Origin of the sequence: Paenibacillus sp. FSL R5-0912, from assembly GCF_000758605.1 — a bacterium.
Lineage (GTDB): Bacteria > Bacillota > Bacilli > Paenibacillales > Paenibacillaceae > Paenibacillus_AQ.
Genome location: NZ_CP009282.1, coordinates 4,727,552 through 4,785,222 on the forward strand (window position 1 = coordinate 4,727,552; position 57,671 = coordinate 4,785,222).

The following is a 57,671-nucleotide window of genomic DNA, read 5'->3' on the forward strand; positions in this document are numbered from 1 at the left end:
CTCCCTGGAAACAAAATCATTAAGGGAAAGCACCCCTTCATAGCCAAACGGAGTGCGGACGCCGTTCACTTTGTAGCCGTTGAGCATTTCACCGGCGAGCTCCGGGCTGCCGGACGCCTGTTGTACTGCGGCTTTGAATTCCGCATTATTCAATAGCTCTCCGGCTTCCGTATCGCTGATATAATACAGCGTGCCTCCGCTACTGTTCGAAACCGCATCGGCGATCTGCCATGCGGGAGTATCGCCAATCCATCCATTGTAGGGAATAATATTCCCGCCTTCAGGCACCTTGAAAGAAATCTTTCCTACACTCGCCTGGATATCCTGGGCGAGCTGCACCTTTTGCGCACGGGTCAGTTCGGCGTTCTCCGGTATGCCGTGCCTGGAGCGCCATGACTCGATATCGTCGATAATATCGAACTTGGTCGTCATTGCTTGACGCCTCCCATCGCAAAGCCGGGTGTTGCGATGTAATCGAAATGGACACCGGTAACGCAATCTCTTCTGCCGGCAAATCCTTTGGCGTCCAACGATTCTTTAATCAATTCAACCAATTGTTCGTGATCCTGGAGCAGATTTCCGGGCGCTTCAATTTTAGTGATCTTCCAGAACATTTCGATTCCCGAGCTCACATTGCCCGTACCGGTGCTGTACGTATCCATGCAGATGACATTTCCCTTCCAGACAAGCGCATAATACATCGGGACGTCGGATTCATAATCGCCTTGTCCGCCCAATCCGACCAGGAAAGCGTTCCGCTCACGATCGATCGTCCAAGACCGTGATTCCAGCGGTTTACGGGTAAACGGATCTTTGAGTTGGAAGGAATTAAACCATTCTCGGTCGGCTGCAGGTATTTTTTCATTAATGAATGCCACTGATCATCTCTCCCTTGTACATTTCATTTGGCGATGCCTTCCCCTTGCCGGTCTAACCCTGCTGTAAGCGTCCGCCGCCGGACTCATGGAGCCGCGGGGAGCGCAGCGGTTTGCGTACTCAGCAATTTCAGCCCGCCCTTGTAGCTCAAGTATACCTTGAACTGGACCAAGGGGCCGGCATTTCCGGTAGAAATGCCGTCGACCTGAAATTTGCCGTTTGTCAAAGTAAAGCTGTTGTCGTCATCCGTATTCAACCCGAACTCTCTCTGCGTGATCACCTCCCCGCCGTTCTCAACCCGGATAACAATTTTATGTTTACCGTCAAAATCGTCAAATGCCGTATCCCGGAACAGCCGGGCGTTGAATTCAATCGCTCCGCTGTAGGTTGACGTCCATTTGGCGGCAACATTCGATAGAGTCAAGGAATAAGGCCCCGCATTCAGGTTCGCAAGACCGTTATTTCCCGACTTCCTTTCTTCCATTAATGAATATATAGCCGGCTTTACATAAGCCTCGGCACGTGCGCCGGATTCAACAATTCCGTTGCCGTTTACCGGCACCCCCAGCAGCAGCTTCAATGTCTCGGGCCTTGTCCCTTTAGGCACTTTGCCGGACAATGTTTGAATCGCCGCACCTCCGTACTTGATGGCGGCACCCGAGCCGCTCTCGTATTCCAGAGGATAGTACATGCCGTCCGCCGTCTCCAGATACCCTGTTAACGGATTGCTTACCGTACTCCGTTTATTCAGATTCCGCTGAACCAGCTCGATTTCAATCATATCCTCGGCTGCCCCCGGGTACACCAGCACCTGGTACAGCTGAATTTCTGACTCTCCGCCGGTAATGTCCAGCGTATACGTATCGCCCTCCCGATAGGATTTCAGGCTGTCGGCCTTGGGAATAGCGAACTGGGCGACATTGGAGTTCTGATTGTCTTCACTGCGCCCCAGCAGCACGGTCATTTCGCCCCCCGCTGTCGAATAAGGAATGGTCGCTACGACCTGCACCGACACCGGGCGGTCCGGAGAAGCGCCGAGCACTTTGTCCAGGACAAATGCTTCCGCCTTCACAGCTGCGCCGTCGATATAATAGGTTGCCTGAAATTCTGGAAGCGGGACGGCGGCATATCCGCCGCTGTATAATTCAAATTCGCTCACAAGAGCATCTTTACCGTTCGCGGGCAGGCGAAGCGTTGAGGTCCTGCGGATTTTGAAATCTCCGGAGCCGTTCGAGAAATAAACCCATCCGGAGCCCGCCAACTGTGTATTCTCCAAATCAGGCAAGGTAAAATTGGCAACGGAGCGGTACAATTCGCCGCCTTCCTGCCGGATCGGCTCCTCTATGACGATCTGAAAACCCGTTAAATTTACGTTAAGAGGCACTTCGATCTTAATAACCCGGCGCATCGTCGCCTGTGGAGACAACCGACCGTCCCCCTCGCCCTCCGCCAATTTGCCTTCATATTTATATTTCTGCCCGGTAATTCCCATCACCCGGAATTCCGGCAGTTTAATGCTGTTCACTCCTGTGTTGGCAAAGGTCAGCGTGCCCTGAATCACTCTGGTTCCTCCCTCGGTATAACCCATAACGTTGCCCAGATTAAGGGTATAGGGAGTTCCGTCCTTTGTTGCGCTCTTCGCAATCGTTAAAGTCTTGGCATGTTCGGCGTCTTCCGATTTCTCCAGCGGCAGCTTCAACAGTGGCCTGTAGACCGGATCGTCAGAGTTCCCTAGCGACTTTGTAACCATCAGCCGCATACTCCGGGATTTTAACGATTTCGGAATGTCGGCCGATACGACGGCGGTAAGCTGCTCAAGAGCTCCCATTGTTGCAGGCGGGCCTGAGCCTTCCAGAGACAAGGGGTAATACAACCCGTCAATCTCCAGAAAATATCCCAAGACAGGCGCTTTGATGGCCTGCTTGCCAATATTTTTAAGCACAATCTCTGTTCCAGCCTTCATCTGTGGCAAATCGGACTCCGCGAAGTAAAGAGGCTCTGCCGCAATAGACAGCTGCGCCTCATCCGGCCGGATATAATAAGCTTTCTGATTGACAGCGGCAAGCTTGTTCCAGGCCTTGGCCGGTAGGAGCGCGAAGACGTCCGTGATCAGATTCATCTCCTCCTCCTTTGCGCCTGCAAGCAGCTTGAAGCTGGAGGAGCGGGCGGTTTTCGGCAGGGAGGCATGGAGATCGTATACCCGTTTCGCTTTTGGGTTCAGTTCGTCTTTGTTGTCTGTCCCCGCTTCCAACGGATACAGCTCGCCCGAGCCAGCTTGAAGCCAAAAGCTGTATTCCGGAAGCTTGACCGGCTGATTCCCCCGGCTTTCAGCGGCGAAGGTTACAGTATAAATTTCCTCGCCGGCCGTTTCATATGTATAGAACTCTGCGGCTGAGAGCCGAACTTGATTGCCCTGCATTTGACTGAGTCTTGCGGAACCCGCAGGCACCGTGTCGGCGTATCCGGCGGGAATCTTGACACTGCCTGTGGTTTTGCTGAACCCGGGGTAATCGATGTTCCACTCCTTGACGCCCAGCCGGATCCCCTCTAGCGCCGCAGTGTTCGGTACAACCGCGTAAAAGACATAGTCCTTCCCCGCCTGCGGAAGCACTTTGGTGGTACCGCCTTCATCCTGCTGTCTTAACGCGTTGCTGGAGCCGCCGGCTGCCGTGGAGACGGTGATGCCATAACGCAGCAGATCGATGACCGACTGTCCTCCGTTAAACAAACGGATCTTGAAAGTGAGCACATTATTTTTGCCCCATTGGGTCAGGTGCGGGTCCAGGAACTCCACATAGCTGCTCTTGGTCACATAAACTTTGCCGATGGATTTGGATGTAACGTCCGTACTTTGGGCCAGACTGCGTCCGGGCGCGCCAAGAATTGCCGTCAGACTAACAATGAACACAATGACTATTCCTACAGCTACAGTTCTTCTCATGGAGTTGCTCCTTTGCCGTCATCTTAAGGTAAAGCTCTCGTCCATCGCCTTCTTGAGAGGGGACAGGAAAAAGTCGATGATCCGCCGTTTGCCGGTCTTGGCTTCAACTGTGACCGCCATCCCTGGCGTCATCCGGATGAAGCTTCCGCTTGAAGTAGTGTCTGAAACCACTCTCAGCTTCGCTTTAAAGACGGGACCGAGCTTCTCATCCTCGAAGGCGTCCGGGCTGACATAGGTAATTTCCCCCTGCAGGTACCCGTATTTTTGAAAAGGAAACGTATCCACCTTCAGATTAGCTTCCTGGCCTTTCTTGATAAAGCCGATATCCTGGTTGGCAATAGTCGCTTCGACGATAAGAGGAGTATCGTCTGGAACGATGGATATTACATCCTGGGCGCTCGTTACGACCCCGCCGATCGTATAGGAAGACAGGCCATGCACTGTGCCGTCCACCGGAGAGGTCAGCTGCTGGAGCTCGTATCTCTTATTAGCCTTAGTAAGCTCGGATTCCAGGCTGTACAGCGTTTTCTCGGTTTCGACCAGCTCGTCCAGAATGGTGCGTTTATGCCGCTCTTCAAGCGAAACAACGTTTTGCTTCGCTTCCGCAAGCGCATTTTCCGCTTTTTGCACTTTTGTCTCCTGCGAAGAGATTTGCAGCTTGGCTTTATTCAGATCATTGTCGGCTTGAAGAAGGCTGGCGCTATCCTCAAACCCCTCTTCGGCGCTGCCCTCAGCCTTCATCGCTGCCAGCGCGTAATCCTTGTTAGCCAGCTCCAGGGCGGCCTTCTCAAGCTCCAGCTCCTGCTCGGTCTGAGAAACCTGGAGCTCTGCTTCCTTCCTGCCGCTACTGAATTCCTCGTCGCGTGCCTCGCGGAGCTGCATTTGCATGCCCAGTATTTCCGCGGTATTCACGGACGGATCCAGGTTCTCCTCTTCAAGACCCTTGAACGCTGCGCCTTTAAGCTCCGCCTCCAGCATCGCCTTTTGCAGCCTGGCGACGTAAATCTGCTTGTCCAGCTCCTGGATGTCGGCCGTGGAGGTGGTAGAATCCAGCTCTACCAAAACCTGGCCCTCCGACACATGCTCCCCTTCTTTCACGAGCACAGCCTTGATCGTGCCGCCTTCCAGCGGCTGAAGTACCTTTGTTCTACCGTCGGGAATGACTTTGCCTCTAGCCGTCGCTACCTCATCTACCTTCCCCAAATAAGACCAGGACAAGATAAGGAGAAATAGGACGACGATCAGCCAAATAAGCCATCTGCCTAAAGGAGAAGGCGGCGTTTCCTCGATTTCGAGCGCGGCAGGCAGAAATTCATACTCTAGACGATCCTTTTTTAATCCGAACATGTTATTCCCTCTCCTGCTGATTATAGAGATAGTGATACAACCCTTTTTTGGCTAGTAACGCTTCATGCGCCCCCGCTTCAATGAGATTTCCTTTGTCCATAACCATAATGCGGCTGGCGGTTCTCAGCGTAGATAGCCGGTGGGCGATAATGATGACGGTCCGGCCTTCGCAGATTTTTTGCAGATTGTTCTGAATGATCCGCTCGGACTCATAGTCCAGCGCTGAGGTCGCTTCATCAAAGATAAGAATTCTGGGATTGCCGAGCAGCGCCCGTGCAATGGCGATCCGCTGCCTTTGGCCGCCAGACAAACCTTCCCCGCGTTCTCCGACCAGGGTATCGTAGCCTTCCGGCATTTCGATAATAAAGTCATGCGCACCTGCCAGGCGGGCGACGCGTACGATGTCCTGAATATTAGCCGACGGATTGTTAAGCGCGATATTTTCGCGGATACTCCCACTGAACAGGTAGTTTTCCTGGAGCACGACTCCGATCTGACGCCGCAGCCACGAGGGATCGGCCAGGGAGATATCAACCCCGTCGATCAGAATTTTGCCCGATTCCGGAACATACAGGCGTTGGATCAGCTTGGATACCGTACTTTTGCCCGAGCCGCTGCGCCCGACAATGCCGACGACCGTACCGGGCGGTATGGCGAAAGACAATTTGCGCACGATTTCTGGCCCGTCCACTTTATAGCGGAACGTTACCGATTCGAACTGAATCTGTCCGCGGATGCGCGGCAGCCGGGTCTTGGACGCGGAAATGGTGGGCTCTGGTTTGACGAGAAATATATCCTTTAATTTATCAATCGATATGCCCGTCTGCTGGAAGTCCTGCCACATCTGGACCAGGCGTAGTACGGGATCGCTGACCCGCCCGGCCAGCATTTGAAAGGCGATCAGTTGCCCGACTGTGATCGTTCCGGCTAGTACCAGATGGGTTCCGTAAAACAGGATGGCGAGATTGGAAATCTTCTGAATAAATTGGGCGAGCGAGCCGGCCGTGCCTGACAAAATAAGCAGTTTGAAGCTGGAACGCGTGTAATTCGCAAGCAGGCCTTCCCACTTTTTTTGGGAAATCGGCTCTAAAGCAAACGACTTGATCGTCTGTATGCCGGATACGGCCTCTACTAGATAGGACTGGGATTCCGATCCGCGCTGGAATTTCTCTTCGAGCCTGCTGCGGAGCAAAGGGGTAAAGATGATAGAAAGAAGTGCAAAAAACGGAAGCGTGCCGAGTACGATAAAGGTTAGCCGGGTACTGTAGGCAAACATGACGGCGATATATACCGCAATAAACAACACGTCGAGCACCGCCGTAAACGGCGAGCCGGTCAGGAACTGCCGGATATTCTCAAGCTCGCGGACCCGGGCGATTGTGGCTCCCGTTCTGCGATTCTCGAAATAAGATAGCGGAAGTCGAAACAGATGGCTGAATAGCTTTGAGCTGAGCGTAATGTCCACCCTGCTGGTCGTATGGGTAAACACATAGTTCCGGCTGATGCTCAGGATCAGTTCAAACACGATGATAACCAGCAGTCCGATGGCCAGAACATTAAGCGTTGACAGCCCGTGATGTGCCAGCACTTTATCGATGATGACCTGGGTTATCATCGGTGAAACAAGCCCGAACAGCTGCAGGAACAACGAAGCAATCAGAACTTCGGCCAAAATCTTCTTGTGCTTCCACAACGCCGGCAAAAACCACTTAATGCCGAATGCCTCGCTGTGCTCCGATTTGAATTGAGGCGCAAACAAGATGAGCTCTCCGCTCCACATACCAGCCAGCTCATTTGCACTCAGGCTGGACGGTATACCGATCAACGGGTCCAGAATTAAAAACTCCGACTCATTAACCTTGGCGAGTACAACATATCCGCTCTCTTTCTTGCGCAGTGCAGCCGGTAATGGAAGCTTCCGCAGCCGTTCGAGCTTTACTTCGGCCTTTTTGGCTTTAAACCCCAGCTCCTTGGCTGCTTGCAGCATCTGCAGCGTGTTCATGCCTTCACAGTCAATGGCCAGGGAATGCCGTATCTGATCGTAGTCGGCCGAAACATTGTGATAGTTGGCGATCAGGATCAAACACTGCAGGCCAGTATCCAAAACCGGAACCTCCGGCTCTCCTTCCTTACGCTTGTCCTCCTCGTGTACTTCAGCGGTTATCCCCATCGTCCAACATCCCTTGTTTTTATTGGAAAAGCTTATGTAATTTAAAGATACATTTAGACAAATAATATCACATAAACTGGAAACGTAATGTCGAAATATGTATTTAGAAATAATTTTTTCAAATTATTCACAGTACAAAAAAAGCGCTTATTCCAGATGGAAAGGAGCGCCTTTCGTATCAACATTTAGTATTCAAATAAAGGATATAAGCTGATCAAATTCGTGCTCGAGTCCCCAATCAGCGATCCTTCTTACCTTCTCCTCCACTTTTACGAGCTGTTTGCACTGCTCTCTGATTATCAACAGATAGTTAAGTACTCACTTTTTTTCCTTTAGTTTGGGATCATCTGTTAATCCGAGAAAATAATCATTAAAATTCAAGTTCTAAATCGATTGAGTTGTTAGTTCTCCCCCATGTTTTAGATGGAAGTAAAGTATCAGATGGATAACCAATTTTATATTCGTCATTATCAAATATAGATTTAGAGTAAGTGGCAATTAAGTTGCTGATGCGCGTCATTAAAGTTGAACAATATGAACGTACTTGAGAATTTCCTTTACTTTCCTCAAATAAAAAAGTCAGTTCTATGCCCAACTCTAAATTTTTTAGTTGAGATACTTTACTATTTGAATTTTCCAAAAGATGGATTCCCTGTTTGATTACCGTTCTCATACCTGGAGCCCAAATGAGTTAATAATTAGATGTTGATCGAATTGGCAATAGTAGCATGTTCTTGTCCATTTTCGGCAAAGAGACCAAGTTCTTGTCCTTTGCTCAGGACAAGAACTTGGTCCCTTAAAACAGAAAAGTCGTGCTGCGAATTCTTATGGGACTTTGTTCTTGTCCACCGACAATAATAAAGCATAGATAATATATAAAAGCAATTCTCCCAGCAGAAGGACGGAGGCTGAAAATGAAGCTTGTACCCAACTGCATAACGCTCAGCCGGACCTTGCTGGCACTCCTGCTGTTCTGGCTTGAGCCGCTGGGCGCGGGCTTCACTATTGTCTATATCCTGTGCGGAATCACAGATATGCTGGACGGGCCGATTGCCAGAAAAACCGGAACAATCAGCAGCCTCGGCGCCAAGCTTGACTCCCTGGCCGACATGACGCTGGTAGGCGCTGCATTATATACATTGTATCCGTTCCTTGGACTTACACCCGGGGTTCTCCTCTGGATCATGCTGATCGCCTTAATCCGGGGTGCCTCCATGCTGACCGCGCTGCGCAAATTCCGGACCTACGGGAGCATTCATACCTATGGCAACAAACTCGCCGGACTCCTGTTATTTATCACACCTCTGCTGCTTCCGTATATTCATCAAGGAGTCTGGACTGCTGTTGTATGCACCGTAGCTACCATATCCGCTGTGGAGGAATTCATCATTCTTCTGAGCTCAAGCCAGCTGCAGCTGGACCGAAAGGGGCTGTATCGGCGGCGTTAATCCTCAGTAGATACACCCCAAAGAACCCATAACACACACAACGGGCTCTCCGGTAACACTCCCCATTCTTCTATAGTCCTGCACAACAAGAATACTTAGCCTACCGGTCCGGCATCCGCAAAGCTCCTGATTAACGCCTTGACCTGTCGTCTGGAGGTAACGGTGATGACTTGCTGATGAGCGCCGGCCTGCCGGAGTCTCGCAATGGTGTTGTCGCGGCTTCGTGTCTTGTAGCTCCAGACCCATTTCACAAACGCAAAGTCGAGCTTCTCCGGACAGCCTTCGTTCATATCGGGTCTGGTCTGGTTATGGTACATCAGACGCCGCTTCACAATCCGGTACATGCATAAGAGCCTGGGCAGATCCAGAAAAATGATGACATCCGCACGCCTGATCCTCATATCCATGGTCTTTGAATAATTGCCGTCTATAATCCACTGCTCTTGCTCCGTATATTGCCGGACTAGCCCGTCCCACTCCTCATCCGGCGTGGGAATCCAGTCCGGGTTCCAGAAAAGGGCGTCCAGATGCACAACCGGAAGATGGAGCAGACCGCCGACCTGCCGTGCCAAGGTGGATTTGCCCGAGCCTCCTGATCCGAGAATTAGAATCCGGTTCATAAGTTCTCCTTATTCAATATGACATAACTGCTATCCCTTCAATCCAACTGCAAATAGTCTCTAATTCCATCCACGATCGCAGAGGCAACTCCTTCCTGAAACGCTGAGGTCCACATCTTCGCCTCATCGCCGGGGTTCGTTAAATATCCCAGTTCCAGCAGCACGGCCGGCATCTCCGTCTCGCGCAGGACAAAAAAGTTTGCAACCTTAACTCCGCGGTCGTTGAGACCCGTGGCTTGAATGACATGCTTATGTATAGTTTCGGCAAAAGCCAGTGATTCGTCATGATAATAAAAGGACTCCGTACCCGATGCCGATGCATCCTCATAGGTATTACCATGGATGGAGATAAATAAATCTGCCGGGAGGTCATTCGCGAACTCCGGCCGGTACAGCTCATGCGTGGATATGAAAGCATCCCCGGTCCGGGTAAGCTCAATCTGAAGCTGCGGATCATCCGCCAGCTTCGCTGCTATTGCCTGTGATACGCTGAGGTTGAACTCCTTCTCAAACCGTCCGCTCACAGAAGTCGCACCAGGGTCTTCACCGCCATGACCCGGATCGATTACAACCTTGTACACAGGTCCGGAATACACTGGATCACTGCTTCCAGGCCCGCTTGTACGATCTGGTTCATGAAATGCCCGATTACCCGCCGCCGGAGGCGCAGCCAGACTTGAGTCTGCGCTATTCCCGCCTGAACCGTTACTGACGCCATCACTGCATGCCGCAAGCAGTAGCAGACTGAGCCATACGGCAGCTATAATGTACATCTTCCTCATTCCGGTCTCTCCTTATCGCCCACTTCAATTCGTATCCCCTTCCATTTCAGCATACCGGAGGCTGGATAGGCAAGACCTAATCTCACCTATGCATTCATATCTTCACAAAAAAACTGATGGAGGCCTATGTCATGGCTCCAATCAGTCTTGTGTTATTTCTATGCTATTTGGCGGGTGTATGCTCTGCTGCCTGCCCGGCATGACTAGAGGAATTCAGCAAGACGAGCCCCCCGATAATGGTAAGCAGACTAATGCCGGTGAGCAGGTTGAAGGGATCCTTCCAGATCAGGATACCGATGAGTGCAGTCAGCGCCGTTCCCACACCTGACCAGATGGCATAAGCCAGGCTTAACGGTATGGTTCGGAGACTAATGGACAAGCTGTAAAAGGCCACACCCATTCCAATCACTACCCCGATAGACGGCAGCACACTGCTGAATCCGTCGGAGAGCTTGAGCATTGTCGTGCCAAAGATTTCCGAGAGGATGGCAATACTTAGTGCTAGATAACTTTTCACAGTTCAACCCTCCGTTGAAAGCTTCAGGAGCACCACACCGCCAATGATGAGGAGCAGTCCTGCTACTTTTTTGACATTCAGACTTTCTTTATAGACCAGTACGCCAACCAATGCGGTTAACGCCGTTCCCACACCCGACCAGATGGCATAAGCCGTCCCGAGGGGGATCTCCTTCAGCGCGAGTGACAGATTGAAGAACGCCAGCCCCATGCCGGCGACCACCGCAATGGATGGAAGCAGTCTTTTGAACCCGTTCGATGCCTTAAGCATGGAGCTGCCGAAGACCTCACTCACAATAGCTAACGACAATAATACATAAGAATTCACTTGGGTTGCCTCCTAATTAATCATCTCCAGCAATTTGCTGACGACCTTGTCCCGCATTTCACCGCTGATTTCACCGATTCCAAATACCTCCGATAACCACAGGCCGTCTACAGCCAGCCGGACAATCGAGGAGATCACCGGATCAAGTCCATCGTTCTCCATGTTCTGCTGCCAGACCGAGTACTGTTCACGAAGCTCTTCCAGCAGATCCCCGTTATTAAAAAGCGCTGCGTTAAGCGCTACGTTCATGCCCTGCTCTTCCTTATCTGCTTCAACGGTGGACTTCAGATAGGCCCGGCTCCATTTCCCTTGATCCCGTGTATCCCGGGCTGCCCTATTCTGAACATCTGCTATGAAGTCATTCGTTATCCCTGACACCATGCTTTGAATTAAGGCGTCCTTATTTGGAAAATGATGCAGCAGACCGCCTTTGCTCACCCCTGCTTCGGCGGCTACTGCTTCAAGCGTAAGCTTCTCAATTCCTTGATGCTTCACGACGTTTGAAGCGGCCGCCAGAATCAGACTTCGTTTGGAATTACTATTCAAGTGAATCACCTCTGCATTTACTATACCGTCCGGACGGTTTGAATGTCAATTAATTAACAAGAACAACGTCGCCCGGCGGAAGAATCCAACTGGAGTGTATGCATTATGCAGCTTATCCGGCCTGTGTAACTTAGGAGATATTAGGCCACCACTTACTCCCCTCAGACTTCTTCTGACAGCTACCTCTGTACAGTTCCCCGGGGAAATTAAGCGCAATGCAATACTGCTCCTCATTCCCGCCTCCCGCCCACTTTCGGCGGATTCAGGGGCACTTCTGCTCCTCATTTACGCCTCCCGCCCGCTTTCGGCGGATTCAGGGGCACTTCTGCTCCTCATTCCCGCCTCTCGCCCACTTTCGGCGGATTCAGGGGCACTTCTGCCCCTCATTTACGCTTCCCGCCCGCTTTCGGCGGATTCAGGGGCACTTCTGCCCCTCATTTACGCTTCCCGCCCGCTTTTGGCGGATTCAGGGGCACTTCTGCCCCTCATTCCCGCCTCCCGCCCGCTTTTGGCGGATTCAGGGGCAGTTCTACTCCTCATTCCCGCCTCCCGCCCGCTTTTGGCGGATTCAGGGGCACTTCTGCCCCTCATTTACGCCTCCCGCCCGCTATTTAGAGGGATTTATCCCTTGGATTCGCTCATACCGCCCGCTTTCGGCGGGATCAGAGGGACTCCTATAAGAACACATTCATCCTTCTGACGGAGAAGGCTTTGCTCTAAATTCCAATGAAACCTATCCCCAACAGATGAATATCATAAATTCCGGGCACGCCTGACACAGCAAAAAACGCCCATCCGTTGATGAGCGTCACTTAACCATTATTCCCGCACTATTAATAAGAACTTGATTATCGGCCTGCCTATAGTCCTGATAACAATCCCTTAATATAGCCGCTTAACTCTTGAGCAGTCTGCTGATGGGCCAGTAATCCCGGATGGGTTCTTGCTCCCGCCGTTTCGTCCGTCATATCCGGCAATTGAAACACTGACACCTTCTTATCGCCCGTGGCCTTCCTATAAGCATCCACAGCACGATAAATCGCCGGCATCAGCGGAATGCCCAGCATGCCATACACCCAGAGAATATGGGCAGTGTTGTTATACCGTCTCAGCTTGCCCAGGAAATTCACCACTGCCGCCTCAAAAGCTGACAGATCGTCTTCATGATAACTGCCGTCTTCCTTCAGCCGCTGCTTATATCTCTGTCCCGTACCTTCATCTTCCCATTCCGGAGAATGAAATGCACCGTCATCGTTGGTGCCAAGATTAACGACCACCACATCGGGCTGCCAGGACCCGAAATCATTCACCTTATGTGCTCCCAATGCTTCATTATGGGCTCCGGTAAGCAGGCCGCAGACCTGTTCGTAGATATCTGGAAGATTACCCTTCGGATTGTTATCCCAGCTGGTGAGCACACCCCAGCCGCTCTGCGAGATCACCCGGTATTCTGCCTGAACTGCGTCTGCTGTCATAGCCGTATAATTATGCACTCCGCTGAACCAGGCCGGTATCCAGTCCAGTTCTTCCCGGGCTCCGATAACGCCTTCACCTGAAGTGATGCTATCACCAATGAACTCAAGCCGGTAGGGCTTCGCTTCAACCGGCAGGAACTCCCCATCTGTGCGGACCGCATGGAACTGCAAATAGCAGCCCGGGTCGCCGCTCATCGCCTGGACCTCTTTTACAATCCGGATATTCTTCACCGTGTCAGGGTTCATCCCCCGGAATACACAGATCCAGTGCCTTCCGGCATTCAACATCTGTCTGCTGACCGGAACGGAGTTGATCAAGATACTGATCCATGATTCGTATTGGTCATAACCGGATTCCACCTCAATCCACAGCCCGGAAGCCTGGACATTCAGCTCGATGGCACTTCCCGTCCAGAATAACGTAACCGGGTCCAGGTCGCCTGTCGTTCTGCCATGAATCTTCAAATGCTCTATCTCAGCCAGCCGCTGTACCTGTAAATGGGCGTCCCCACTCATTCTGATCCCTCCCGCCTAGTAGCAATCGTGAAGCTGCGGACCTTCATCCATTTGCCGCCTACCCACTCGTCGATGGTTCCCTTCTTCGTCCGGACACAGAATTTATGCGCCGTGCCGCGTTCAAATCCGGTTGCCTCATACAGCAGATCATCACCTTGCTGCCCTTTGAAGTAGACCTGCTTCAGTCCGAGTCTGTTCAATAATTCCAGCTTCACACTTTCGGTATATTGCCGTGAGAATTCTTTTGACATCTATGTTCCTCCTGCACTGATTAAGTTCTTTACTGTTTTTTCGGATCGCTTATATGAGGATAACGTAAAAGCTGCTGATTTACATCTTTATTTTCAATTCCGCTGCCTCAAATCTAGTTGATTTTGAACTCTCCCATGTAATAAAATGAAAAGATTAAATAGAAAAGGATGCGCATACGCAATGCCGTTTAAGGAATCACGCTCGCTAAGTAAAAGATCGATTCTATTCTTCTCCCTAATTATGCTAGTTAAAAGCTATTTCGCCTGGTATTACCTGTTCGAAGACGGGCCGACCTGGACCACATGGCTGAAAGAGATTCCTTTTGTGCTGCTGCTGTTCTGCCTCATCGAATGGTTCGCCACGAAGCGGAAAATTGCCATCTATATGCTCGTCAATCTGCTCATTACCGTTTTATTCTTCTCTCTGATTGTCTATCATAATCATTTTGGCATTATTGCTACTTCTCAGGTCTTCGGCCAGGTCAAGCAGGTGGGAGCCGTCAAGAAAAGTATATTCGCCGTCGTGCACCCTCAATATATGCTTATTTTCGTAGACATTATTATTATCAGCCTGGTTATGCTCAGACGCAAGAAGGCGCTGGCTTGGAAGCACTCGATGTCCCGTCCCAGTAACCGCAAGGCGGTCGCTGCCTTGTTCTGTGTTTCACTTGTTATGTGTTTGATGAATATTTTTCCGAACAAGGCAAGTATGAACGAGAATGTCAAAGCCGAACAAATGGGGATTCTCAATTATGAAGCTTATGCCCTGCTGGGTGAACCGGAGGAAGAGCAGATTGATCAAGCGGAGATCTCACAGGCAGGCATCGATAAAACCAAAGGCATTCAGAGCCTAGCGAATCCGGTTCTGTACGGGGCCGCCAAGGGTAAGAATCTGATCATCCTGCAAATGGAATCTTTCCAGAACTTTCTGATCAACCTTTCAATTGACGGAACGGAAATCACACCTAATTTGAACAAGCTTGCCTCCGAAAGCTACTACTTCCCCCGTTTCTTTCAGCAGGTGGGTCAAGGTAACACATCGGATGCCGAATTCATCGTAAATACTTCCTTCTATGTTCCGCCGGATGGTCCGGCGACGGAAATGTATGCACCGAAAGATCTGCCCAGCTTGCCGAAGCTGCTGCAGGCCCAAGGTTACGATACCGCAACCTTCCATACGAATGAAGTCGATTTCTGGAACCGCGGAGAGCTGTACAATGCACTTGGCTTCAACCGATATTATGATAAGGCTTACTTCGGTGAAGAGGATCTTGTCTTCTATGGTTCATCGGATGAAGTCCTGTACAACAAAACATCTGCAGAGCTGGCCCGGATGGACCAAAGTGAACAGCCCTTCTATTCACATGTGATCTCGATGTCATCGCATAATCCATTCACCATTCCAGAGAGCAAATACAAGATGACCTTGCCGGAACGTTATGAAGGTACACTCGTTGGAAACTATATCCGGGCCGAGAACTATGCGGATTATGCACTGGGTCAATTTATGGACGAACTCAAAAGCAGCGGGGTATGGGATAACAGTGTGGTTGTGCTTTATGGCGATCACCGGGGACTTCCTATTTTCTCGCTCAAGGATGATGATAAAGTCTTAATGGAGGAAATTCTGGGGCATGAATATAATGAACGCGATCTGATTAATATCCCGCTCATCATTTCAGCTACCGGCATTACGTCTCCAAGTGTGAAGGAGCAGCTAGGCGGACAGGTTGACATTCTCCCTACTGTAGCGAATTTACTCGGTGTACCGCTGGACTATCATATTCATTTTGGACAGGATCTGTTGAATCAGACCCATTATAATCTGCTGCCGCAGCGCTATTATCTGCCTACAGGTTCCTTCGTTAATAACGAAGAGCTCTTCTTATCCGGCAGCGGGTTCGAGGACGGCCAGCATTATACATTATCCGGTGACGGGACGGAGCTCCTGCAATCGACAGAGGATGAATTCACCCGGGCACTTGAGCTTCTGAGGATGTCGGACAGTTATGTTACACAACTGCCGGACCGTGAAGTTAAGGATGAGAGCAGCTCTGATTAAAAGCTAACAAAAATAGAGCCTGGTCCTGGAGAAGCTTCTCCAGAACCGGGCTCTTTATCAGTGATCACAGCTGCTTGTTCAGGAAATCCTTCACGGCCTGGCCTGCCGGAATCGGCAGCTGCATCCAGACATAAGCATGAAGGGAGTCAGGAATGCGCGTGATTTCGTAGCTGTCCAACAGCCCTGCGAAAGCGTCTAGACTGCGTCGGATGGACTCGTCACCCCACTCTTCTTCGCTGGGAAGGAATAGTACGGGACACTCTATTTTATGATAATACTGCTCAAACGACAGATCCCAGTACTTTACGATATATTCGGTCCGGACACGATTTAAATAACAATAGGTATATTTACCGTCTGGCAGCTGCTGCAGGCTGTTCTCATAGAAGGCGGAGAAATATGGATTCCATAGCCCCTCCTTTGTCAGCTCCGCCCGTTGTTCGGAAACATACTCCTCTATGCTGTTGAACATCCGTTCCTCCCGCTCACCCAATTCTGCACGAAGCTGTTCTTTTCTCTGCGTTATTTCTTCCGCGGTACCATTGAATATTCCATATTCGCCGAATTCATTATTAAGTGCACCTTCGCAGACCAGAGACAATACCCTCTCCGGATGCGCCGCCGCCAGACTGAGACCAACCTCAGCTCCCATCGAGCTGCCGACGATATGGCACTTATCTACCTGCAGATGCTGCAGCAGCCTGTACATATCCTCCGCCATCTCATCGATATGATAGCCGGTTTCCGGTTTGTCCGACTTACCATGTCCCCGGAGATCGGGAGCAATGATGCTGTAGTCCTGCTGGAACTGCGGGAGAATGCCCTCCCACATGTTCAAATTTCCGCCGCTGAAATGTAGAAATAGAATAATAGGCTTACCATTTAAAGAATACCTGACGTTTATCGCTAGCTGTCCTAATGAAATACGTTCCTCGATCAAAATTCAAACCTCCAAGCTATGTATGAAATTACTGATAGCGGCTGAAATCTTCTTATGTATGTATTGTTTTGGCTATCAACACTTAGAGATAACTCTAACTACCAGCAGTTATATCTCCCGTAGCAAATCGTAATTATTGGTGTCATAGAGAGCAACCTTCAAATCAATAATGTTCAGATTTTTCTTCAATTCATCCATCTGCCGCAGTACTTCCTTACGGTGCTCGATCATAATGCTGCGCCGTGTTTCCTTGGTCGAATCGCCTTCCATAATCAATTCGATGTATTTCTTGATATCTTTAATAGGCATTCCGGTGTTTTTCAGGCAGCAAATCACTTTGACTAGTGATAAATCGCCATCAGAAAATATGCGGTTTCCCGCCCCGTTTCGTCCCACAAAGGGCAATAACCCCTCCTTATCGTAAAAGCGGAGCGTATGCGCAGTCACCTCGCAAATCGCAGCTACTTCATTGATACTGTACATCCTCTTTCACCTCGAAATAGGTATTTTAAAGACTGCTTGACTTCGATAAGCCTCTAAGTATTAACATTAAGTATATCGAACGGCTGGTCAACTTACAATTCAGACGCCGGATGTTAAGCATTATGGTATGGGCCATAGATACAGACAAAGGAGAGAAAGAGAAGATGGAAAAATTCCCTAAATGGACAGCTTCAAATATCCCCTCACAGCGGGGCCGCTCAGCCATCGTCACCGGCACAGGAGGCATCGGCTACGAAACGGCGCTGGAGCTGGCAAAAAACGGGGCAGAAGTCATACTCGCTGGCCGCAATGCCGCAAAAGGAGCGGAGTCGGTGAAAAAAATCCGCAGCAGTGTTACCTCAGCCAATATCCGTTTTGAAGAGCTGGATCTTGCCAGCCTAGAGTCGGTACAGGCGTTCGGCGCAAGGATGAATAAGGGGCGGCACAGTCTTGATCTGTTAATCAATAATGCAGGGGTGATGACACCGCCTACCCGCAAAATCACGAAAGATGGCTTTGAGCTTCAATTCGGTACGAATTACCTTGGACATTTCGCGTTGACTGCACATCTGATGCCTTTACTGCGCAAAGGAAATAAACCGCGTGTAATAAGCCTGGGCAGTGTTGCCCACCGGAGCGGCTCAATCCATTTTGACGACCTGCAATTTGAACGCCGTTATCATGCCATGGAAGCTTATGCGCAATCAAAAATTGCCATGATCATGTTCGCACTGGAGCTGCAGCGGCGCAGTGACGCATCGGGCTGGGGCCTATTGAGCCTTCCGGTTCATCCGGGTGTTTCACGCACGGACCTGCTTCTTAATGGGGCCGGGCCGAACAGCACAGCGGGGATTCTACGCAGGTTCCTGGGGCCGATCTTGTTCCAGCCGGCTGCGCAAGGCGCGCTTCCAACTCTGTTCGCCGCGACATCGCCGGACGCGAAGTCCGGAACTTATTATGGTCCCGGCAGACTCTCAGAAACAAGGGGCTTGCCAAAGCCCGGCAAGATCGCTCCGCAGGGGCTGGATGCCGCTGTGGCAGCCAGATTGTGGGAAGTATCCAAACAATTGACGGATGTGGATTTCGACGCAATCGCGAATTCATAAAGGTTCCATAGGCACCAATCCCGCCTGCTGATCATACACAGATAGAAAGAAGGGCGGGATGCGGGATGGGTAACATGCGGAATGAACAGGAATGGGCCATCTTTCTGGCTGCCGTCTGCGGACAGACCTATGCACAATTTGAACATGCGGATGGTTCGTTCGTGGTTCCGGCGGACTTCTCGGTCGTGCATAATTTCCGGGCGAGATCCATGGGCGGGATCTCCGAGCCCTTTGGCTTCATTCTGGAATCACCGCAGGAGATTATTATTGCCTGGCGCGGAAGCAGTTCGACCACCAATTGGCTCTCGAACATGAATGCTGCGCAAAAGAAGTTCAAATATATCAGCGAGGACTGCCTGACGCACAGAGGCTTCACAGATATTTATTCGTCGGCACGGGAGGAAATCCTCTCCGTACTCGGCACCTTGTCACCAGAGAAAACGGTATACGTTACAGGCCACAGCCTTGGCGGGGCTCTAGCAACCTTATGTGCTATAGATATTGCTGCTAATTCAGCCCACAGTTCTCCCCGCCTGTATACGTATGGCTCCCCGCGTGCGGGTGACCCTGCATTTGCCAAAGCTTTCAGCAGCTATGTCCGCAGCAGTTTCCGTTATGCCAATCTTTTTGATGTCGCCACCTACGTTCCACCTACCATCTACAAGCTGCCCCGGCATGAGAAAAAATACTATTACACCCATGTGCAGACGCTGTACTCATTATCTTTCCAGAATGGCACGGTTGAGCTCAATCATGTGCTAAGAAGCTACTTCGCTGTACTGTCGAAGCAACGACCGGAATTCACAGCAATGTTATGCTCCACGAATCCCGGCTTCTGTCCGGTGCTTGAATTGATTACCTGATTACCGGGGAGAGCCCCTGCATTTCGCTAATTAATTCGCCAATATTTGGTTCAGGCTCTTCTCCAGCACTTTCAATCCTGCTTCCGGCTCAATCCGGTGGCGGATAATATTCTGCAGTTCCTCTGACATAGCAGTGAACAGAGCCGCATATTTATCGGTTTGCGGGGCGAACTTCACCTGATCCCTGGACTGGATAAACTGGGCGCGGTAAGGCAGCTCCCGGTAAGCCCGGCTCTCTGCGATGTCAAGATTCGCCGGGACATGCCCCGCCTCCCCCCAGATATGCCCGCCCACCTCTGAGAAATACTTCATGAAGTCCATCGCGCCTGCCTGCTCCTCTTCGCTGACGTAAGCCGGAACAACCAGCGTATGTGAGCTTCCCCAATGGGCGGCGCTGCCGAAGATCGGCGGGAGAGACATAATACCAATATCAAGGTCATCATTGCCCAGATGATGGCCCGCTTCCCATACTCCGCCGAACCACAGTCCGGCCTGGCCGTTATAGAAGGAGTCCCAAGGTGTATTATCGTTCAGATCACTTAATCCCTCTTCGAACAGCTGCTGGTAGAAGCTGAGGACCTTCACCGACTTCTCATTATCGACCGCTGCATGTTTCATATCGGGACTAAACAGCTCTCCGCCTGCCTCATAATACAGATCCAGGAACGATTCCTGGAAATAAGGAGTGTTGACCGCCATCGGCTGTACTCCCGGAACCCGCGCAGCGATCTGTCGCAGCATACGGATGAACCCTGAGGGAGTATTCTCTTCGAGCTTCGGTGTTCCAGATGGCGTAAGCAATCCGGCCTTGGCCAATATATGCTTGTTGTAATAGAGCATGTGAAAATGCGTATCGAGCGGGACCGCATAATATTGTCCGCTGTAGCTGACGCTCTGCAGGTTCTGTTCACCGATTTCACTCCACTGGAATCCGTCCTGCTCAGCCAGAGCATTCAACGGTACAATTTGCCCCGCCTTGATGAACGGCGACAACCGGTCCGCATGGACGACGGCTACATCAGGCCCTTTGCCGAAGGACAGAGCAGTGCTCAGCCTGGCATAATATTCGTTTGATTCAAGTCTGAGCTGCTTCACAAACACATCACTCTGGGAAGCATTATAATCTTTGATAATCCTCTCAACGAATTCACCTTCGCCGCCTCCGAACGGATTCCAGAACGACACCTCGACAGGCGCTGTGCTCTCCAGGGTACTCTGATTCCCGGAAGAGAGCTCTGCACAGCCCGGCAGCAGGAACAGATACAGCAGCAGAACGGGCAGCATACGGCCCATGGTTTTCATCTCACTCCCCCTTTCCGGAACAGGCTCACTTCAGTCATAATTTGTAAGCGTTTGCACTAAATTCCACCATCCCAGCCCTCATTGGCCGCTCTTACGGACCAGCACGCGATATTCCGACGGAGAGACACCGGTGATCTTCTTGAACACTTTGGAGAAATATTTCGGGTCCTGAATCCCGACCAAGGTACCGACATCTCCAGCCTTCAGTTCTCCGGTAAGCAGAATCTTGGCCTTTTCAATCCTGATCCGGGTCAGATACTCCAGGAAGCTCTCGCCTACTTCCTTCCTGAACAGGTTGGCGAAATAATTCTTGCTTAGGTGTACAAGCCGGCTGATCGACTGCAGCGTAATTTCCTGATCATAGTACTGCTGAATATACTGGGTTGCCTTGATAATGCTGTTCCGGTCGCTGTTATACATCTCTATCATATGCTCTACCAGCGTTTCGAAGGCCTGCATGAACCATAGCCGGCTCTGTTCAAGCGTTTCCAGCATCGACAGCTCGTCGAAGTACTGCTTCTTGAGCTCCAGAACCTGTTCTGCATCCCTGGATACATCGGGCCACAAGGTTGTTAAGATCATCAGCAGCTCTAGGGAGATAATCTGCACGAGATCCGCATCCCGGCGCACAGCCAGCTGCCCGAACAGCTGATTCAGATACTCCTCCAGCTCTCTGGTCTGGAAGGCGTACACCATAGACTGGATCTGGCGGCTGCTGATCTGAAGTGCCTCAAGCGGAGGTACTTGCGCCTTCAGTTCTTCGCTGCCGTGAACCAGAACACGCCCGCTTCCCATAAACAGCTTCTGCCCGGCAGCTTCCACGGCCTGGACATAAGCATTCTTCAGCTCTGCCCACTGCCCGTTCACTCCGCTAAGACCAATCGTTGCAGTCCAGCTAGATTGGGCCGATAAGCGGCAGATAAGCTCTTCACTACAGCGGCGCACGAAGTCTAACCAGGCAAACCCTGCAGGCTCTGAGTTAAGCTCTGTGGTTACTATAATATTAAGCTCCCCCTGTCTGTCCGGGAACATCTCATACCCGAGGGTACGCTCAACCCAAATCTGCTCCAGCAGCCTGCGGATCACGCTCTGTCCTTGCCCATACCCCGGCTCAGCACTGCTGCCCAGGCTAATATGGAGCAAATATAGCGGCCGTGAATCCGCAAGTCCCGCCTGTGCGAGTCTACTTTTGTCTATCTGCCCCTGAACCGCCCCCCGCTCCATGAGCTCCAGCAGGAAATTCTCCTTATGCACCTGCTCCGGGTAAGCAGCCGGGGAAGAGACGGGCACGTTCTTCTGCACCGCCTCCAGGCTTTCCTTCAATTTAAGCAGCACCAGTTCAAAGTCACGCGGCATCATATCCGATTTGATCATATACTCGGATACACTATGTCTGATCGCTTCCTTGGCATACTGGAAATCTTCGAGGTTGCTAAGGATAATAATCCTGATATCCGGTGAGAGCTTCCGTACCTCGGCGATTAGCTCGATGCCGTCCATTACAGGCATTTTCATATCGGTAATCAGAATATCCGGCAGCCCGGCTGCCATCACCTCGAGCGCTTCCCTGCCGTTCGACGCTTCGCCTATGACCTCCATCCCGATGGACTCCCAATTAATCATCGACCGGATTCCATATCTTACGATAAATTCATCTTCTACGATAATGACCCGGTGCATCTCAGCGGTTCCCCCTTATATCTTCTGTCATGAGTGGCAGCTTGATTCGTATTGACGTTCCTGTACCAGGCTCACTGTGAATCTCAATGCCGTACATTTTTCCGCAAATCAGCTTAATCCGTTCATCCACATTGGCCAGTCCAATGCCACCCGATTTCTCCTCCTCTTGCGCTTGCCCGGCCAGCAGACTACGCGCAAGCGCCGGGTCTATCCCCTTCCCGTTGTCCGCTACTTCGAACCATACCAGATTGCCCGGCGCTTTGCTGCACGATATACGGATGCTCCCGCCGGACTCCATCTCTCCAAAAGCATGGATAATCGCGTTCTCCACAATCGGCTGCAGTATCAGCTTGGGTGTCCGCAGGTGGCGGACTTCATCGTCCATCTCAACCACGGTCTCAATATTGAAGTTGAAGCGGAACTTTTGAATCCCCAGATAACACTGCACATGCTCGATTTCCTCTTCCACCGTAACCGTCTCTTCCCCTTTGCCCAGACTGATCCGCAGCAGGCGTGACAATAAGCTGACCATCTCTGCTGCGTTGTTGGCTTTTTGAATCAAGGCCGTCCATTTAATAATATCCAGCGTGTTGTAGAGAAAATGCGGGTTAATCTGCGCCTGCAATGCCTTGAGCTCCGCCATCCGTTTCTGATCCTGCTCCAGATATACCGCTTTCAAAAGCTCGTCGATCCGCACAACCATGTAGTTGAAATTATCGCCGAGAATATCGATTTCGTCATGCCGGCTTTTGGCTTTATAGCGGACGCTGAGCTCGCCGGACATCACCTGCCGCATCAGACGGATCATCTTCAGAATCGGATTCGTAATGGAATTCGCCAGCACCAGTGCAGCAATGACCGAGAAGACAATGCAGAGCAGCCCGACGAAGATGAAAATCTGCAGCAGACGGTTCGAATCCTGGTACAGCGCCGCTTTGGAAATCACATTCACAACCACCCAGTCATTGGTGTGCAGCTTCTTAGCATTCACAATCAGGCTGTCGCCCTTGTACGTGAGTGGAAATCTCGTCTCCTCAGGGCCGGAGCCTATGAGCTTCTCGTAACCCGCCTCACCCAGCACCTCAGTCACACTTCTGCCAATCAGTCCGCTGTCCGGGTAGGAGACCAGCATGCCGCGGCCGTCCATCACGAAGCTTTGCAGGTCCCGGTTGTTGCTTACCGCCTTCGAGACCAGCTCCTTAATGACATCCTCCCGGATATCCAGGACAGCCACAATCCCCAGCGGACTGTCATCGGATATTTTGTACAATTGCTTGGCTACCGAGAAGACATGGGTACTCTGCGAATTCAGACTGTCTACATAGGTCCCGTAGCGGGTCGGATACCAGCGGAAGTTGCTGCCGCCCTCAAGCGTCTGCAGGAATGGCTCTACCTCGGCTGGCGTGCGCTTGTTCCAGCGGTAGATTCCTTTGATATAATGCCTATCCGATACAAAAGAAATCGACTGCACATCCTGATTGATCGCCACAATCGTGGACAGCTTCGTCGTTAGCGACAGACTATCCACATCATAGCTGGCCGTGTCTGTCCGATCAAGGGTCCGCAGCATGCCCACGATCTCGTTATTGTTCAGCACCTGCATCATCATGTCCTTGTACACACCCAGCCGCGTATCCAGATTATCAGCGGTCTGGTACAGCAGATGCTCGGAATATTCGGTTACTTTGTGGTTAATCGTTGATTTGGAGATCGAAAATGAAATAATCCCCATGACCACCAGCGGTGTCAAGGAGAAGAGAACAAGAAGCAGCATCCACTTATAGCGCATGCTGCTCTTCATAATTTTGATCCAGGATATCAGGCGGAGCCGCATGGGCCTGGCAGAACTCTCAGGAGATGTAAGCATGCCCACTATCCTTTCGCGTTTAAGAATTAACCTTTGACACCGGACATCGCCACACCCTGGACAATATGCCGCTGAAGAAGAATGAACACCAGAATCGTCGGTATCGCCGCAATGGCACTTGCCGTCATAATCAGATTGAGCGACATGTTATTATTCGACAAAAAGGTGGGCAGCCCTGCCGAAAGAATCATATTCTCTTCTGAGGTAATCGCCAGATAAGGCCACAGGAAGTTATTCCAGGAGAGGATAAAGAAGAAGATTCCCACAGAGACCATGGCTGAGCGCGTAAGCGGCAGACAGATACTCCACCATAACCGGAAGCTGCGGCTGCCGTCAATCTGCGCGGCTTCAATATAATCCCTGGGTACCCCGTCCATGAATTGCTTCAGCAGCAGAATGCCGATCGGGTTGGTCAGCCCGGGCAGGATAATCGCCCAGATGTTATCAATCAGCTGCAGATGCAGCGCAGTTTCATAGAGCGGAATCAGTATAGCTTCTGTCGGAATCAGCAGACCTGAAACGATCAGCACATAGAATATCCCCCGCGTCCGGAAAGGCAGCTTGGAGAAGGAGAATGCCGCCAGCGAGCTGAGCAGAATGGATATGACGGTGGTGAGGACACCTATGACCAGACTGTTCCACGTCCAATGCAGAATTTGCGAGTCCCGGATGACTTTGACATAGTTATCGGTATTCAGATCTGACCAATTCACCCAATCAGCCAGCGTATATACGTTCACACCGTCAGGCTTCAGGGAGGTGAGGAACATCCAGATCAGCGGAAAAACAAACAGCAGCGCAAGCAGAACAGCAGCAATATTTAAAGCAAGCTTCTTCATGAACGTCTCCCTCCTATCCGTCTTTGCGGTCTGTGATTTTGAATTGAACCACGGCGATCAGCAGCATGATGAAGCAGAAGATCATTGATTGCGCTGCGGCCAGGCCGAACATATCCTTCTTGAACCCCGTGACATAGATATAGCGGATCATGGTATTGGTGGAATCTCCCGGCCCGCCGCCGGTCATAATCTGTACCTGTCCGAACAGCTTGAGGCAATTGATAATCTGATAAAAGATCTGGATCTTCATCACACTGGACAGCCCCGGCAGGGTGATGCTCCAGAAGCGCTGCCAGGCATTCGCGCCGTCGATCTTCGCCGCTTCATAATGATCTGTAGGGATTTCCTGCAGTCCGGCCAGAAACAGCACCATCACAAACCCGACGCTCCACCAGTCTGTCGCTATCGTAATCGCCCACCACACGAACCTGTGATCGGTGAGCCAGTTGATATCCGTGTTCATACCGAGGGCATGCAACAGAGCATTCACCGGGCCGTTCTTCGCATCGAACAGCTTCAGCCAGATGAAGCTGACCACAGAGACGGACAGGACATAGGGCAGGAAGAACACGGAGCGGATCAGGGTCCGTACCCAAATTCTCTGATTGATGATCAGCGCCAGTACCAGTCCAAGCACCAATACGGTTGGCGCGCACAGCAGTACGAAATAAAAGGAGTTCCACAAATACGAATAGAAATCCGGATTCTCTAAAATTTTCTTATAGTTGGCCAATGCAACATACTTCTGCATCCCCTGAATGCCCCAGACATGCAGGCTCATCCAGGCTCCGTTGATTACTGGCCACAAGTAGAACACTGTAAACGGTACCAGAAAGGGGACCAGATAAAAAATAGCTTTTATTTCCTTCAGTAGATGTATGGGCTCTCTCCTGCGAAGAGGCGTTGCCGCTTTATTCTCTATTACACTCCGCTCCATCGGTTATTCTCTCCTTCAATTAAGTTTGCGCATGGGCTGGAAGGACTGGCCACCCGCCCTTACGGCGGCGGGGGCCGTACCTTTCCTGCAGAGGGAGCTAGTTCTCCAGCACTTCGTTAATCTGTTTCTCCAGCTTCGCAAGCCCGTCTTCCGGACTCTCGCTGCCGAAGATGATGTTCTGCAGCTCTTCGGAGATAGTGGTAATGATGGTGGTATACTTATCTGTCGGCGGGGCAAATTTCACAGTCTTCTGCGCCTCGATGAATTCGCTGCGGTATGGCAGACTCTTGTAAGCATCGCTGGTAGTTACTTTGCTGTTCGCAGGCACATGACCCGCCTGGCCCCAGGTTTCTCCGCCTATTTCAGAGAAATACTTCATAAACTTGGCTGCCGCCTCCTGCTTCTCAGGAGTGACATAGGACGGAATTACAAGCGTATGGGAGCTGGCCCAGTGTGTCTGGCTGCCAAAGATCGGAGGAAGCGGCATTGCGCCGATATGCAGGGATTCATCCCCGAGGAGCAGCCCCGCTTCCCATACACCGCCGAACCAGAAAGCAGCTTTGCCGTTATGGAAGGTATCCCACGGCGTTTTGTCATTGAGATCGGCATATTTATTGTTGAAGACGTCCAGATAGAATTTCAGAACATCCAGCGCCTGCGGATTGTTGATGCTGGCTTTGGTCAACTCCGAATTTAGAATATCCCCGCCGGCTTCATAATAGAGATTGAGGAACGGCTCTTGGAAATAGGGGGTATTCACAGCCATCGCCTGCACATCCGGCACTTTGGCTTGAATATCCGCCAGCGTCTTCTCGAAGCCCGCCGGTGTCATTTCACCCAGCTTAGGGGTGCCGTCCTCATTCAGCAGATCCGCCTTCTGCAGAATGTCCTTATTGTAGTAGAACATATGGAAGTGGGTATCCAGCGGGACAGCGTAAGGCTTACCCTCGTAGGACACACTCTGCATGTTGGAATCAGAGATCTCCTTCAGGTCAAATCCGACCTTGGACGCCAGCTCATCTACAGGTACAATCTGCTGTGCCTTCACGAACGGGGAGATCCGGTCCACATGGGCAATGGCAATATCCGGGCCTTTGGAGGAAGACAGCGCCGTGCTAAGCTTCGCGTAATACTCATTGGATTCGAGGCGGAGCGGCTTCACGGTCACCTCTTTCTGCGAGTCATTGAAATCCTTGATAATCTGGTCTACGAATTCCCCTTCCCCGCCGCCGAACATGTTCCAGAACGATATCTCTACCGGACTGCCGCCTGCACTCTCTGTCTTTGCCGGTTCATTCGCCTTGGCAGGCTCACCGTTCTCTTTGTTTCCGGATGAGCAACCCGGCAGAATCAGGGCCAGTGTCAGCCCGGCCGTTACCAAACCTGTGAACTTCTTATTTATCCTCATTTGAACAACCCTCTCGTCAAAAAAGTTTGTGTGCGAGAGCCCTCTCATACATTCATGTAAGGGCTTTCTTATCTCTCACTCTACAGGGGATGAGGCAACTGTTGAACCGACAAACCGCTGCTCCTTGGTGAACAAACGACAGATGTTATTGGCGCGGGGCTGACGCAAAGGTAGACGATCTTAAGGAGGGTGGAGAATCGTAAGGTGCGGAAACGGGACTTCCAGTCCCCATTGAAATTAGCAACTGCTGGAAATGGCGATCATCCTCGCATCTGCCACATCTCTCGGACCTGGCTCCGACTCTGACCCTGACTCCGACTCCGACTCCGACTCTGGCTCCTACTCCGACTCTGGCTCCTACTCCGACTCTGACTCTGGCTCTGCATAGCAGTTGGATAAATGTATCTTAATTCGAAGGTTTTGGCGGTTTTGAGGTAATTAGATGGATAAACGTCATTTAATTACATGCCTTCACCCTACTGTGAATTATTCCCGGCCTATTAAGTGCTGTTTATCCACCTGTTGCCCGGCAAGGGCGCCTCCGTTCATAAGCAAGTGGAGAAAATCCAACTGCTATGAACGAATTTGTCAATCCCCCTGTTTCTTCCCTTTTTAACAAAGGTTTTTTCAATCCCTTGGGCATGGAGACAACATGCGAGTCGTCGGCTGGCACACTGCTATCCGTGGGTTGGTTCCACATGTTAGGCCTACGTCGAAGGAGCTTCCCTAAACTATTGTCGCACGTCAAACCCATCCGGGTTTTGTGCAGTTGGATTTCGTGGATTCTCCTCGAACCTTTCTCGTTGTCTCCATGCCCCAAGGATTCATCCTTTGGGGACAGGCTTTTTCTTGTTCTATATTATGCGATTCCTGCTTCTGCCTTTACCGCAACACACCAAATGAATCCGACCAATTCCCGTCCCACCGCTGCGATCACCAAGTTTCGGTGTTTTCCCCGTTTGACCATCTGCACATATTTTTTGTGCAATCTCTCCTGCGCCTTCCATGACGTTTCCTGGACATGAGCACTTTGCCCTTCTAACCGCTTTTCTAAATCGCCTTTGACCGCCGGAAGGTAACGGTAACTCCAGGCCGATTCCACCAAAGCACGCCTTACGGAGGCATTTCCTGTTTTAGTCAGGCGGCCCCGTCTTGTCTTGGGTCCTGTAGAAGATTCCCGCGGAACCAGTCCCAGGTAACTCATCAGCTGCGCAGGCGAACGGAACCGCTCAAAATTCCCGATTTCAACGACGAGCGTCATGGCCGTGAGCAGGGCAATCCCCCGAAGACCCTGGAGCGCTTGAATCACAGAGGCGTACGGGCAGATTTCGGCTTCTTTCCGCATGGCCTCCTCTAGCCGTTTAATGCGCTCCTCCACCTCCCGCAACTGTTGTTGCATCTCGGTGAATACCCGTTCTTGCGCGGTATGCTCAAACGTCAAGGTAGAGAGCCACAGCCGGTATCGTTTCGTCCAGCGTTTTTTCATCCCTTCCGGGGTGTGGATCTGGTGCCGTAACAGAAAATGAACGAGGTGCTGCCGGGCCCGGTGCAGTTCTTCCCGAGCATTCTCCCGGGCTCGGATGAGATCCCGAAGAGCCTCGAGTTCCGGAGTGGGTACATGAATGGCCGTCAATTCTCCCGCACGGTGGAGCTGAGCGAGCCGCTCTGCATCCCGTCGGTCGGTTTTAATGGCATCGCCTGAACGCTGAGGAATACGTGAGGGGGCGATGACCGTGCAGGAAATTCCCATCTTGGTCAGCCAGCGATACAAATCATACCCGGTGGGTCCCGCCTCATAGCAGACTTCAAGAGTAACCTCCGGGCTTTTCAGTTTCCGAATGAGTCGTCCTACAGCATCTGGCGTATGGGCAATCGCTCCGTGATACCGTGCGGGGTCCCGTCCCTCGTCTGCAATCGCCACTGCAATTTTTTCTTTTGACACGTCCAAACCTACGTATTTTATGGTATTCTTCATAGTAACAGCTCCTTTCGCATTTAGCTCTGAAATGGTTGTCCTTACTCCCATTTTAACCTAAGGTGTGCGAACAGGGGCTGCCTTTCGTTCATCATAACTATATAGATGGTACTTGGATCAATAAAAAAGAGCCCCGAAGGGCTCCAGAAAGGAATCGCAGATTAGTTCACTGTTATATTATCGAAGCTTACGCTGTTATTGAAGCCGCCCCGCACCCCGATGGTGCCCGAGGTATACAACGCGTCATTCAGGTTAATCTTAGGCACAGCCATATCACCAACATATACCTTGATATTGCCGCTGCCCACAACCACCTTCATATGATACCAGCTGTTTACCGCAATGGGTGTAGCCACTGTCTGGAGCGGGGTCCAGTTGTTGTTGAAGCGTCCCAGCCAGACCTCGCCGGCGGAGTCAATGCCCGCAGCATAGCCTTTCTGTGAATCTGCACCGGTACCCGGACCCGTCAGATTGAAGACCAGACTGCCCTGGCCGGCATTATTCAGCCTGATGTCGCCTTCCAGCGTATAGTTCATTTTAGATGGATACGGGGTAAGCACGGATTTGTCCGCATTGACCGAACTGAGGTTATAGGCTCCGCCGCTCACGGCCCAGGTTCCCCCATAACGAACCCATCCGTTGTCATTCGCCGCAAAATCATTGCTGTATGCACCGCTGAGTGTGCCGAACCGGACCTGCACATTATGCCCGCCAACACTCCGCTCGACCGAATCCACAAAAGCAATCTCATTCACCCCGGTCTGGTACATCGCCGTCCACCACGAATTCCCGAACGCGGGAACATCGTTGTCCACCCATGTTGTCCCGTAATCGTTACTTAGAGACAATACATTGGAGTTGGAGCTGAGCAGCAATCGGCCGTCGGTTAAGGAGAGCAGATATGGCCCGCCCTGCTGATTGGTCGATACCTGGGTGCCGATACCGCTGGACCACGTCTTGCCATCTGTACTTTTTTTGGTGAAAATCCGGCAGTTCTGCGTTCCGCACACCTCAAAGGCGACAATATACTGTCCGTTCGTCATCTTGCTCCAGACCGGCATCCCCGGACGTGCCCCGGCGTTAGACGGGTCCCAGGCCACATAAAGCTCATTCCCCCAGCTGGCTCCGCCGTTGGTAGAGATTTTCTCGGAGATGATCTGGCTGTAGGAAGGGTTCTCGGTCACATGCTTCTCACTCGCATACATGACAGCTACCGAGCCGTCATTCAGCAGCTGCATATGCGGCTCATATACCCCTTTATCCGGGTTCCCCAGGGAACCAGCGGTGCCGTTGTTCTCATCAATTGTACTCAGGAAGCTCCAATTCGCGCCTCCATTCACACTCTTATACACTCTGAGCTTATACGACTCCTGCCAGCGGACCGAGCGCATGGCCAGCAGAATATCGCCATTGGCCAGCTGCACGAACTGCCCGTTGTCGAGGTCACGGCCGTCTTCCCACAGGGTGGACATTAGCGACCAGGTGCGGCAGTTGTCTGTGCTGCGGAAGACTTGCAGCCGGGTGCCGCCCCAGGAGACCTTGGTATAGCCGTTGTTATCGTAGATAGCGGCGACCGCCAGCCAATCCCCGTTCGCCAGCTTGATCATCCGGGCATATTCCGCCCCGAAGGTTCCGGGTCTGAGCCCGCGGGCATCAGTACCCGCATCGGTGAAGGTGTTAATATCGGTAATCGTGGATGAGGTACCCCACACCACCGGGCCATTCGCGGCAAATGCCGGAATGGCGGTAAGGATCAGAAGCAGACACAGGGAAGCCGACAGCGAGGTGAATAGTTTTTTTAACAAATAAGCCCCTCCTCTTCATCTTCAATTATGAAACCTGTTGACCGCACCTACATGTAAGTGCTTTCACTGAAGATTCTAAAGGGCTTTCTCTTGTCATTGAACCGATAATTCACCGTTTTTTGGGTACCAATGTTACGATTATTCCTTCAGCTGCAAATTGGCCTTCCGGATCACTTCCAGCGGAATCTTCGGTGTCCGGTCCGCAGTAAGCAGCCCGTTCACTTCTTGCTGGACATCCGTAATCTGCGTATAGCAGTATCCGCAAATATAAGGGGTGTCCTTGATGGCCTGCGTAATCTTGCTGAACCGCTCAATGAAGGCATCGGTGCTGCTTACCTGCTCTCCATACCCCCAGCCTTCGCCGGAATCAAAGGCAATGCCCCCGAATTCGCTAACTATCACCGGCTGGCCGCGGTATTCATAGCCCTGAGCCATGGCATATTTCCAGGTGTTGAATGAGGATGCCCTGCCAAGAATGCTGGTGGAGTCTGCATAACGCTCAAGCAAGACATCTCCGCTCTCTTCATAATCATGCAGGGTGATGATGTCGCTGATGGTATGCTCCCAGCCGTCATTCACAATGACCGGACGATTCGGATCGATGGATTTGGTCAGGTGATAGATCCCCTCGGTGAATTTCTGCTGCAGCTTGTTCGTGTAGACCTGCGGAATGCCCCAAGATTCGTTAAAAGGCACCCAGGTGATAATCGAAGGATGATTATACTGCTGCCGGACAATCTCCGTCCATTCGTTCGTGAAGTTCTCCACTGCCTCATCGTTGAACTCAAAGGTCGCCGCCATCTCCGACCAGACCAGCAGCCCCTTTACATCGCACCAGTACAGGAACCTGGCATCCTCGATCTTCATATGCTTGCGCACACCGTTGTAGCCCATCGCCAGAATCGCGTCGATATCGGCAATCAGCGCTTCTTCGGACGGCGGGGTCAGATGGCTCTCCGGCCAGTAGCCCTGATCCAGAATGAGGCGCTGATACACCGGTGTATTGTTAAGCAGCACCTTGCCTTGTTCGATTGCAATTTTGCGGAGTCCGAAATAGGAATATACCCGGTCAATGACCTGATTATCTTTGTAGAGAATAAATTCTACTTCGTACAGGGTCGGCGCAGCAGGTGACCAGGACTGCAGCTTCCACGGTCCATTCGCTTCGTGAGTCAGCTCCACATCCAGCTGCAGCCAGGTCCTATCTACATGGAGCGAGACCTGCTTAAATGTCTTCTGCCCCGTGCTGATCTTAGTCTCCAGGCGGAGATTGTCGTCCGCTGCCTGTGTCTGATATTCGAAACGGACAGAGCGGTTATCGAGATCCGGAGTGATTTTGACAGCCTTGAGATAAGAGGGCGACACATACTCTACCCACACACTTTGCCAGATCCCCGTTGTCTGCACATAGAAGCACTCGAAATTCTCATCCACCCAGCGCTGCTTGCCCCGCGGCTGAGTACAGCTCTGGCTGTCTTCCGCTTTGACGACCAGCCGGTTGGCCGCTCCCGCATCCGTATTCACATAATCCGTAATATCCAGCGAAAAGGCCGCATAACCGCCTTGATGACCTCCGGCATAGCTGCCGTTAACCCACACCTTGGCGGTATAATCCACCGCCTGGAAGTTGAGCATCACCCGCTTACCGTTCAAGTCCGCAGGTAGCTGCAGTTCCCGCTCATACCATACATAAGGATGAAAGGTCGTCTCGCCGATTCCGCTGGCCTTCGTCTCATACGTAAAAGGCACCTGAATTTTCAAATCCCCGTTCAGCTGCTCATTCCACCGCTCCCGTTCACCAACGTTGCCATCGTCAAACCGGAAGCTCCATTCCCCGTTTAAGCTCTGCCATTCCTTACGGACGAACTGCGGACGCGGATAATCCTTAATATAATGCTCAGTTGCCATTGTATTGCACACGCTCCTTAAGAACAATATTTTTGTTTAATTACAATAAATATGTATTAATTATTGCAGAATCTGCTGAAATGTCAATCACCGATTGTACAGCAAAAAGAACCTGCGCCTAAGGCATCAGGTTCTTCGCTGGTCCGTCACTTGACGGTATAAAAGATCTTCATCACCAGATCCTGCTCATAATCGCCGAACTTCCGCCCGAACAGATTCATTCCGCCCTTGAAGACCGCATTCTCCTTCACACCCAGCCGCAGATCCACATGGTTCTGCTCTGTAAGCTTCAGCTGGCTCAGATTGACGGCGGATAACTCTTGGTGGTCGATCGTGCTGCGGGTATTGTCTACGCTCCAGGTCTTGAGCGAGCCGAACTGGGTACCCGTATCAATCCACCAGGAAGGATTCAGCTTCCCTCGTCTGCCGCCGAAGTCGCCGGGCGAGGTCCAGGTGCCAACCTCCACATTGTTGATCCACAAGGTAATATCCGAAGGCCAGTCATTCTCATAATTTGGCGCCTCGGAGCAGATCTCCATCGAGAACTGGATCAGGCCGACCGCTGCCCCCTGCGGAATCTCCAGCGGATAGCGGTATTCGAGATACCCCTTACGCAGCCAGAGCAGCTGGGCATGAACACGGTCCGGATGGAAAAAGCCCGCCGGTGAGTCCTCCACAATAATCGGCCCTGCCTCACTGACCATGCCGCAGGTAGGCGCCACTTCACAGGCTGTGAAATTGCCAATCGGCATCTCGATTTCGTAGCAATAGTCTCCTTGGTCCGCCTGTGCGCGGCGATCAGGGACATTAATGATGATCTTGATATCATCATAGATGCGGCTGCAGACCTTCATGGAGCCGCGCGAAGCCGGCAGCAGCTCAGTCTCAATCAGCCCCGCCTGCTCCAGCACCTTCACATTCGAGGCCGCAGTAGACACCGGTATCTCCAGCGCCTCGGCTAATTCCATTACATTCATTCTCCGGCTGTTGAGCAGCTCCAGCATTCTTAGTCTAAGCTCCGTAGACAGCGCATGCGTCACTCTAACCAGTTCATCAGGATGTTCCATGGATAATTCCAGAATATCGATCACCGCTTTGCTGTCATATTAACTTCAACATTCCCCTCAATAAATCAGCCCAAAGCGAAAATTGTTGTATAAAAAGCGTCAACTTAACAAACTCACTCCGCTGCGGACGCTTCCGGCAGCAAAACCACCGGATCACCCAACCGGATCTCCCCGGTCCGGATTACAGAAGCATATACGCCAAAGTTCAGATTAAGCTCCTTATTCACTTGTTTGAGCAGCGAGCTGTCCCGCTCCAGCGTATCAGGGTCCGTCGTAATCATAACACAGCGTTCACAATAGCTGTCCACCTGCAGCTCCGCACCGCCTATCGATAACCGCCGGCCGAGCCACGCCTCTTCCCCGGGCGAATCCTCACTTACTTCCACGACAAAGTTACCCCGGAAACGGCGCTGATCAACCGGCTTGCCCCATAACGCCTCCAGCTTCTTCAGGCTCTTATCGGTCACGAGCAGGATACTGGCCCCGTCCACAGATAACAGCTGCGGGTGTTTAGCCTCCGGGTGAGGGGCTTTGAACTCAGACATCGTAATTGGCGTGGAGGTCAGGCTCTGGATTTCATTCAGCAGATCCGTATCCCAGCCGAAGACTCTGCCGTCAGCCGCCGTCACCCGGATATCCCCGTGGATAAATTGCGCTTGATAACTAAGCATATTGGGGAGCTTTCTGGCTGTAACATACTGCCACCAATCCTTCTTCGTCATATCATAAAAAGCACAATACCGGTCCCCCTGCACCCCGTAAGATTCTATCTGACACGCTTCCAGCTCTTCGCCCGCAAAGGATTTGACCGGATAGCGGTTAATCGCCGTAATTTCACCAACTGTAATGGACACTATGTCTGCACCTCATCTGTCTATAATTTGAAGCTCTGACTATTCTCCGATTCGACAAACACCGGCACATTTCCTGTCATCATGAATAAGTTTATCACATCCGGTGTACCATCAAGAATTAGAACTCGTGTTTGAATAATAAAGTCTATATCGTATAATTTTAATTTTTACTGAATAGTGGTTTTTGTTAGGCCGCTTTCTCTATCCCAAAATACATAAAATATATAAGCATGCTGAAGGTTTTGTTGATCATACTTTTTTTCTAGCTGTCCAACAAATATCATGGGTCTATCATTATTGAATTGCCAATCTGGATTTTGAACCCATACCGGCTTTTCATCTAATATCTCAAAATCTTTTGCAACAATAGTTCTCAACAAATCTTTAAGTGCATCCTCCTTAGTACCTTGATAATTTTCCAGGAGTTTTATAAAGTATTTTTCACTTTCAATACAAGAAAGAGGATCAAAAGAATACTCTTTTCCTAACTGTAATAAGATTTCCATTTTATCCAAAGGTATCTCCGATGTAAAATCATCTACATATTCACTCATTTATGTCGCCTCCAGCTTTATCAATAAAATATTATTTAAACCTAATAAAATCATAATTAATTTTTCTTCCTGGCGGTAAAAGTTTTTCATGATCCCATGGCCATACTTCTCGAAGATTTATCGGCTCATCAAACCCGGGAATCCCACGATTTCCATTGGCATGATGAAGTTCTTTGCTGACAAGCTTCTCATAGATTTCTCCTGTTCCCCTATCCAATTCTATAACTTTATCAGTATGCGCTTGTTCTCTAGCGGCTTGTTGAGCTAAATCACCTTCTAATGCTCTGCCTTCGTCTATATATTTTTGTCTATTTTTCAAATAATCGTAAACCGCAAGTTTGTTCATGCCCTGTTCCTGAGCTTTCAGTTGCCTTGTAAATTCAGCAGAATCATGCTTTACATTCTGGTTAAACTTAACTTCAGTTTCAGGAAGCCTTAGAACATCACCCGTCCCCTAAGTTGTAATCTTAAACTGGGGAATAAAGAAGGTGGCAACTGGTCCTTCCAATTACCACCATTATATCAGCTTGCCTGACGCTCTAATAGAGTTGCCGCCCGAACTAAAGCGGACAGGAGCGATTCCGGCAAAACGGGCTAGCTTATCAGCACTAGAGAAGCGGCGAATATCTCCGATTTCAGCAATCAGTTCCGCCGCTGTAACGGTGCTAATACCGTCCATCGAATCCAGTTTGTAATCTGTCTCAGACAGTACCTGACGTAGCTGTGCTTCTGTCTCTTTAATCAGTTCTCTGCTCCCCTTCATGTCCTGTACCATATTTACAACAAGAAAGTCTCTTGATGCTTGGTAGTTTCGCTTTGTTTCTCCGTCTTTCTTCACCAGTTCCAAGATTTCCTCTGCTTTACGGGTAGAACAGGTGTTATGGCTTGCTTTGCGGAGGTATGCCGCTAGTTCCTCCGCCCCCACCGATTCCAAGTGATACGGAGCAGGGTACTTTTCCCAAAAGGCAAGAGCGGCTTTCCCGTCAATATCACAGAAGAATTTCTTGTAAGATGGATAGTGATAGCTTAACTGCTGATGAAGTTGGTTCTTGACCGTAGCGGCATGTTTGACAATAGCGTTCCGCCTTGCCCCCAGTTGCCCGATTGTCCAATACATATCCTGCGGATTCGCATCAGGCAGTTCATCAAGCCTGGAAAGCGACACTTTGGCGATGCAGTACGCATCCCAACTATCGCTCTTTTGGGTCGTAGCGTAGCTTTTACGTTCATTGTAGGATAGAGCGGAGTTAACTTCCTTGACGATTTGTTTCTTCTCAACAAGGTGAACGGCTAACGCTCTGCCATTGCCGCCCGTATCCTCTAATCCATAGACAGGGGTCATTCCTTTTGGCGTATGCTTCTTGACGAACTTCATCAACTCGTCAAAGGCAGATGGCTTATTCTCGATTTGGATTTCGCCAAGCCGTTCATTCCAACAGTCGATGATAACTGCTGTATGGTGGGCTTTATGCAGGTCTAAACCAACGAAAACATGACGCATTTTTTAGTGCATAAAAGAAATCACCCCTGTGTACGGATTGTTAGTTGTCGTGATGGGTAAAGAATGGGGGCAACCTCAGTTCAAGCGTTAACCTTTCGGTTCGCAACGGGATGCAAGCCTCACCACTCAATACTTGTCACAGTATGGCTTCATGCAAGCCATCAGCTTCTATATTTCCATAGCGGTATGTGCCGTTATAAAAATCACGTTTGTCCAAGATTCTTTTGATTTGCACTTTCGTAAACAGTCTGCCTTGTTGCGTAGTAAAGCCTTCTTCATTCATCGCTTCTGCAATTTGGGTCAATGACCATGCCGGATGTTCTTCCTTTAGCTGAAATACTCTGCGGACGGTTATTGCTTGCTTCTCGTCCACTTGGATGTACTTCTGACCTTTCTTTGCCTTGTAGCCGAAGGTGGCTCTCCCTCCGGCATAGCCCCCCTGCTCCGTCTTCTTATACCGCCCCCTGCCTAGCTTGAGGGCGATTTCGAGCCGTTGATACTGGTCAAGCAGTTCCATTAATCCGTTAATTAAGAAGTCGTTCGGGTCTTTCTTGTAAATACTATAGGTTGGCTGTTCAATGCTCCGAACGTCCACCCCATGCTTCTTAAACTCACGATGTACCAACACTTTCACAATGTCAGACCGCCACAAACGGCTTGTGTTGGTTTTCGGAGCAAAGACTAACTTGTAGGAGATATGCAGGAAGTGTTCTCCCGTATTGATTCTGATACGGTATTAAATCCTCTTTTCCCCACCGTCATCCTGACCCCGTAATAGTGACAGATGCGTTTATGGAACTCATTGAAGAAGTCCCAATATACGACTGTAAAGTCAATGACAATACGGTCGATGGATAAAGCGCCCCCTTTCATGTGCCGCCCCCTCCCGAATTTTTTCATGAATTTCGGGCTTAATTAGAGGGCAGGTGGCTAGCCTTTAACACATGACCTTCCCGTTGTTAAATGTTCAGTTAAGTCCTGACAATATAGTTGTCGGGGTATCCTATGAATTAGTTGCGATGCTCTCGACACTATATCCATCGGGGTATCTATTCGCAAAGTTGCGATTGATTTGAAAAAACCGCAAGAAAACGAAGATAACAAAAAACAGGTCAATCATGGTGGTATCTGACCATAAACAACCTAATAGATGTAACGGAATAGCGTTACTTAGGGTATGAAATTCAAGCCTTTGCGTGCGTACAACCGGAATGACAAAATCTTTACACGGGTATCACATGGGTTATATGTGTTATTCATTTAATGGTAGGTTCATTCGTCACCCACCCCCTTCAAAAGAAGAAACCTTGAAAGGCATGAAGCCAATCAAGGTTCTGTATGTTAAAATCGTCATTTATGGGAGTATGCGCTCCCCCACTTAATAAATTTGTCCCAAAAGTTTTCGTCAAATACCGACTCTTTATCTAATCCAAATGACACCGCCAGTTTCTTCCACTGCTCGAAATTAAAGTTGGTCGGGTACTTATCAGTCGAGTAGAATTCTATTACCAATCCTTCAAACGACATTTCGTACTCTCCATGTTCAAGGTAGTGCAGAACACCTTCTAAATCATCTGAAGAAAGTACGCTCTCCGACATTTTAATAAGTTCAATTAAGCTATTTTCCAGTTCTTCATGCATAGAAACACCTCACTTACTTGGATGGGTTTGCAGGGAAATTAGTAGGGTATGCTGTCGATATTTGACCTGCATATTTATGATTGTTTGGATAAAAATCAACACGAATTTCAATGCCATCACGCACACCAATGGCATAAGGAGAGTCATACTTACCAACGCCTCTTATTGCATTAGGGTCAGAAGCCACGTCAGAAACCTGATGCAAAATTCTATCATCACTCCAACTAGCAGGGAACTCTGTTTTCTCAGGCTTTCCTGCTCCTGCTCTATGTCGATTAAGAATATGGTCTTTTCTGTGACCAGTTAAATCAACATAGTTATCAATTTTTGTTAGAGAATTACCCGTCCCCTCAGCCCCACCCTCTTTTTGCTCCAAATACTGTTCAACCTCACTGATCACAGGCGCGATAGTTTCAAGATCTGAATTCACTAGTTTTTCTCGTGGTGTTGCTTCTATCTTGGTATTGTGTTCTTTTAATTGCTTGATTCGCTCGTGAATTTTAGAATCTTTATTTCCAACTTTAACCTTGTCTAAATTCCCTATCCGTGTCGTAAATCCCTCTATAATTTTGGGTACGGGTCGTTTATTCTCACTAGCCATCATCACCACATGCCCGCTGCCGCGCTTCTCGACCCAGAGCTGGTGGCTTTCCTGGCCGATTTTGAACTTGACCAGCAGACCGGCAATGGCGTTCTTGAGCTTACCGGCACCGGCCACCGCAAGATCAATCCCTGATTTCAAAAGCCGCTTGCCGAAGGCTAACAGGCGGGTATGCACGCCTCCTTTGACGGTGCCGAGAAAATCACCGGCGGTTTCTTTTTTGGCAGCGCCCGCCTTTCCGCTGGCTTTTGGTTCATCTTTTTTGCCTGAGCTGTCTTTACTGCCTCCACCCGATACTCCGGACAGATTGGCCATCAGCTTCGTGCCGTTGCCGAATACCTGATTGGTCTGCGACTGGGCTTCATCCACAAGTCCCGTTGCTCCTTCCGTGGCTTCGTCGATCAATCCGCCTACCTTTTCCACAGGCCCCTGAAGCGGCTGCAGCAGGCCCTGGACCGGGCTGGACGCTGCAATTTTGTTAATTAACTTGTCTGCGAACGGAATATGCTGGCGGATCAGGTCAACCAGTGATTGGCCCGCCACGGCTTCAATCCCTTTGAATACGGCCTTAATCAGTGCTGACGGCGGATTGGTGATGATAAAATTCAGTACCAAATCGACGCCTTTGTTAGCCAAGACTGACATCAGCTGGGCCGGTTTTCCGAGCAGCTGGACCTTTGCTTTAATGCCGCCGGCGGCTTCGGTTACTTTCTCACGTATTCCCTTGAACAAGCCTCCAGCCGCTTCCTTCAGCTTGCCTGCCCCCTCACTCAGAGCCTCGGAAGGGTTCTTCAATACCTCCAGACCCTGAACCATACCGGCATACACCATGCTGAACGGGTTGAACCACGACTTGCCCGAGATGTTGATCACCGGCAAAGCCTTGTTAATCGCGCCTGCAACCTTGCCGACTGTCTTTTGCAGAATTTCGAACACGCCCTGAAGAAGCTGCAGCACCTTCATCAGCCCTTTTTCCTGGCTTCCGCCTTTCGGGGCCTTGCCTCCATCCTTGTCCTTCTCCTTGTCATCTCCCTCGGCCGTCTGCAAAGGCTGAAGTTCACCGAACAGCCCCTTGACCAGAAAGCCGCCCAATCCCGCCGGATTCAGGAACTGCTTCAGATTCTGTACTTTGAAATTCCGCAGGGTATTGACCACAGTCATGACTGTGTTGGCCTGACGCAGAAGCTTAGGGAGGGTCGAGGTCAGCCAAGTGACGATTTGCACCAGAACGCTGCCTCCACCCGTAGCAAAAGCAGCGGCAATCTCCGCAGCAATCTGGGCAACCTCCAGAGCCTTGCCGAAATTTATTTTGAAATCACCGCTTAGGAATTTCCCGATTCCCGAGAATATGCCGTTATACAGCGACTGGGCACCAGCGAACAGCTTATCCACCGTTTTACCCATGAAATCCAGGGCGGCGCTGACCCCCTTCTTCAAGCCGCTTGCGATAGTATTGACGGCTTGAAGCGCCTTGTTCACCGCACGGTCGATCCAGCCGTTGATCTTCTTGGCAATGCCCGGAAACCGGGCGAATATTGTATTGGCAATTCCCTTCAGCACGTTCCCGAAGCCTTTAATGGCGCTGACAATCAGCTTCCGGCCTGCTTCAATCAGCCCCACAACCGCTTGCTTGGCTTTATCGAAAATAGTTTTGACAGCCTTGCGCAGATGGGTGAAGAGGAAGTTCATGCCTTTTTGGATAGCCTCGCCGAGCTGCTTGCCCTTTTCCTTGATCCATTCCCAGGGGTTTTTGGCTTTTTTCTTTTGTTCGCCCTCAGCCTCGCCTTGCTTTTGCTTCTCCTCTGCCTGAGTCTTCGTGTTCTTGTATTCCTGCCGGGATTCGGTTTCGGCATCAGACAGCTTGCGCTTGACCTCGCCTTCCTTCTCCTCCCTGATCCCGGTAATTTCCTTATTCTTCTCTGCTGCGGCTGCCCCTGCTTCGCGGTCGTACTCCCCGCTGGTGGTCTTGATCTCTTCCTGCCACTGCGTCCGATACCCCGAGACCTCCGCCTTGGCCGCAGTCTGCTCGTTTCGCTGCTTCTCGGATGATTCGGTTTTCAGCCGTTCCACTTCTGCCTTCGTATCGCTTTGGGCAGTAGTGAGTCCACTGTCAAACGGTTCTTTGCCTTTCTGATACTCCGCCTGACTATTCTGCATGTAGGCCTGGAGCGGACCCTCCAGATGAGGGTTGAGGTATCCGGCAACATCGGGCGGAATTACACCGGTGGATTTCAGCTGAAAAGCTGGCGGCGCCACGGAGCGGATAGCATGCCCAGACCGGAGAATGCCAGGGTCCGGCTTAGGCTGAATCCGGTTCTCCCCGAAATCCTGCCGGGTCTGCTCCAGCTCGGAAGCCTGTACAGTCTGCATATGCTGCTTGGCCTCTGCCTGAAAGCTCTCCACCTGGGAAGGATCGGCTTCACCTGTCAGGCCAATCTCCGGCGGATTGGCTGCATATCTGCTTGCCTCCTCCATAATTTGGTCTGGATCTGCCTCCTCTGAGCCTTGGGGAAAGCTGTTCATCCCTGCAGACGGATTCCCGCCTTGCTTGCCGCTCTGAAAAGCAGGCAGCTCGAAAGCGGGCACCGGATCTGCCCCTGTCCGCTTCGGAGGATCGGCAGCTTTGCCTGGCGCGATGCCGGTGGGAGTAGGAATGGCAGGCAGCACCTTCTCAGCCTGCTGTCTTTGCTGCCCCAGCGCCTCACCGGAGACACCCACTGCCTGGGTGTACGCCTGGGTAATTTCTGCCGGAGCAATGCTGCCGAGCTGCTGGATCACGCTGCCCGGATTATCGCCTTTAATATGTACAACCGGAGCTTTGGCTGGTGCTTTTGAGGCTTGCACCGGTTGACCGGCAGTCAGCGGACCTGTTGCAGCGGATCTCTGTACAGGTGCAGCTGGTATGGCTGCGGACTTCTTGTCCGTCTTCGCTTCCGTTTTGCCTTCCGGCTTCGCACCGGACCTCACTTTCGCCTGAGGTTTCGATTCAACTTCTTGCTGGGCATTTACGGCAGGCTCCGCTTTTCTTTCCGATTTCGCTTCGGCTTTAACTATCGCAGGCTTCTCCTCTGACTCCCGCTGCTGCCCGGCTTCAAGCTGAGAGGTTTTTCTGGTGGCATGGATAGCCCGGGCCGGAGCCGGTTTTTCTGCAAGCGGCAATGGCTTGCCTTCAGCAGCTCTTTTGAGGCCTAGTGTGTTTCGGTTGTTTGTTTCAGCTTTCGGGCGGGGCTCTGCCTTCCCCTTGTTCCGGTTACCTTGGTCAAGCAGCATAAGAGCACTCCGCAGGCCAATGGCACTAGTGAGCATCGTGAACTCACCGGAGGTCACTGTTTCAGGGGCTGTTAACAGACGGTTGGTTAGCTGTTTGAGCTCAAGGGGCGTTCGCAGCTGCGGCTTCAATGCCGCTTTGTCAGCTAGTGGGACTTGTGCAGAACTCTTTCTCGTCCCGGCCTGCGGCTCTGCCGGCTTGTGTACAGCAATCTTGCTAGGCATTGAGGGTCACTCCCTGAATATTCCGTATACAAGTAATGGCAATTTCAGGGGTTGAATTACAGCCTTTTGGGTGAATTAATTTATTACTAGTACAGCATCAGAACTAAAGAAGTGAATTCATTCAACCCTGCAGCAAATGATGGACTGAGTTCCAAGTGGAATTTCAGTAATAGTTGTAAACTGTACAATTAAAAATAGCGAAAAGGTAGGCTTGCGTCTTTTAACTGTATTCTAGAGTCAATTTCATAATTCAGTTTGCTGAATAGTTAGACTCGGCCCCAAATCTGAGGTCATTTTTTAGAAAATCAGGCTACTTGCTGGGATTTGCTCAACTGTTTGTTCAACTTGTCCAATGCAAACTTACTAAGATTGTAAGCTAGTGTACTGAGCTGGAAATCGACACTTGCCCGTACGCCGCGGTGACGTGTGCGTTTCATGCCAAAATACTCTTTGAGATAGGCAAAAACACGTTCCACTGCCGTACGCTTTTTGTACAGCTCTGTAAAGCTTTCGCTCCCTCTTGCGGGATAGGTATGCTTACGCAAATCCGTTTGGATGCGGATTTTAAACACCTTTTGGCATCCGGAACCCAGTAGTGGGCAGCCTGTGCACTCGCTCGGCTGGGTATACTTCAGCGTTTCGTACTTGGCATCAAAACTGTCGTAGCGGTAGGCATGTCCTTGGGAGCATACCGGCGTGTAGTCCACGTTCATTCCCTCGGGCGGATCTTTGCGGTGAATCATGGGAATCGCCGGATAGGCACCTAACGAATGAATCAACTGGTAGATAGACGCGCAGTCGTACCCTTTGTCGCCCAAGATATGCTTTACCTTCAGTGTGGGAAACTTCAGGGGCAGGCCTTTGAGAAGAATAACGGCCATGCGCTGGTCATTCGGATTCGCCGAACTAAAGAGGCCGCTCAAGATATACTGGCAGTCCGTATCGACGAGCAGATTCGCCTTGAAACCGTAGTAGCTCGTCATTCGACCCTTCGTATTTTTCTTGTCACAACGCGCGGCATGCCGGGGCAGCGCGGCCAGCAGTTCGTCATACGTGTAAGGTAACATCGCTTCAATGGTTTTCTGAAACGGTCCGAGACTTTGGTCATATGCTTCCTGTTCCTGACGCCGGCGTTCCCTTGCCGCATTCGTTGGACGTCCACGCTTGTCGTAGACGGGTTTCTTCGGTGGTTCGTTCACAGCCGCCTCAGGCTCAGGCTCGGGAAGTTTGAACTGAAGTTGCTGGGCTCCTGGAGCCTCATTTGGCTTTTGCCCTCGGCGAGCCGCACGGCGCTTGGCGGCCGATTCGCTAAATTGGCAATCCCAAGCCTCGACCATGGAGGAATCCACGGCAATATGTGTGCCGGTTACAAAGCCTTCTTCTAGGGCAGAGGTCACCAAGGTATCCTGCAGTTTTTCAAGCATCCCCGTGTGCTCCAGCGCATGAATCAAACGGGAATACGAAGATTCGCTCGGGATATTATCGGAGCCGGTAAATCGGCACTGCGCCCGAAACTCTTCGCTATGGGTAAGACGCCAGACCAGGGAAGAAACAAACTCGATGTTCTCCATTTTAGCGATGAGCAAGGAATAGATCATGGCAGGTACATTCAGTTGTTCGGGCCGGCCCCGGTTGTTCTTTTTCCGAAGAACGTGCAGAACCTTGGCGAGATCTAAGTGTTCAAAGATTTGGCTGTATTTATCTTCCGGGCGCATCAGGAACAATTCCTTGAAGGAAAACAGTTCTTCTTGTCGAATGGAATAGATAGGGATTACCTCTTTTCGTTCTCGGGTGTTGGTTTGGTCGCCTATATCTTCGAGAACTTGGGGAGGTACTCCTTTTTCTATGCCTAAAAAAAACAGTCCCAGCAAGGGTTTGGAATTATGAAATTGACTCTTCTATACAACTAAATTTGCCCAAATGGGTGAGAACCAAGGCCGAATCGTAGGTTGGGAATCTTATCTTTTAGTTGTACAACGTGCACTTAAGCATACGGCGTATCCCGTAATCGGGTTACTGCAAACCCTCAGCAAGCGATTTACCAAAGTGGTCTTCACTAGTTTAAATCTGATGCTGTACTAGGTAAGCACAAAGACAAGACTGGGCATAAAAGTGTGGGCTGTCAGCGTTTCTTTCTATTATTCCACGCAAAAAAGAGCAGGCTATTTTTTACATAACCTGCTCTTTTTCTTAAATATTGGCCCTCTGCCTTAACTTAATGACAGTGCCTTCTAGCTATCCCTTTGTATTCTATGTCTTTATAATGATTCCCGGATCACGCGCTTGTAATACAGCACGGACAGCAGGCCGAAGATTGAATACAGCACGGTATAGACCGCCATAACCACAAACATCGGAGTAAGCATTTCCGTACCGAACAGGAACCAGCCCGACTTTACCGCGAAGTAGCTGTGGCAGAGACCGACAACCAGCGGAATGCCGAAATTGAACAGCTGCTTGAACTGGATGCCGCGCAGCAGATCTCCCTGAGTGAAGCCCAGCTTGCGCAGAATGGTATATCCGTCCTTCTCCTCCTCGCCTTCATCCATCTGCTTGAAATAGAGAATACAGCCGGAGGTGATCAGGAAGGTCAAACCGAGGAACCCGACAATGAACATAATTAAGCCCATGCTGGTCCGTTGGTTGAGCTCAAATTCATATTGCGAGAAGCTCGGAAATTCCGGCTTCTGGTCCAGATAGATCTCATGGGCCTGTTTGGCCTGTGATTGATCGGTCAGATTAATCCCGTAATATAAATCGCTGTCCGATGTTTTCCTCTGAGCTTTCGGATCTTTATGCTTAACCAGTTCAGTAAAGACCGTATCATCGACCACAACCACTCCCATTAGCCCGGCGCCATAATAATAAGGAAGGACAGATTTGTCAGATAAACCGGTGAGCTGCTGCGTGATGGTGCTGTCTTTGGTAATAAACCCGATTTCACCACTGTCTTTAAAGGTTACCATGCTTTTGAGCGTATTGTTGTAACCCGTCATCAGTACCTCACCCGGGTGCAAATCCATTCCCTTCAAGCTGCTGTCACTGATTACGGTAGCAGTGATGTTCGTTAATGCGTCTTCCTTAAAATTATATCTCTCAATAATGTCCTCAACATTTAGAAAGACCGCGATGTTAGGAATCTCCAGCACTTCATAACCTATCTTCTCCTTATCCAGTGCCTGAAGGAACTTAGCCTCAGCCTCCTGCCGGATAAAGCCGAAATCATGCGGCGAGCTTTCCCTTGCTGAGGTTTCCACCGAATAATAAGAAATGTAGCTCAGTGACAACAGGCCGATCGCGAGTGCGGACACCGTCGTAATAATGGTAAGCAGCAGGGCATTTGACTTCATGCGGAACATAATCGATGAGAGTGACAGCACCTCATTGATTGACAGGTAACCTTTCTTGCTCTTACGGATCATATTAAAAATAAAGCTTACCGAACCTTTATAGAATAGATAAGTACCGATGATGACCAGTGCCAGGATCACGATCATCGCGATCATAAGCTCAGTCATATCTGTATATTTCCCGCCAAACAGCTGGCTGGAAATATAATATCCACCGCCGATGCAGGCAATGCCGAGCAGTCCCATAACAATTTCCCACAGCGGCATTTTACGGATACGCTGCTGGGTCGTGGATGTCGCCTTGAAGAGGGACAGGATACTTTGCGCTTTGATGAAGGTGTAGTTCATGATCATAATCAGCACATACACGGCGGCAAACACCAGAATCGTCCGCTCCAGCGCCTCCGGGGAGAACCGCAGCTTGGCTAGATTCTGGATGGCTAGAATTTTAAACAGAATCATCAGAACCAGCCGGGACATGATGAACCCTGCACCAATACCGATAAACATGGACCCGAAATACAGAATCAGATTCTCCGCACTCAGCAGCGTGAAGATCTTCCCCTTCGTCAGCCCAATCAGCTGGAACAGCCCGATCTCCTTACTGCGCCGCTTGATGAAAATCGTATTCGCATAGAGCAGGAAAATGGCGACAATAGCAATCAACAGGACAGAAGAGGCTCCGATAGCTGCACCGCCTTTGATCGAAGCACCAACCTCGTCCATTGCCGGATCAAATTGCAGCGTTACGAACGAGAAATATAGAGCAACACTGAAAATAAGCGCGAAGACGTACAGATAATAGTTTTTAATATTCTTCTTCAAATTGCGCAGGATGATGTAATTCAGGCTCACTCGGCAGCACCGCCAAGCACCCCTTGAGTATTGATAATATCGTTGAAGAAGGACTGCCGTGATTCATCGCCTTTATTCAGCTGGGTGTAAATTTGCCCGTCACGGATGAACACCACCCGGGTGCAATAGCTTGCGGCAGCCGCATCATGCGTGACCATCACTATAGTGGCCTCACGTTTACTGTTCATAGCAGAGAGCTTGTTCAGCAGGTCGGAAGCTGATTTGGAATCCAGTGCGCCCGTAGGCTCATCGGCAAAAATAATACTAGGATCATGCACAAACGCCCGCGCTGCCGACGTACGCTGCTTCTGCCCGCCGGAGATTTCCGCCGGATATTTGTCCTTCAGCTCATAGATTCCCAGCTCGCCGGACACCTGCTCGAATTTCTGATGCGCCTCTTTCTTGGACATGCCTGTGATGGAGAGCGGCAGCATCACATTCTCCTTCACGGTCAGCGTATCCAGCAGATTGTAGTCCTGAAAAATAAACCCGAGATGAGATTTGCGGAACTCCGCCAGCTGCTTCTCCTTCATTCCCGTGAACATCTTGCCCTCAATCTCAATGGTCCCCTGGCTCACCCGGTCGATGGAGGACAGGACATTCAGCAGTGTCGTTTTGCCGGAACCGGAAGGACCCATGATCCCCACGAACTCACCTTTATTTACCTGAAGATCGATTCCCTTTAATACTTCCTGCTTATTAAATTTGTTGCCATAGGTTTTATGGATTTTGTTAGCCTGCATGATAATCATCTGTAACCCACTCCTTTTCTATAGATCTATCATAAGCGGGCTGATGCTCCTTTTCCTGCGCTTCGCCGAACAATGTGAAGAAGCATGTGACATTATTGTCACATGCCAGTCACTCTCTGAAAGTCGTTCTCCCGGGGGAAAGTCAGCGTAAATATACTCCCTTCCCCGGGTACGGATGCTGCATGAATGCTAATCAGCAGCGGCTCCGCCACCTGCCGGGTCAGATAGAGGCCCATACCGGTGGCTGCGCTATCCTGACGCTCGCGCGATGACGTGAAGCCTTTGTCATAAATCCGCGGCAGATCCCTGGGATCAATGCCCTGGCCGCTGTCTTCGATGGTAAGCACGATATGACCGTCCGTTTCACCGCTCCTGATCAGGATATCCGAGGCTGCGCTGTATTTCACCGCATTCGTCAGCAGCTGTCTGAGCATGAAGGCCAGCCATTTACCGTCGGTCAGCACGTCTTCCACCTCGAGGTCTACATCAAATCCGATTCCTTTGGAGATACACCATGATTTCAGCGCCCGGATCTCCTGATTCAGAATCGGCTCCAGTCTTACATTCTCAATGAACAGATCATTGCGCATGAAAGGAATCCGTTTCTGATGAAGCTGCTGGTCGAGCAGATGATGAATCCGCAGCCATTCGTACATCAGCTGTCTTTGCAGGGTTTCATCCGGCAGCCGCTCAATCATCAGCTGCATGGCAGTGAGTGGTGTTTTGACCTCATGAATCCAGGACAGCAGCTCATCCTTCTCAGACTCCAGCAGGTGGTAATTGACGGAGGATTCCCGCTTGTACCTGTCAGTCTGGGCGATAACCGCCTCATGGACGATCCACTCCAGCGGACTGCCGGGCTCAATCACAGCATGAAGGTCATAGATCTGATCCCAGGCTTCCAGGCTTCTGTAGAACCTCGTCTCCTTGGAATACCGCAGAAATACGAAGCCCAGACAGAGCAGTGTATTCAGCAGCACAATGTACAGCACTGGCAGCAGGGGAATGGCAGAATCAACATAGGCCACGAAAATAATGATCAGCTGCAAGGCGGCAAGCAGCAGCAGCCAGCTCCGCTTCTCGGTTATGTATTTCCTTATCATTCTGCCGCCTCTTCGGTCGCCATATACCCTTGCCCGACCTTGGTCTCAATGAAAGAATCCAGTCCCAGCGGTTCGAGCTTTTTGCGCAGCCGGTTTACGTTCACCGTAAGGGTATTGTCACTCACGAAATGCTCATTGTCCCATAAGCTCTTAATCATCTCTTCGCGGTCCACAATCTGATCTTTGCGTTCGATGAGTATTTTCAGGATCAGCATCTCGTTCTTGGTCAGAAGAGCCGCTCCCTGGCTGTTAGTTACTGTATTCTTCACGAATTCAATCGCTGCCCCGCGCCAGGTCTTCAGCTCTGTACGTTCGGAGCTATAATTGTAGACCCGGCGGAGTGTGGCCTGGATTTTGGCAATCAGCACTTCGAAGTGAAACGGCTTCTGAATGAAGTCATCCGCTCCCAGCTGCATGGACATCACCATATCACTCGGATGATCACGGGAGGAGAGGAAGATAATCGGCACGTTGGAGTGAGACCGCAGAATCCGGCACCAGTGGAATCCGTCGAACTGCGGCAGCTGAATATCAATCACCACCAGATCCGGCTTCACCTCCGTAAATTCCTGCAGGACCTTGCCGAAATTCGTGATTCCGTATACCTCATACGACCACTGGGACAGTCTTTCCTTAATCTCCCCGAACAGGGTGATGTCGTCTTCAATCAGCATAATTTTAAACAATAGAGACTCTCCTTCTGTAATAATGCTATTCATTAATCCAATTGGAAACTGATTAGCTGATTCGGCAAAACACTTTTGATAACCTCAGTGTTACTGGAGTACAGCGCTGTCATATACTTGTCGAAGGTTAACGTGCTGTCATTCGTCAATAAAGTAACTGTTGTGTCTCTTGAAGGATTTCCGGATTTGCCCCTCAAGGTTAATAAATAAGAAAAGGGTGCTGGTTCACCGCTCTCATTAGCACTCTCAAATATACAATATTTGCCATCCTGAAAGAATAAGTCAGAATAAGAAGAAGAAATGCCCTCTTCATTGTCATAAAAAGCGGCCAGCCGAATCCCGTTATCCAAACCTTGCGCAGACGCTTTAACAAACCGGTCCCATACTGCCCCGCCTGCAACCACCTCTAAATTGTGCTTAACCACATAACCGCGGGCTGCGGCATCCATCATTGTATAATCTCCGGGCAGTCCTGTGAACCCTGTATAGAAACCTCTCATATCCAGCATCTGGGCAACTGTATGACCGGCAGTTTCACCAGCAGCATTATTAACGGTATTCCCCTCATTCTTGCAGCCTGCCAGCAAACCCGCAGCACATATGACCGCCAGCACACTTGTCATCATCTTAAGTCTCTTCATCCCCATTACTCCCCGCTGGAAATTGTAATTATTGGATAATTATACTTCACATTGATGAATTGACAAAGGCTTGGGCAAGTTGTAGCCTTCACTCATACGGTCTGCCGCTCAATCATGTTCAATTGAATCTCTTCATGGGCCTGGCCCCCGTCCACCGCCTGCAGCAAAGCCCTCCGGCCGATCTCCACCAGCGGTATCTCGAAGGTCGTGATGTGCATCATTCTGGCGATCGGCTGATTGTCGAACCCTACAATGGCAAGCTGACCCGGCACCTCTATCCCATTCTCCCGGCAAAAGGACAGAATTCCCGCCGCCACCTGATCACTGGTAACCAGCAGGGCAGTTGGAGGGTCGTCCATCTTCAGAATCCGCTGCATAATCCATTCCCCGTCTTCCAGCTGTACACAATCATAGAACATATAGTCATGGTTATAGGCTTCATTCCGGTTCATATAGAAGTCCCGGTAGGCCGCCTCTCTTAAATTGCTGTTAGGACTGGACTGTCTGGCCAGGCAATAGCCGACCTTGTCATGGCCTTTGCCCCTCAAATAGGTAAGCGCACGGGTGAAGCTCTGATAATGATCCATAAATATGGATGACACATGATGTCCCCTGCCATCCTCCAGCACAATAATAGGCCCGTACTGCGTATACTCGTCAACAATCTCCCAGCTGCAGGTCCGCGAACAGATAATCAGCGCATCAATTTGTTTCAGCTTCAGCATCATCAGTGCATCCAGCTCCCGCTCCACTTCATAGTTGGACTGAATCAGCACCAGCTTATAATTATCCTTGATAGCCTCATCCGCTATTCCTTCAACGACCATCCCGAAATACGGCCGCGTGATATAGGGAACGACCACCCCAATCAGGTTCGTCCTGCCCCTGCTTAGATGGACTGCATTAATATTACGTTCATAATCAGCCGTCTCCATGGCCTGCAGAACGGCTTCCCTCTTCGCCTTGCTTACATAAGGATGACCGTTAAGAACACGGGATACCGTTGTGACCGAGACTCCGGCCAGCTTCGCAATATCTTTGATATTCGCCATAATTCCACCTTCCCATGCTTGCTGCATACAGCCTGTACTCCTCTTAATTTTACCTCAAACCGCCGGAATGCGTTACATTCAGACCACAAATAAAGCATTTGACATGGAAGGCGTTTCATAAATTACAGTGGTTCTGTAATAAGGCTTAATCCGGGCTAAGTATTGTAAAAGAGGTGAGTAGAAGATGTACAACGAGGATGACGGAGCTGATCCAAAGAATCACCACCGGGAATTATGGAATACATATGAGGCTCTGGCTGGATTCATGGGTGCGCAGCTGATCGGGCACCCTTTTCCGCAGACTATGGGGTCTCTTGTTTCGCTTGAGCTGATGACCAAATTCCATACGTCATTGCTGGCAGAACGCCTGCTGCTGAACTCAGGTTTCTGCCATGAGGCTTATTGCATACTGCGCCTGATGCTCGAATATACGATTACCTTGAAATTCATTCTGCTCCAGCCCGATGAAAGGGCTGTGCGCTATTTGGATGACACCGCCGCAGCTTCCCGGCCGTTTGATTTCGACATTCCGCTGATGGCAGACGAAACCAATATGCAGGAGTGGCTACCTGTCATTGAACACCCTCTTTCCGGCTGCTCCAGCCCGCTAGAAGCCGGTGATGTGCTGGCGAAATCCTGTGAGCTGACAGCCCTGATGCTGGAAACCTGCCGGAATAGATAAGATAAAAAAAGATTGTCGATGTTCACATTTCCCTCTGTATGTCCGTACAAGAAGTGTAGTCAGCTTTGAACAGTCTCTTTCATCCATCTGGCGACTAGTGCAGGCAATTCCGCCCGCTTGAACTCCAAATCCGTACTATCCGTAATCTTCACAACGGCCCTATCTCCCGTGATCCACTCCAGCAGTCCGGAAGTATCCGTGAACAAGGGTACCGTTGCAGCCTCCTCCTTCACCTTCGCACCGGTATGGAAGATCAGCCGGAAGAAGCCTTTCCCCTGCAAGTTCATGGTTACACGGTCTTGCTGGTTGTAGCAGAAACTCGGCGCGTTCCACTTTATCTGCTCCGTGATGTCTTCATCCGCACTCAGGATTATCTTCCGCACTTCTTCGATCTCATCTTTAAGCGGATGCTCCAGCTCCTTCAGAAATAAGGATACCTGTTCCGGTCCGGTCAGTTTCACGGTCTTGCTGCGCCCAGCTGCGGGTACTTTAGAGCTTGAGGCCATGGTTAGACTCACCCTTTCATAATGGTTACCCTGAAACAATTCGCTTCACACCCAATAATTCCTTTATAGAACTCACCCTGTAAATATAGCAAAAAGCAGCGCCTCCCGCTAACAGGAGCTGCGCTGCTTGAATCATTCCCCCACGGGCCGGCTCTACTGATTGTCTCAGCGCAGCCTTAAGGCAGGATCGTCGGTCTGATCACAATCTCATTCACACTCGTATCACCAGGTTCATTAATCGCATATACGATCGCTCTGGCAATACTGTAAGGAGATATTGCCATGCTATTCATCTGGCCCGCAATTGCCCGGATTTCCGGACTGCTGATCGTGTGGGTCAGCTCTGTATCCGTCATCCCCGGCGAGATAATGGTCGAGCGGATATGTGAGGCAGGGGATTCTTCCTGCCTTAATCCCTCGGAGATGGCGCGGACGGCATATTTGGTGGCGCTGTATACCGCTGATGACGGACTTACGCTATAACCTGCTACTGAGGACAGGTTGATGATATGCCCCGACTGCTGCTCCCTCATAATCGGCAGAACGGCTGCGATGCCATACAGTACGCCTTTGATATTGACATCGATCATCTGATCCCATTCATGTACCTTCAGCTCCTGCAGCATGGATACGGGCATTACCCCGGCATTATTCACCAGTACATCGATCCGTCCGTATTGCTGCAGGGCGAACCTTGCCAGCTTCTCCAGCTCCTCCGCAGAAGTTACATCGGTCTGCAGATAAACGGCATTACCGCCTTCCTGCACAATTTCACTGACGATGGTCTGCAGGCGCTCGGTTCTTCTGGCTGCCAAGACGAGCTTTGCGCCGGTTTGAGCCAGCAGCCGGGCTGCAGCTTCGCCTATACCGCTTGAAGCTCCCGTAATGATGATTACTTTGGATGGTTTATTTTCCACGTGTGACCTCTCCTTTATTCAACTTGTGTTGATTATCTGACTGGTGTTGATTATTATTATATAGAGATGAGATGGCAATTCAATCGCTAATGTAAGCGGAAATGTCCTATATGCAACATGCGCAGGCCATGTGTTCATTAACTGAAGGAGGTTCATCATCATGGGTACCGGAATCAAGACAGACAGACGGATTCTGAGAACAAGAGAAGCGATTAACAGAGCTTTTCTGGAGCTTTTTGGGGAGAAGGAGCTGGAACAAATCACGATTAACGATATCGCGGAACGGGCAAATGTAAACCGGGGGACCGTCTATCTGCACTACACCGACAAATATGATCTGCTCAACAGATGCATCGAGGATCACCTGGGCAGAATGTTCCTATCCTGCAATATGACCCGCACTCCGGACGGAGATGTTGGACTCATCAGCGAAATGAAGCCGGTATTTCTCTATTTCGAACAGAACTTCCTGTTCTTCTCCGCTATGCTTGCCAACCAGAGAACCACAATCTTCCGTGAACGCCTGCTGGAGATTGTCTCGGCGAATGTAATTCATAAGCTGGAGATGGAGAAGTCTGTTCCTGAAGGAATGGATAAGCAGCTCATTGCCCATTTCATGGCCTCGGCCTTCGTGGGCACTGTAGAGTGGTGGATTCAGAACCGGATGCCGCATGCTCCGGAAGAGATGGCGCAGCAGGTGCGGAGCTTGTTTGAGGGTAATACAATGTATAGGGGACATCAATAATCCCGCACCCCTTCCACTTAGGAAAGATGCGGGATTCGCAGCCGGGGATCAGGGCTTCCGGGTTAACCACTAGGTACGCTGAATTAGATTAACTTATTGAGTTCGGTTAATAATGCCTGCTTCAATTCGGCCAGTCTCTCCTCACTGGGTCTGCAGCTGTCTGAATACATCGTTTCTCTGGGTGTCAACCAGACGGGATGTGCCGGATTCGGTTCTGTCAGCTGTCTCGGGAAAATATGCCAGTGCATATGCGAATCGCCGTTTCCCAGCAGCTCATAATTTAATTTGTACGGCTTGAATGCCTTATACACCGCTTCTGCTGCGATGCTCATTTCGACCAGAAATTTCTGTTTGTAGCCGCTGTCCAGTTCATGCAGCTCGCGTTTATGTTCCTTACCCAAAAATAAAGTGTAGCCTTCGAAATATTGATGGTCTCCAAGTACCACATACCCTGTCTCGAGCTCGGCTACAAAGTACTTATTCGTGCCATCTTTGATCATATTAATGCGGCTGCAAATCAAACATTCTTCCATATTGTGAAACCTCCCATAAGATAAGTAACAGTCCATTATCACCACTTATATAAGCTGAACTTAAAAATGATGGCCGGCCGATAGACAAACCTCTTTCGGAGCAGGGCATGGTCCATGCAACAAGTCAGATTCTTAAGTTGACTCTGTATAGCAATAAATATTTATGAAATCCCCTAAATAATAACATTACAGATGTCGATAATACTAAAGCAATATAAATTCCTTAGAAAGGAAAATAAATATATTATTGAGATTTTAATACATAGGACAAATATCATATAGTGAGTAGGAGGAATTATTTAGTATGAATATTACAAAAAAAGTATTTATCTCTTCCATTTTGGCTACCGGGTTGTTCTGCGGGGCTGTAGGGGTTTACGCTGCAGACGGGGTTTCGTTAGTACAAGCTTACCTTAATAGTACTATTAAGTTTACTGTGAATGGCGTTTCGTGGACTCCTAAAGATGCAAATGGAAATAAACTCTCCCCTCTAGTATACAATGGTTCAACCTACCTTCCTGCCAAGGCAGTCGGTGAAGCAATGAATGCATCCGTTCTTTGGAATGCCGGTACTAAAACCGTCGCCATTACAACTACTGGAAGTGCCAACGCCGGAGAACCTTATAATGATTCATCATCAGCTACGACTACACCAGTCACCAATGTACCAGTAACAACTGCTCCAGCAGCTACCGCCCCTGCCTCTCAGTCAAGCAGCCTTCCAAGTGGACTGCTCACCCTGCCTTATAATCATGATCTCACTGCAGTAGGCGAAAACAACAAATCTGTAGCATTAGCTTTTATCCAAGCTTACGGAAATGCCTTAACTTCCGGATCCAACTCAAGCTATAATGCTTTAATCGATAAATATGTGATTGACGATTTAAATGACTACGACATGGGCTACAAAAAAACATCGAAGGACAATGCAGCTAAATCGATCTCCGGGGTAGTAAAATTGAATGAAAGTGCAGTTATTACGAAATATGCGGGCATTTTAAAGAGTGCCACACTTAGTGATGTGAAATTAGACACAACCTGGTCTGAAAAATATTCAACCTCTACTACATTGTGCTACAAAGTAGAATTACCCGGTTTCTTCATATCTTCATTTAGTGTCTTTTTTGAATTTGATATGGATAAAGAAACGAACACTTATTATCTTGTAGCAGTCAATATCTAACTTCCAAATGAATAGAAGGTGTGCGGGCCCATGATGGCTTGCACACCTTTTTTGGATATACCCAAAAGAAATAGAGCTTCTCAAAAGTTTGGTGGATGATGCCTCTCGCGCGGGAAGCTGCAATAATGTACTATAGCCATTTCCCTGCCGGGTGTATATTCATGTGACTACTTCACCTGGAGGCCATCATGAATATCGTTTCTTTCATCATCTATTGTATTGTGGTAACCTTCACACCCGGCCCTACCAATATTGTGATTCTATCTTCCGTGCAGCATCACGGGGCCAAAAAAACAATGGAATACGTCGGCGGAGCCACACTGGCGTTTGGACTGCTGCTTGCCGCCTCCACCCTGCTGAACCGCATGCTTGCGAACATCATCCCGCATATTCTCGGCGTCATGCAGATCATCGGCAGCTTGTACATGCTCTACCTGGCTTACCAGGTCTACAGGATGGGCCGTACCGAGGACAATTCCCGCCACTCCTCCGGCTTCGTCTCCGGGCTGCTGATGCAATTCGCCAATCCGAAGGTGCTGCTGTTCACGCTGACCGTTATCCCGGGTTATGTTATGCCTTATTATAGTTCACCCGCAGCAGCCTTCATCTTCGTTCTGGTAATTACTGTGATCGGTTTTCTGGCATTCACTACCTGGGTCGTATTCGGCTCCATATTCAAGAGCTTTCTGCAGCGGCATCAGCGGGTGATGAATAGTATCATGGCACTTTTTCTAGTATACTCTGCTGTAATGGTATCCGGAATTTTATAGAGGGCGGTGATTAAGGTGGAACAATTCAATTATAGAAAGTCTGCAGAGATTCTCGCCTTATCAGCCAGCATGACGGATTTCACTTACAAAAAGCATTGTCACGAAGAATATGCCCTGGGCGTAACACTGCGCGGTATCCAGCAATATCATCTGGCTGGCAGCCTGCACTCCTCCCATCCGGGCGGTGTCATGTTGTTTAACCCCGAACAGTACCACGACGGCAATTCCTATGATAGAGCAGGTATTGATTATGTCATGCTCTATATTAAGCCGGCCAAGTTTGCAGAGATTCTGGGCAAGCAGGAGCTGCGGTTCACCTCGCCTATCGTCTATGACAGGGAACTGGCACAATCCGTCTATTCCTTGAACCAAGCGGTCCAGAACGGCGCTGACAACGCACTTTGCAGTGAATTGCTGCTTCAGCTGGCCCATCTGGCCGCCCATACCGAAATCGAAGCCGCCATGCGGACCGATAATGCCTTTGTTCAACAAGCCAAGGAAATGATGTACTACAGCCTCGGCCAAGTGCTTAAGCTTGATCACATCTCACAGGAGTTAGGCCTGTCCAAATATCAGTTCATCCGCGAGTTCAAATCACATACAGGCATCTCGCCTTACCAATTCTTCCTGAACTGCAAGGTTGAACATGCCAGACAATCGATCGAGAAGAACAAGGATATCTATTCCGCAGTAGCCGAATACGGCTTCACAGACCTGACTCACCTGAACCGGCATTTCAAAAGTGTCTTCGGCCTTACAGCCTATGAATACATGTCACAGCTGGCTTAATCCATATTCTTCTGCGCCAGCATAGCTCTGTACCTTTATCTACTTCTTATGCTGCGGAATCCACTCTATTACTCTGGTGCCAGCACCTTATCCACCAGACGGTCCTGCTCAAGGCTCAGAAACCGCCCGTAATGCGGGTAACGTTGGCCCTCATGCCTTGTCTCGAATCATCCCTCCCTCTATTCGATGTCAACTTCTACGAAACGGTTGGTTGTTGCATTCATATAATACAGCTTGTTATCCACGATATGGATATATAAGGTCTTGTCATCGCTCTGCTTCTCGCTGGTATAATCGCTAAGATTGAGCCGGAACAGCTTCTTGCTGTACTCGGAGTAATTGCTGAAGTACAAATAGTTTCCGCTAAGATTCATCTCTCTGCCATTCAAAGCGGAAATTTGGGTTA

Annotated in this window: 50 protein-coding genes and 2 pseudogenes (2 of these 52 running past the window's edge); 9 read left to right on the plus strand and 43 right to left on the minus strand. The window is 50.2% G+C overall.

Going from position 1 to position 57,671, the window contains the following annotated elements; genetic code table 11:
• The 6 genes from R50912_RS35950 to R50912_RS35180 form a co-directional block, all read right to left on the minus strand.
• A protein-coding gene (locus tag R50912_RS35950) for a calcium-binding protein (protein WP_042237351.1) crosses the window boundary here: on the minus strand, positions 1-432 show its beginning. The gene continues 16,968 nt to the left of window position 1, outside the view; only the first 432 of its 17,400 coding nucleotides appear in the window; it begins with the start codon at positions 430-432; its stop codon lies beyond the left edge, outside the window.
• Complete coding sequence (locus R50912_RS20000) at positions 429-878, minus strand: hypothetical protein (protein WP_042237352.1); 450 nt, start codon at positions 876-878, stop codon at positions 429-431. The genes R50912_RS35950 and R50912_RS20000 overlap by 4 nt, the downstream gene beginning before the upstream one ends.
• A gap of 83 nt (positions 879-961) precedes the next feature.
• Positions 962-3,817 (minus strand): hypothetical protein, encoded by a 2,856-nt coding sequence (locus R50912_RS20005; protein WP_042237354.1) that lies wholly within the window; start codon positions 3,815-3,817, stop codon positions 962-964.
• Between the two features lie 18 nt (positions 3,818-3,835).
• Positions 3,836-5,164, minus strand: coding sequence for an HlyD family type I secretion periplasmic adaptor subunit (locus tag R50912_RS20010; RefSeq protein WP_052416542.1), 1,329 nt, complete (start codon positions 5,162-5,164; stop codon positions 3,836-3,838).
• Position 5,165: 1 nt separating this feature from the next.
• Positions 5,166-7,334 (minus strand): peptidase domain-containing ABC transporter, encoded by a 2,169-nt coding sequence (locus R50912_RS20015; protein WP_042237356.1) that lies wholly within the window; start codon positions 7,332-7,334, stop codon positions 5,166-5,168.
• A 370-nt stretch (positions 7,335-7,704) separates the two neighbouring features.
• Positions 7,705-8,007 carry a hypothetical protein gene (locus tag R50912_RS35180; RefSeq protein WP_156123212.1) on the minus strand — a complete coding sequence of 101 codons (303 nt, stop codon included), beginning with the start codon at positions 8,005-8,007 and terminating at the stop codon, positions 7,705-7,707.
• Positions 8,008-8,248: 241 nt separating this feature from the next.
• Here R50912_RS35180 and R50912_RS20020 point away from each other — a divergent pair, with 241 nt between their 5' ends.
• Positions 8,249-8,782, plus strand: coding sequence for a CDP-alcohol phosphatidyltransferase family protein (locus tag R50912_RS20020; protein ID WP_042237358.1), 534 nt, complete (start codon positions 8,249-8,251; stop codon positions 8,780-8,782).
• Positions 8,783-8,877: 95 nt separating this feature from the next.
• Here R50912_RS20020 and R50912_RS20025 read toward each other — a convergent pair whose 3' ends face one another.
• The 7 genes from R50912_RS20025 to R50912_RS20055 form a co-directional block, all read right to left on the minus strand.
• Positions 8,878-9,402 carry a DNA topology modulation protein gene (locus R50912_RS20025; RefSeq protein ID WP_042237359.1) on the minus strand — a complete coding sequence of 175 codons (525 nt, stop codon included), beginning with the start codon at positions 9,400-9,402 and terminating at the stop codon, positions 8,878-8,880.
• A gap of 38 nt (positions 9,403-9,440) precedes the next feature.
• Positions 9,441-10,184 carry an N-acetylmuramoyl-L-alanine amidase family protein gene (locus tag R50912_RS20030; protein WP_042237361.1) on the minus strand — a complete coding sequence of 248 codons (744 nt, stop codon included), beginning with the start codon at positions 10,182-10,184 and terminating at the stop codon, positions 9,441-9,443.
• 163 nt (positions 10,185-10,347) lie between these two features.
• On the minus strand, positions 10,348-10,701 hold the full coding sequence (locus R50912_RS20035) for a DMT family transporter (RefSeq protein WP_042237363.1): 354 nt from the start codon (positions 10,699-10,701) through the stop codon (positions 10,348-10,350).
• Between the two features lie 3 nt (positions 10,702-10,704).
• Positions 10,705-11,028, minus strand: a complete 324-nt coding sequence (locus R50912_RS20040; protein ID WP_042138348.1) for a DMT family transporter — start codon at positions 11,026-11,028, stop codon at positions 10,705-10,707.
• 12 nt (positions 11,029-11,040) lie between these two features.
• Entirely contained in the window at positions 11,041-11,574 is a 534-nt protein-coding gene (locus tag R50912_RS20045) for a TetR/AcrR family transcriptional regulator (protein WP_042237365.1), read from the minus strand.
• A gap of 860 nt (positions 11,575-12,434) precedes the next feature.
• A complete protein-coding gene (locus R50912_RS20050; RefSeq protein ID WP_042237367.1) occupies positions 12,435-13,565 on the minus strand; it encodes an SGNH/GDSL hydrolase family protein in 1,131 nt (376 codons plus the stop codon).
• The gene (locus tag R50912_RS20055) at positions 13,562-13,816 is read right to left on the minus strand and encodes a hypothetical protein (protein WP_042237369.1); all 255 of its coding nucleotides are present in this window, start codon (positions 13,814-13,816) and stop codon (positions 13,562-13,564) included. Before R50912_RS20055 ends, R50912_RS20050 begins: the two co-directional genes overlap by 4 nt.
• 181 nt (positions 13,817-13,997) lie before the next feature.
• On the opposite strand from R50912_RS20055, the gene R50912_RS20060 reads away from it, so the two are divergent.
• Positions 13,998-15,878: an LTA synthase family protein gene (locus R50912_RS20060; RefSeq protein WP_042237370.1), complete on the plus strand. Its 1,881-nt coding sequence runs from the start codon at positions 13,998-14,000 to the stop codon at positions 15,876-15,878.
• A gap of 64 nt (positions 15,879-15,942) precedes the next feature.
• Here the strand turns inward: R50912_RS20060 and R50912_RS33415 are convergent, their stop codons facing one another.
• Entirely contained in the window at positions 15,943-16,818 is an 876-nt protein-coding gene (locus tag R50912_RS33415) for an alpha/beta fold hydrolase (RefSeq protein ID WP_052416544.1), read from the minus strand.
• 108 nt (positions 16,819-16,926) lie between these two features.
• Positions 16,927-17,301, minus strand: a complete 375-nt coding sequence (locus tag R50912_RS20070) for a MerR family transcriptional regulator (protein WP_039293820.1) — start codon at positions 17,299-17,301, stop codon at positions 16,927-16,929.
• Positions 17,302-17,465: 164 nt separating this feature from the next.
• Between R50912_RS20070 and R50912_RS20075 the strand changes: the two genes are divergently transcribed.
• Both R50912_RS20075 and R50912_RS20080 read left to right on the plus strand, forming a co-directional pair.
• The gene (locus R50912_RS20075; protein WP_081956808.1) at positions 17,466-18,407 is read left to right on the plus strand and encodes an SDR family oxidoreductase; all 942 of its coding nucleotides are present in this window, start codon (positions 17,466-17,468) and stop codon (positions 18,405-18,407) included.
• A 65-nt stretch (positions 18,408-18,472) separates the two neighbouring features.
• Positions 18,473-19,270: a lipase family protein gene (locus tag R50912_RS20080; protein ID WP_042237375.1), complete on the plus strand. Its 798-nt coding sequence runs from the start codon at positions 18,473-18,475 to the stop codon at positions 19,268-19,270.
• Positions 19,271-19,300: 30 nt separating this feature from the next.
• Here R50912_RS20080 and R50912_RS20085 read toward each other — a convergent pair whose 3' ends face one another.
• The 24 genes and pseudogenes from R50912_RS20085 to R50912_RS20200 form a co-directional block, all read right to left on the minus strand.
• Positions 19,301-20,572, minus strand: a complete 1,272-nt coding sequence (locus tag R50912_RS20085) for an ABC transporter substrate-binding protein (protein WP_042237377.1) — start codon at positions 20,570-20,572, stop codon at positions 19,301-19,303.
• Between the two features lie 78 nt (positions 20,573-20,650).
• Positions 20,651-22,252, minus strand: a complete 1,602-nt coding sequence (locus tag R50912_RS20090; RefSeq protein ID WP_042237379.1) for a response regulator — start codon at positions 22,250-22,252, stop codon at positions 20,651-20,653.
• A gap of 1 nt (position 22,253) precedes the next feature.
• A complete protein-coding gene (locus R50912_RS33420) occupies positions 22,254-24,053 on the minus strand; it encodes a cache domain-containing sensor histidine kinase (protein WP_197072945.1) in 1,800 nt (599 codons plus the stop codon).
• Positions 24,054-24,145: 92 nt separating this feature from the next.
• A complete protein-coding gene (locus R50912_RS20100; RefSeq protein ID WP_042138366.1) occupies positions 24,146-24,958 on the minus strand; it encodes a carbohydrate ABC transporter permease in 813 nt (270 codons plus the stop codon).
• 13 nt (positions 24,959-24,971) lie between these two features.
• The gene (locus R50912_RS20105; RefSeq protein WP_052416548.1) at positions 24,972-25,895 is read right to left on the minus strand and encodes a carbohydrate ABC transporter permease; all 924 of its coding nucleotides are present in this window, start codon (positions 25,893-25,895) and stop codon (positions 24,972-24,974) included.
• Positions 25,896-25,992: 97 nt separating this feature from the next.
• Positions 25,993-27,303 (minus strand): ABC transporter substrate-binding protein, encoded by a 1,311-nt coding sequence (locus R50912_RS33425; RefSeq protein ID WP_052416550.1) that lies wholly within the window; start codon positions 27,301-27,303, stop codon positions 25,993-25,995.
• A gap of 859 nt (positions 27,304-28,162) precedes the next feature.
• On the minus strand, positions 28,163-29,278 hold the full coding sequence (locus tag R50912_RS20115) for an IS110 family RNA-guided transposase (RefSeq protein WP_042237381.1): 1,116 nt from the start codon (positions 29,276-29,278) through the stop codon (positions 28,163-28,165).
• A 161-nt stretch (positions 29,279-29,439) separates the two neighbouring features.
• A complete protein-coding gene (locus R50912_RS20120) occupies positions 29,440-31,083 on the minus strand; it encodes a 3-keto-alpha-glucoside-1,2-lyase-like domain-containing protein (protein WP_042237383.1) in 1,644 nt (547 codons plus the stop codon).
• A 138-nt stretch (positions 31,084-31,221) separates the two neighbouring features.
• Entirely contained in the window at positions 31,222-32,991 is a 1,770-nt protein-coding gene (locus R50912_RS20125; protein ID WP_042237385.1) for a glycoside hydrolase family 2 protein, read from the minus strand.
• A gap of 146 nt (positions 32,992-33,137) precedes the next feature.
• On the minus strand, positions 33,138-34,082 hold the full coding sequence (locus R50912_RS20130; RefSeq protein ID WP_331281875.1) for an ArsR/SmtB family transcription factor: 945 nt from the start codon (positions 34,080-34,082) through the stop codon (positions 33,138-33,140).
• 89 nt (positions 34,083-34,171) lie between these two features.
• A complete protein-coding gene (locus R50912_RS20135) occupies positions 34,172-34,912 on the minus strand; it encodes an MOSC domain-containing protein (RefSeq protein WP_156123216.1) in 741 nt (246 codons plus the stop codon).
• Between the two features lie 167 nt (positions 34,913-35,079).
• Positions 35,080-35,466, minus strand: a complete 387-nt coding sequence (locus R50912_RS20140) for a hypothetical protein (RefSeq protein ID WP_042237388.1) — start codon at positions 35,464-35,466, stop codon at positions 35,080-35,082.
• A 31-nt stretch (positions 35,467-35,497) separates the two neighbouring features.
• Positions 35,498-35,851 (minus strand): annotated as a pseudogene (locus R50912_RS20145) (polymorphic toxin type 15 domain-containing protein); the annotation flags it as partial.
• A 132-nt stretch (positions 35,852-35,983) separates the two neighbouring features.
• On the minus strand, positions 35,984-36,967 hold the full coding sequence (locus R50912_RS20150; protein ID WP_063840075.1) for an IS110 family RNA-guided transposase: 984 nt from the start codon (positions 36,965-36,967) through the stop codon (positions 35,984-35,986).
• A gap of 136 nt (positions 36,968-37,103) precedes the next feature.
• Positions 37,104-37,631 (minus strand): annotated as a pseudogene (locus tag R50912_RS20155) (recombinase family protein); the annotation flags it as partial.
• A 686-nt stretch (positions 37,632-38,317) separates the two neighbouring features.
• Positions 38,318-38,608, minus strand: a complete 291-nt coding sequence (locus tag R50912_RS20160) for a hypothetical protein (RefSeq protein WP_042237393.1) — start codon at positions 38,606-38,608, stop codon at positions 38,318-38,320.
• Between the two features lie 13 nt (positions 38,609-38,621).
• Positions 38,622-42,701, minus strand: a complete 4,080-nt coding sequence (locus R50912_RS20165) for an EndoU domain-containing protein (protein WP_052416555.1) — start codon at positions 42,699-42,701, stop codon at positions 38,622-38,624.
• A gap of 305 nt (positions 42,702-43,006) precedes the next feature.
• On the minus strand, positions 43,007-44,572 hold the full coding sequence (locus tag R50912_RS20170; protein ID WP_052416121.1) for a transposase: 1,566 nt from the start codon (positions 44,570-44,572) through the stop codon (positions 43,007-43,009).
• Between the two features lie 387 nt (positions 44,573-44,959).
• Positions 44,960-46,906 carry an FtsX-like permease family protein gene (locus R50912_RS20175; protein WP_042237394.1) on the minus strand — a complete coding sequence of 649 codons (1,947 nt, stop codon included), beginning with the start codon at positions 46,904-46,906 and terminating at the stop codon, positions 44,960-44,962.
• Positions 46,903-47,658 carry an ABC transporter ATP-binding protein gene (locus R50912_RS20180; RefSeq protein ID WP_042237395.1) on the minus strand — a complete coding sequence of 252 codons (756 nt, stop codon included), beginning with the start codon at positions 47,656-47,658 and terminating at the stop codon, positions 46,903-46,905. The genes R50912_RS20175 and R50912_RS20180 overlap by 4 nt, the downstream gene beginning before the upstream one ends.
• Positions 47,659-47,756: 98 nt before the next feature.
• Positions 47,757-48,761 carry a sensor histidine kinase gene (locus tag R50912_RS20185; protein WP_042237396.1) on the minus strand — a complete coding sequence of 335 codons (1,005 nt, stop codon included), beginning with the start codon at positions 48,759-48,761 and terminating at the stop codon, positions 47,757-47,759.
• Positions 48,758-49,447 (minus strand): response regulator transcription factor, encoded by a 690-nt coding sequence (locus tag R50912_RS20190; RefSeq protein ID WP_042237397.1) that lies wholly within the window; start codon positions 49,445-49,447, stop codon positions 48,758-48,760. Before R50912_RS20190 ends, R50912_RS20185 begins: the two co-directional genes overlap by 4 nt.
• 32 nt (positions 49,448-49,479) lie before the next feature.
• Positions 49,480-50,088: a hypothetical protein gene (locus R50912_RS20195; protein ID WP_052416557.1), complete on the minus strand. Its 609-nt coding sequence runs from the start codon at positions 50,086-50,088 to the stop codon at positions 49,480-49,482.
• 92 nt (positions 50,089-50,180) lie between these two features.
• A complete protein-coding gene (locus tag R50912_RS20200) occupies positions 50,181-51,140 on the minus strand; it encodes a LacI family DNA-binding transcriptional regulator (RefSeq protein ID WP_042242829.1) in 960 nt (319 codons plus the stop codon).
• A gap of 184 nt (positions 51,141-51,324) precedes the next feature.
• On the opposite strand from R50912_RS20200, the gene R50912_RS20205 reads away from it, so the two are divergent.
• Positions 51,325-51,822, plus strand: coding sequence for a DUF5677 domain-containing protein (locus R50912_RS20205; protein WP_042237398.1), 498 nt, complete (start codon positions 51,325-51,327; stop codon positions 51,820-51,822).
• 59 nt (positions 51,823-51,881) lie between these two features.
• On the opposite strand, the gene R50912_RS20210 is transcribed toward R50912_RS20205, so the two are convergent.
• Together R50912_RS20210 and R50912_RS20215 are read right to left on the minus strand one after the other, a co-directional pair.
• Entirely contained in the window at positions 51,882-52,328 is a 447-nt protein-coding gene (locus R50912_RS20210; protein ID WP_042237399.1) for a DUF1801 domain-containing protein, read from the minus strand.
• Positions 52,329-52,504: 176 nt separating this feature from the next.
• Positions 52,505-53,245: an SDR family oxidoreductase gene (locus R50912_RS20215; RefSeq protein ID WP_081956582.1), complete on the minus strand. Its 741-nt coding sequence runs from the start codon at positions 53,243-53,245 to the stop codon at positions 52,505-52,507.
• A 160-nt stretch (positions 53,246-53,405) separates the two neighbouring features.
• On the opposite strand from R50912_RS20215, the gene R50912_RS20220 reads away from it, so the two are divergent.
• Positions 53,406-53,990, plus strand: coding sequence for a TetR/AcrR family transcriptional regulator (locus R50912_RS20220; RefSeq protein ID WP_042138394.1), 585 nt, complete (start codon positions 53,406-53,408; stop codon positions 53,988-53,990).
• An 83-nt stretch (positions 53,991-54,073) separates the two neighbouring features.
• On the opposite strand, the gene R50912_RS20225 is transcribed toward R50912_RS20220, so the two are convergent.
• Complete coding sequence (locus tag R50912_RS20225) at positions 54,074-54,523, minus strand: HIT family protein (protein ID WP_042237403.1); 450 nt, start codon at positions 54,521-54,523, stop codon at positions 54,074-54,076.
• Positions 54,524-54,827: 304 nt separating this feature from the next.
• On the opposite strand from R50912_RS20225, the gene R50912_RS33430 reads away from it, so the two are divergent.
• From R50912_RS33430 to R50912_RS20240, 3 genes are all read left to right on the plus strand, one after another.
• Positions 54,828-55,706 (plus strand): stalk domain-containing protein, encoded by an 879-nt coding sequence (locus R50912_RS33430; RefSeq protein ID WP_052416560.1) that lies wholly within the window; start codon positions 54,828-54,830, stop codon positions 55,704-55,706.
• Between the two features lie 188 nt (positions 55,707-55,894).
• Positions 55,895-56,476: a LysE family translocator gene (locus R50912_RS20235; protein ID WP_042237405.1), complete on the plus strand. Its 582-nt coding sequence runs from the start codon at positions 55,895-55,897 to the stop codon at positions 56,474-56,476.
• Positions 56,477-56,491: 15 nt separating this feature from the next.
• On the plus strand, positions 56,492-57,265 hold the full coding sequence (locus R50912_RS20240) for an AraC family transcriptional regulator (RefSeq protein WP_042242835.1): 774 nt from the start codon (positions 56,492-56,494) through the stop codon (positions 57,263-57,265).
• Positions 57,266-57,444: 179 nt separating this feature from the next.
• Here R50912_RS20240 and R50912_RS20245 read toward each other — a convergent pair whose 3' ends face one another.
• On the minus strand, positions 57,445-57,671 hold the final stretch of the coding sequence (locus R50912_RS20245; protein ID WP_042237406.1) for a DUF5050 domain-containing protein. Its footprint extends 1,039 nt past the window's final position; 227 of the gene's 1,266 nt are visible here — the last part of the coding sequence; the start codon falls outside the window, past its right edge; its stop codon occupies positions 57,445-57,447.

Coding starts and splice junctions, on each gene's coding strand:
- R50912_RS20185 (WP_042237396.1), bottom strand. CDS start 48,761: ATGATAAGGAAATACATAACCGAGAAGCGGAGCTGGCTGCTGCTGCTT.
- R50912_RS20070 (WP_039293820.1), bottom strand. CDS start 17,301: ATGTACAGTATCAATGAAGTAGCTGCGATTTGCGAGGTGACTGCGCAT.
- R50912_RS20100 (WP_042138366.1), bottom strand. CDS start 24,958: ATGAAGAAGCTTGCTTTAAATATTGCTGCTGTTCTGCTTGCGCTGCTG.
- R50912_RS20090 (WP_042237379.1), bottom strand. CDS start 22,252: ATGCACCGGGTCATTATCGTAGAAGATGAATTTATCGTAAGATATGGA.
- R50912_RS20010 (WP_052416542.1), bottom strand. CDS start 5,164: ATGTTCGGATTAAAAAAGGATCGTCTAGAGTATGAATTTCTGCCTGCC.
- R50912_RS20115 (WP_042237381.1), bottom strand. CDS start 29,278: ATGAAGAATACCATAAAATACGTAGGTTTGGACGTGTCAAAAGAAAAA.
- R50912_RS20080 (WP_042237375.1), top strand. CDS start 18,473: ATGGGTAACATGCGGAATGAACAGGAATGGGCCATCTTTCTGGCTGCC.
- R50912_RS20165 (WP_052416555.1), bottom strand. CDS start 42,701: ATGCCTAGCAAGATTGCTGTACACAAGCCGGCAGAGCCGCAGGCCGGG.
- R50912_RS20020 (WP_042237358.1), top strand. CDS start 8,249: ATGAAGCTTGTACCCAACTGCATAACGCTCAGCCGGACCTTGCTGGCA.
- R50912_RS20225 (WP_042237403.1), bottom strand. CDS start 54,523: ATGGAAGAATGTTTGATTTGCAGCCGCATTAATATGATCAAAGATGGC.
- R50912_RS20200 (WP_042242829.1), bottom strand. CDS start 51,140: ATGGCGAATATCAAAGATATTGCGAAGCTGGCCGGAGTCTCGGTCACA.
- R50912_RS20030 (WP_042237361.1), bottom strand. CDS start 10,184: ATGAGGAAGATGTACATTATAGCTGCCGTATGGCTCAGTCTGCTACTG.
- R50912_RS20220 (WP_042138394.1), top strand. CDS start 53,406: ATGGGTACCGGAATCAAGACAGACAGACGGATTCTGAGAACAAGAGAA.
- R50912_RS20075 (WP_081956808.1), top strand. CDS start 17,466: ATGGAAAAATTCCCTAAATGGACAGCTTCAAATATCCCCTCACAGCGG.
- R50912_RS20025 (WP_042237359.1), bottom strand. CDS start 9,402: ATGAACCGGATTCTAATTCTCGGATCAGGAGGCTCGGGCAAATCCACC.
- R50912_RS20105 (WP_052416548.1), bottom strand. CDS start 25,895: ATGGAGCGGAGTGTAATAGAGAATAAAGCGGCAACGCCTCTTCGCAGG.
- R50912_RS20060 (WP_042237370.1), top strand. CDS start 13,998: ATGCCGTTTAAGGAATCACGCTCGCTAAGTAAAAGATCGATTCTATTC.
- R50912_RS20205 (WP_042237398.1), top strand. CDS start 51,325: ATGTACAACGAGGATGACGGAGCTGATCCAAAGAATCACCACCGGGAA.
- R50912_RS33420 (WP_197072945.1), bottom strand. CDS start 24,053: ATGAAGAGCAGCATGCGCTATAAGTGGATGCTGCTTCTTGTTCTCTTC.
- R50912_RS20160 (WP_042237393.1), bottom strand. CDS start 38,608: ATGCATGAAGAACTGGAAAATAGCTTAATTGAACTTATTAAAATGTCG.
- R50912_RS20235 (WP_042237405.1), top strand. CDS start 55,895: ATGAATATCGTTTCTTTCATCATCTATTGTATTGTGGTAACCTTCACA.
- R50912_RS20210 (WP_042237399.1), bottom strand. CDS start 52,328: ATGGCCTCAAGCTCTAAAGTACCCGCAGCTGGGCGCAGCAAGACCGTG.
- R50912_RS20015 (WP_042237356.1), bottom strand. CDS start 7,334: ATGGGGATAACCGCTGAAGTACACGAGGAGGACAAGCGTAAGGAAGGA.
- R50912_RS20085 (WP_042237377.1), bottom strand. CDS start 20,572: ATGAAAACCATGGGCCGTATGCTGCCCGTTCTGCTGCTGTATCTGTTC.
- R50912_RS33425 (WP_052416550.1), bottom strand. CDS start 27,303: ATGAGGATAAATAAGAAGTTCACAGGTTTGGTAACGGCCGGGCTGACA.
- R50912_RS20195 (WP_052416557.1), bottom strand. CDS start 50,088: ATGAAGAGACTTAAGATGATGACAAGTGTGCTGGCGGTCATATGTGCT.
- R50912_RS20050 (WP_042237367.1), bottom strand. CDS start 13,565: ATGAGTGGGGACGCCCATTTACAGGTACAGCGGCTGGCTGAGATAGAG.
- R50912_RS20140 (WP_042237388.1), bottom strand. CDS start 35,466: ATGAGTGAATATGTAGATGATTTTACATCGGAGATACCTTTGGATAAA.
- R50912_RS20150 (WP_063840075.1), bottom strand. CDS start 36,967: ATGCGTCATGTTTTCGTTGGTTTAGACCTGCATAAAGCCCACCATACA.
- R50912_RS20125 (WP_042237385.1), bottom strand. CDS start 32,991: ATGGCAACTGAGCATTATATTAAGGATTATCCGCGTCCGCAGTTCGTC.
- R50912_RS33430 (WP_052416560.1), top strand. CDS start 54,828: ATGAATATTACAAAAAAAGTATTTATCTCTTCCATTTTGGCTACCGGG.
- R50912_RS35180 (WP_156123212.1), bottom strand. CDS start 8,007: ATGAGAACGGTAATCAAACAGGGAATCCATCTTTTGGAAAATTCAAAT.
- R50912_RS20005 (WP_042237354.1), bottom strand. CDS start 3,817: ATGAGAAGAACTGTAGCTGTAGGAATAGTCATTGTGTTCATTGTTAGT.
- R50912_RS20055 (WP_042237369.1), bottom strand. CDS start 13,816: ATGTCAAAAGAATTCTCACGGCAATATACCGAAAGTGTGAAGCTGGAA.
- R50912_RS20180 (WP_042237395.1), bottom strand. CDS start 47,658: ATGATTATCATGCAGGCTAACAAAATCCATAAAACCTATGGCAACAAA.